The following is a 57671-nucleotide window of genomic DNA, read 5'->3' as shown; positions in this document are numbered from 1 at the left end:
CGCCCCGCACGGAGCTGGAGCGGACGCTTTCAGACGTCCTGGCCCAGGTGCTCCGCGTCGAACGCGTGGGGCTCGATGACAACTTCTTCGAGCTGGGCGGCGACTCCATCATCAGCCTCCAGGCCGTCGCCAGGGCCCGGCAGGCCGGCATCCAGCTGTCCGTCCGCGACCTGTTCCAACACCCGACGCTGGCGGCCCTGGCCTCCGTGGCTCGTGTCAGCGGGGTTCGCCTCGCGGAACAGGGACCGGTGGTGGGCGAGGTGCCGCTCACGCCCATCCAGCGCCAGCTGCTGGAGCGCGACCCCTCGCACGCCCACCACGTCAACCAGGTGCTGCTGCTCCAGACGCGCCAGCCGTTGAAGGCGGCGTGGGTGGAAGAGGCGCTCCAGGCGCTGGTGGTCCACCACGACGCCCTGCGCATGCGCTTCGTGCGCGAGGACGGCGGCGCCTGGCGCCAGCAGAACGCCGCGTCCGACGAGGCCCGGGTCTCCCTGCTCCAGTTCGATCTGTCCGGCCTGCCCGCGGACATGCGCTCGGCGCGGCTGGAGGAGGAGGCCGAGCGCCTCCAGGCCTCGTTCGACCTGGCCGGGCCGCCCCTGCTGCGCGCCGCGCTCTTCCACTTCGGCGCCGGACAGGAGCAGCGCCTGCTGCTGATCCTCCACCACCTGGTGGTGGACGGCGTGTCCTGGCGTGTGCTCGTCGAGGACCTGGAGACGACGTACCTGCGGCTGCGCGCGGGCCAGGCCCCCGCGCTTCCCGCGAAGACGACCTCCGTCCTGGCCTGGGCCCGCAGGCTGGAAGCCCACGCCCTGTCCGACGCCCTGCATGCCCAGACGTCCCTCTGGCTCGACGAGGCCCGGCGGGATGTGGCCCCGTTGCCTACCGACGGCTCCGGGCCCGGCACCGCGGGCTCGCACCGCACCGTGTCCGTGCGGCTGGAAGCGGAGCAAACCCGGCTGCTGCTCAAGGAGACGCCGGGGGCCTGGCGGGCGCGGATCAACGACATCCTGCTGACGGCCCTGGCCCTGGCCCTGCGCGAGTGGACGGGCCAGTCGCGCCTGCTCATCGACCTGGAGGGCCATGGTCGCGAGGAGCTCTTCGCGGACGCGGACGTGTCCCGCACCGTGGGGTGGTTCACGTCACTGACACCGGCCCTGCTCCAGTTGCCGGAGGGTGGATCGGCCGGAGACTGCCTGCGCGCGGTGCGCGATTCGCTGTCCACGTGGCCCGACCGCGGCATCGGCTACGGCCTCCTGAGGTTCATGGGGCCCGCGGAGCTCCGGCAGCGGCTCGCGGCCCTGCCGTCCGCGCAGGTGGTCTTCAACGGCCTGAGCCAGCAGGACGGTTCCACCGGCGCCAGCACCCTCTTCGCCCCGGGCACCGAGCCCACCGGGATGACGGTGTCGCCCAAGGCCCTTCACGCGCACGCGCTGTCCATCGACGGCTTCGTCGTGGACGGACAGCTGCGGATGGACTTCGGCTTCAGCCATGAGTGGCATCACGCCGCCACCATCGAAGCCCTGGCCCAAGGCTTCACGCGCGCACTGCGCGAGCTCATCGCCCAGCGCCACTCGGAGGACGCGCGCAAGCGGACGCCGAGCGACTTCCCGCTGGCGCGCCTGTCCCAGGCCTCGCTGGACGCGGTGCTCTCCGCGCAGGGTCCCACGGTGGAGGACCTGTTCCCGCTCTCCGCGCTCCAGGAGGGCATGCTCTTCCACGCGCTGAATGATCCGGAGGCGGGCTTCTACTTCGAGCAGGCCGCGTGGTCGGTCCACTCGGACGTGGACCTCGCGCTGTTCCAGCGGACGTGGCAGACGACGGTGGACCGCAACCCCATCCTGCGCACGGCCTTCGTGTGGAAGGACCTGGAGTCGCCGCTACAGGCGGTGCATTCACGCGCGGTGCTGCCGTTCGAAGCGCATGACTGGCGCCACCTGCCGGAGCCGGAGCAGCGGACCGGGCTGGAGCGGCTGTTGGCGGAGGATCGCGCGCGAGGCTTCGACGTGTCGCGTGCGCCCTTGTCGCGCATGACGGCGGTGCGGCTGGGAGACGCGCGGTGGCGTTTCGTCTGGAGCCACCACCACCTGCTGTTCGACGGCTGGAGCCTGGGCCTGTTCTTCCAGGAGGTCTTCGCCATCTACGACGCGCTGACCGCCGGGATGCCGCTGCCCGCCGCCAGACGTCCGCCGTTCCGTGACTACATCGCGTGGCTGGGCCAGCGCGACATCGCCGAGGACGAACGCTTCTGGCGCGGCCAGCTGCGAGGCCTGTCGTCGCCCACGCCCCTGCCGGCCATGCGCCCTCCGTCCGCGCACCCCGACGGCACGGTGAATCAGCCCAACCGGGTGCTGACCCTTCCGGAGGCCCGCACCGCGGCGCTGGAAGCTTTCGCCCGGCAGCACCGGCTCACGGTCAACACGCTGACGCAGGCGGCCTGGGCCCTGGTGCTGGCGCGCCACGCGGACACGCGCGATGTGCTCTTCGGCACCACGTTCGCGGGTCGGCCGCCGGAGCTCGCGGGCTCGGAGGCCATGCTGGGCCTGCTCATCAGCACGCTGCCGGTTCGCGTCGCGCTCCCCGACGAGGACGCGCCCGTGCTGTCGTGGCTCCAGTCCCTCCAGGCGAAGCTGTTGGACATCCAGCAGCACCAGCACACGCCGCTGGTCGCCGCGCACGGCTGGAGCGACATCCCCCGGGGCCTGCCGCTCTTCCAGTCGCTGCTCGTCTTCGAGAACGCCCCCCTCGACGAATCGGTGCTGCGCCGCTCCACGGCGCTGGATCTGCGCGACTTTGTCATCGGCGAGAGCACGAACTACCCGCTGTCGGCCACGGTGTACCCGGGCCGTGAGCTCCAGCTGAACCTGTCCTACGACGAGACCCGCTTCGACGCGGCCGCAGTGCAGCGCGTGCTGGGCCAGTGGAGTCAGGCGCTGGAATCCCTCATCCAGCCCGGGGCCCGGCTGACGGACGTGTCCCTCCTCCCCGCCGAGGACCGCGCCTGGCTGCTGCGCACCGGCACCGGCGACGTCGTGGACTTCGATCGCGAGACCACGGTGCACGCGCGCTTCGAACGGCAGGCCGCCGAGACGCCAGATGCGGACGCCCTGGTGTTCGAGGAAGCGACGCTGTCCTTCCAGCAGCTCAACGCGCGGGCCAACCGGCTCGCATGGCACCTGCGATCGCTGGGCGTGGGCCCCGAAGTCACGGTCGGCCTGTGCCTGGAGCGGTCGGTGGAGGCCATCGTCGCGCTGCTCGCGGTGCTCAAGGCCGGAGGCGCCTTCGTGCCGCTGGACCCCAAGGCTCCGGCGGCACGCAAGTCGTTCGTGCTCAAAGACAGTGGCGCGAGCGTGCTGGTGACGACGACGCAGGCACTGCAAGAAGCGTGGCACCCGGAGGTGCCCCACCTGGTGCGGCTGGACGCAAAACCTGTCGGACAGTCGGACAGGTTCGCGGAGGCCGGGCAGGCCCCGGGGGACACCGAACCTGTCGGACAGTCGGACAGGTTTTCGGACAACCTGCCGCCAGCGGCGGGTCCGGGGAACCTCGCCTACGTCATCTACACGTCCGGCTCTACGGGCACGCCCAAGGGCGTGATGGTGCAGCACCGCTCGGTGATCCACCTGCACCTGGCGATGACGCGGAGCATCTACGAGGAACTGCCCCGCGCTCAGCGCATCACCGTGAACGCGCCGCTGTACTTCGACGCCGCCATCGAACAGGTGATCCAGCTGCTGGACGGCCACTGCCTGGTCCTCGTCCCGGAGGACGTGCGCCTGGACCCGGAGGCCATGCTCGATTGGATGGAGCGTCAGCGCATCCACCTGCTGGACGGCACGCCGTCGCAGATCAAGCTCCTGCTGTCCGCGGGAATGCTGGAGCGCGCCCATGGCCCCGTCCGGTTCTCCATCGGCGGCGAGGCGATGGACGAGGTGACGTGGCGGCAGCTCGCCGCGGCGAAGCACGCACGCGCCTACAACGGCTACGGCCCCACGGAGGTCACCGTGGACGCGACGACCATCGCCGTCCAGGGCGCGCCCCAGCCGTTGCCCGTCATCGGCCGGCCGATAACCAACCTGCGCGCCTACGTGCTGGACGCGAACCTGCGTCTGGCACCCATCGGGACGCCGGGCGAGCTGTGCCTCTCCGGTGAAGGCGTCACACGCGGCTACCTGGGCCAGCCCGCGCTCACGGCCGAACGCTTCCTGCCGGATCCCTTCGGTACGGACCCGGGCGCGCGCATGTACCGCACGGGGGACAAGGCCCGTTGGCGCGAGGACGGCACGCTCGACTTCATGGGCCGCCTGGACTTCCAGGTGAAGCTGCGCGGCAACCGCATCGAGCTGGGTGAGATCGAAGCCACGCTGCGCGCGCACCCGGGCATCCGGGACGCGGTGGCGCAGGTGCACGACGACCGGCTGGTGGCATACGTCGCGCCCCCAGTGGACACGTCGCCCCTGCGTGAACACCTGCTCCGTCACCTGCCGGAGTACATGGTGCCCGCCGTGTTCATCACGCTGGACGTCCTGCCGCTGACGCCCAACGGCAAGGTGGACCGCAAGGCGCTGCCGGCACCGGCCGCCGCGCCCGCCACGGAGCGCGTCATCGAACCGCCCGCGACGCCCACCGAGGCGGCGCTGATCCCGCTGTGGATCGAGGTGCTGCGCGTCCCCGCCGTGGGACGCCACGACGGCTTCTTCGAGCTGGGCGGCCACTCGCTGCTGGCCACGCAGCTGGTGTCGCGCGTGCGCAAGCACTTCGGCGTGGAGCTGCCCCTGCGCGCCCTGATGGAAGGGCCCACGGTCGCGGCGCTGGCCGAGCGCATCGACGCCCTCCAGCAGCCCGCATCCGAGGCCCGCGAAGTCCCCGCGTCCGCCCTGCCCTCGCTGGTCCGCGCGGAGCGGCCGGACGTGCTGCCCCTGTCGTTCGCGCAGCAGCGGCTCTGGTTCATCGAGCAGTTGGGCACGGCGGGCAATGCCTACAGCCTCCCGAGCATGCTGGAGCTGGAAGGCACGCTGGACATCATCGTGATGCTGGCCGCGTTCGACGAACTGGTGCGCCGCCACGAAGCGCTGCGCACGACCTTCCGTTCGCACGAGGGCACGCCGTCGCAGGTCATCCATCCGCCCTTCCCCATGCCCCTGCGGAACGTGGATCTGTCCGCGCTGCCGACGGAGGAGGCGCGCGAAGCGGAGGTGTCGCGGCTGGCGCTGGAGGAGGCCCGCGCCCCGTTCGACCTGGAGCAGGGCCCGCTGTTCCGGGGGCTCCTGATGAAGCTGGGGCCCACGAAACACCGGTTGCTGCTCAACACGCACCACATCATCTCCGACGGCTGGTCCACCGGCGTGCTGGTGCGGGAGATGGGCGCGCTCTACGCGGCGTTCTCCGCGGAGCAGTCCTCTCCGCTGCCGGAGCTGCCGGTGCAGGCCGCCGACCACGCGCTCTGGCAGCGCGGCTGGCTCCAGGGCGACGTGCTGGAGTCGCAGGTGGAGTACTGGCGCGGGCAGCTGGACGGCGCCGCGCCCTACCTGGAGCTGCCCACGGACCACCCGCGTCCGGCGCGCCAGTCCTTCCGGGCCGGCGTGCAGCCCATGACCCTGGCGCGTGAGCTGAGCGAGGCGCTGGAGTCACTGGCGAAGCAGACCTCCACCACGCCCTTCATGGTGCTGCTCGCGGCCTTCCAGCTGCTGCTGCACCGGTACGCGGGCCAGGAGGACGTGCTCGTGGGGTCGCCCATCGCGGGCCGCCGTCACGCGGAGGCCGAGGAACTCATCGGCTACTTCGCGAACACGGTGGTGCTGCGCACGCGGGTCCGCGACACGCTCCGCTTCCGTGAGCTGCTGGAGCAGGTGCGCGCCACCACGCTGGGCGCGTACGAGCACCAGGACCTGCCGTTCGAGAAGCTGGTGGAGGTGCTCCACCCGGAGCGAGACCTGGGCCGCACGCCGCTATTCCAGGTGACCTTCACGCTCCAGAACGCGCCCCTGCCGGAGCTGTCCCTGCCGGGGCTGACGCTGCGCCCGCTGGAGTCCACCCCGGACGTCATCCTCTTCGACCTCCAGTGGCTGATGATGCGCACGCCGGACGGCTTCGACGGCGGGCTCGTCTTCAACCAGGACCTCTTCGAACCGGCCACCGCGGCCGGAATGGCGGAGCACCTCCGCGTGCTGCTGGAGGCCGCCGTCCGGGCGCCCGACACGAGGCTGGGGCAGCTGCCCTGGCTCACGGACGCCGAGCGCCAGCGGTTGCTCATCGGGTGGAACGACACCGCCCGGGACTACCCGCGCGACGCGTCCGTGGGCGCCCTCTTCGCGGAGCAGGCCGCGCGCACGCCGGACGCCATCGCGCTGAAGTCCGGAGGGGAGACGCTCACGTACGCGGCGCTGGAGCGCGCGTCGAACCAGCTCGCGCACCACCTGCGGCGCCAGGGCGTGCGGCCCGGCCACCGGGTGGGCCTGTGCCTGGAGCGGTCGTTCGACCTCGTCACCGGTCTGCTGGGCATCCTGAAGGCCGGCGCGGCCTACGTGCCGGTGGACGCGAAGACCCCCGCGGAGCGCATCACCTGGATGCTCCAGGCGGCCAGCGTGAGCGTGCTCGTCACGCAGGAGGCCCTGGCGGATGAGCTGCCCCAGGTGACGGACCTCCAGGTCCTGCTGGACGCGGATGAAGCCCAGATCGCGCGTCAGCCGGAGACGCCACTCGACCTGAACATGCCCGCCGACGCGCTGGCCTACGTGATGTTCACGTCGGGAAGCACCGGCCGGCCCAAGGGCGTGAGCGTCCCGCACCGGGGCATCACGCGCCTGGTGCGCGGCGCGGACTTCATCCACTTCGGACCCGAGGAGGTCTTCCTCCAACTAGCACCCATCGCGTTCGACGCGTCCACGCTGGAGGTCTGGGGCGCGTTGCTCAACGGCGCGACGCTGGTGCTGGCGCCGCCCAAGGCCTTGTCACTGGAGGAGACAGGAGCACTGCTGCGCCGCGAAGGCATCACCACGTTGTGGCTCACCGCGGCCCTCTTCGAGCAGATGGTGATCCACCAGGGTGAAGCGCTGGCCCGGGTGAAACAGGTGCTGGCGGGCGGCGACGTGCTGCCCGTGGAGCGCGTGCGCGAACACCTGAAGCGGCTGCCCCCGGGCGCCGTGCTGGTCAACGGCTACGGCCCCACGGAGAACACCACGTTCTCCGCCACGCACACGCTGCGCGCTGGGGACACCGTGGGCCGCTCGGTGCCCATCGGCCGTCCGCTGTCGAACTCCACGGCGTGGGTGCTGGACGCGGCGCTCCAGCCCGTGCCGCCGGGTGTGCCGGGCACGCTGTACGTGGGCGGAGACGGACTGGCCTGGGGCTACCTCCAGCGCCCGGACCTCACCGCCGAACGCTTCATCCCCCACCCCTTCGCCAGCGAGCCAGGGGCACGCCTCTACGACACGGGCGACCGCGTGCGCTGGCAGCGCGACGGGACGTTGGAGTTCCTGGGCCGCACCGACTTCCAGGTGAAGCTGCGAGGCTTCCGCGTGGAGCCGGGCGAAATCGAAGCCGTGCTGCGCCAGTCGCCCGAAGTCCAGGAGGCGGTGGTCGTGGTGCGCGAGGACGTGCCGGGCGACAAGCGCCTCGTGGCCTACGTCGTGAGCGGTGAAGACGAAGGCGTGGACACGGGAGCACTGCGGGCGTCCGTGCAGAAGCAGCTGCCGGACTACATGGTGCCGTCCGCCATCGTGGTGCTGCCCAAGCTGCCCCTGAGTTCGCACGGCAAGGTGGACCGCAAGGCCCTGCCCGCGCCCCAGGCCCGTGCCACGGACAGCGCCACCGCCGCGCCTCGGAGCGAGCTAGAGAAGGCTCTCGCGGGCATCTGGGCGGAGGTGCTGCACCTGGACACCGTGGACATCCACGGCGACTTCTTCGAGCTGGGTGGGCACTCGCTGCTGGCCACGCAGGTGGTGTCTCGCATCCGGTCGACGCTGGGCGTGGAGCTGCCGCTGGGCGAGCTGTTCCGCGCGCCCACGGTGGCGTCGCTGGCGGAGCGACTGGTGAACGCGCGCCGCACCCAGGCGCCGCCGCTGGTCCGTGCAGAGAGGACCTCCGCCCCGCCGCTGTCGTTCGCGCAGCAGCGGCTGTGGTTCGTCGACCAGTTGGAGCCGGGCAGCCCGCTCTACAACATGCCGCTGGCGCTGAGCCTCACGGGCGAGCTGGACGTGGAAGCACTGCGCGGAAGCCTGGACGCGCTGATGGCGCGGCATGAATCCCTGCGCACCACGTTCCGCATGGAGGCAGGCAAGCCCGTGCAGGACATCCGCCCGGACGCCCACGTCCCCCTGGAGCTGGTGGACCTGACGATCCTGGGCAGCCGCGCCGCGAAGCAGGCCGAAGCCCAGCGCCTGGGCCATGCGGAGACGCTGCGCCCGTTCGACCTGACGCGCGGGCCGGTGATCCGCGCGCTGCTGATGAAGCTGGATGAACGGGAGCACGTGCTGGTGCTGCACCTGCACCACATCGTGTCCGACGGTTGGTCGCTGGGCATCCTCGTGCGGGAGCTCACGGCCCTCTACGAGGCCCGGCGCGCGGGTCGTTCCGCCACCCTGCCGGAACTGCCGGTGCAGTATGCGGACTACGCTGTCTGGCAGCGCGGCTGGCTCCAGGGCGGCGTGCTCCAGGCGCAGGTCGAGTGGTGGAAGAACCAGTTGTCCGGAGCGCCCTTCGTGCTGGACGTGCCCACGGACCGGCCAAGGACCGCGACATCCACACAGCGAGGCGGACTGGTCCGAGTCACGCTGCCGCGAGTCCTGAGCGAGCGTGTGGACGCGCTGGCCCAGGCCGAAGGCGCCACGCCCTTCATGGCGCTGCTTGCGGCGTTCCAGGCCGTGCTGTCGCGCATGTCCGGGCAGGACGATGTGTTGGTGGGCTCGCCCATCGCGAACCGCCGGCACGCGGAGACGGAGGGCCTCATCGGCTTCTTCGTGAACATGCTGGTGCTGCGTGGCCGCTTCGGTGCGAAGACGACGTTCCGCGAGCTGCTGTCGCAGGTGCGCGCCACCACGCTGGGCGCGTACGAGCACCAGGACATCCCGTTCGAACACCTGGTGGAAGCGCTCCAACCCGACCGTGACCTGGGCCGCACACCGCTCTTCCAGGCGATGTTCGCGCTCCAGAACGCCCCGGTGCCGGAGCTGGCCGTGCCAGGCCTCACGGTGGCCCCGGCTCATTTCGAGGGCAACGCCCCGTCCCAGTTCGAGCTGGCGCTGGATCTGAACCGCACCCAGGACGGCTACGAGGGCCGCTTCCACTACTCCGCGGACCTGTTCGACGCGGGCACCATCGAGCGGTTCGCCGCGCACCTGCGCCGCCTGCTGGAGGCCGTCTGCGACGCGCCGGACCTGCCGCTGGCGGACGTGTCGCTCGTGTCGCCGGAGGAGCTGGTGCGACTGGTGCGCATGGGCGGCGGTGAGCTGCTCGACTTCGAGCGCGACGCCACGCTGCACGGCCTCATCGAGCGGCAGGTGGCGCGAACGCCAGATGCCCCAGCCGTGGTGTTCGGGGAGACGGCGTTGACGTACCGGCAGCTCGACACGCGGGCGAACCAGCTCGCGTGGCGGCTGCGCTCCATGGGGGTGGGCCCGGAGGTGCGGGTGGCGCTGTGCCTGGAGCGTTCGGTGGAGTCCATCGTCGCGCTCCTCGCGGTGCTCAAGGCGGGCGGGGCCTTCGTCCCGCTGGACCCCGGAGCCCCACCCGCGCGCAGGGACTTCGTGCTGAAGGACAGCGCCGCGGCCGTGCTCGTCACGACGGAGGCTGCGTGCGGGGACTGGAGCCCCTACGGCGTCCAGGAGGTCTGGCTGGACGTGGAGCAGACCGGCCTGGGTGCCCTCTCGCATGAGCCCCTGCCCGCCCTGACGGGCCCGGAGCACCTGGCGTACGTGCTGTACACGTCCGGCTCCACGGGCAAGCCCAAGGGCGTGATGGTGCAGCACCGCTCCGTGCTCAACATGCACCGGGCCATGGGCCGCGCGTTCTACGCGGGCCAGCCGCGTGGACAGCGCATCAGCGTCAACGCGCCGCTGTACTTCGACGCGGTGATCGAGCGCGTGGTCCACCTCATCGACGGGCACTGCCTCCACGTCGTCCCGGACGCGCTGCGTCTGGATCCGGAGGCGATGCTCGCGTGGCTGGAGCAGCACCGCATCGACGCACTGGACTGCACGCCCGCGCAGCTCAAGCCGCTCCTGGCGGCCGGTCTGCTGGAGCGGGCCTGGGTGCCGCCGGTCATCCTGACGGGCGGCGACGCGCTGGACGTGGAGACGTGGCGGCGGCTCGCGGCGACGGACCGCACGCGCGCCTTCAACGGCTACGGTCCCACGGAGTGCACGGTCGGTACGACGGGCGCCCCCATCCAGGGCAGTCCCCGGACGGAGCCCGTCATCGGGCGGCCGCTGGCGAACCTGAACGCGTACGTGCTCGACGCACGGCAGCGGCTGGTGCCCATCGGCACGCCGGGAGAGTTGTGCTTCTCAGGCGAGAGCGTCACGCGAGGTTACCTGGGCCGGCCGGACCTGACGGCCGAGCGCTTCATGCCAGACCCCTTCAGCGCGGAGCCCGGAGCCCGCCTCTACCGCACGGGCGACAGGGGCCGCTGGCGGCCGGACGGGACGTTGGAGTTCCTGGGCCGCATGGACTTCCAGGTGAAGCTGCGCGGCTACCGAATCGAGCTGGGCGAAATCGAAGCCACGCTGCGCATGCACGCCGGAGTCCGGGACGCGGTGGCCCTGGTCCGGGAGGACACGCCGGGCGACGCGCGGCTCGTGGCCTACGTGGTGACGGACGGCGACACGGAGGTGCTGCGAGAGCACCTGCGCCGTCACCTGCCCGAGTACATGGTGCCGTCGGCCTTCGTCACCCTGCCCGTCCTGCCGCTGACACCCAACGGCAAGGTGGACCGCAAGTCGCTGCCCTCGCCGGAGGCGCAGTGGCGTGCGGCGCGCTCGTACGAGGCCCCGGCGACGCCCGCGGAGGTGGCCCTGGCCTCGCTGTGGGAGGAGCTGTTGAACGTGCCCGTGGTTGGCCGCAACGACCACTTCTTCGAGCTGGGCGGCCACTCGCTGTTGGCCACACAGCTGGTCTCCCGCATCCGCGCCCGTTTCGGCGTGGACGTGGGCGTCCGGGCGCTGTTCGAGTCCCCCACCGTGGCGGCGCTCGCCCAGCGGCTGCCAGACGCGCCGGAAGCCAGCGCCCTGCCGCCGCTGCGTCCCGCGACGAGCCCCGGTCCGCATCCGCTGTCGTTCGCGCAGCAGCGGCTGTGGTTCATCGATCAGCTCGACCCGGGCAGCGCGCTCTACAACATGCCCACGGCGCTGCGCCTCTCCGGCGCGGTGGACGTGCTCGCGCTCCAGCAGGCCTTCGACGCCCTGGTGCAGCGCCACGAAGCGCTGCGCACCACCTTCGAGTCCCACGACGGTGAACCCCGCCAGCACGTGCACCCCGCCCCCTCCGGAGTCCTGTCGGTGGTGGATCTGACGGGCCTGCCCGACGACGCGAGGGAAGCAGAGGCCGTGCGGCTCGCGAGCGAGGACGCGCTGAAGCCCTTCGACCTCGCCGTGGGTCCGCTCGCGCGCCTCACGCTGCTGAAGCTGGGCGAAGAGGAGCACGTGCTGCTGTTGTGCATGCACCACGCCATCGGCGACGGCTGGTCCATGGGCATCCTGGTGCGCGAAGTCACCGCGCTCTACGAGGCCTTCCGGCAGGGTCAGCCCTCGCCGCTGGCCCCGTTGCCGGTGCAGTACCCGGACTTCGCCGTCTGGCAGCGCGGCTGGCTCCAGGGCGAAGTGCTGGACGCGCAGCTTGGCTGGTGGACGCAGCAGCTGGCCGGAGCCCCGCAGGCGCTGGCCCTGCCTACCGACAAGCCGCGTCCACCCCAGCGTTCGGCCAGGGGCGCGACGTTCCCGGTGCGCCTGTCGCAGTCGTTGAGCGAAGCGGTGGATGCGCTGGCCCAGGCGGAGGGTGCCACGCCCTTCATGGTGCTGCTCGCGGCGTTCCAGACGCTGCTGCACCGGTACTCCGGGCAGGAGGACCTGCTGGTGGGCACGTCCATCGCGGGCCGGCGCCACGCGGAGACGGAGGGCCTCATCGGCTTCTTCGTGAACACGCTGGTGCTGCGCGCCCGGTTCGACGGTCGTCCGTCGTTCCGGAGGCTGCTCGCGCAGGTGCGCACCACCACGCTGGGCGCGTACGAGCATCAGGACATCCCCTTCGAGCGGTTGGTGGAAGCCGTGCAGCCCACGCGCGACCTGTCGCGCACGCCGCTAGTCCAGGCCCTCTTCGTGCTCCAGAACATGCCGGACGCGGAGGTGCGCCTGCCGGAGCTGACGCTGCGGCCGGTGGAGGTGGACCTGCCCACGACGAAGTTCGACCTGGACCTGACGCTGAGCCGCACGGAGCGAGGCTTCGAGGGCGACCTCTCCTACGCCACGGACCTCTTCGAACCCGCCACGGCCCGCGGGCTGTCCGAGCACCTGGTCCAACTGCTGGAGGGCGCGGTCGCGAAGCCCGACGCCGCACTGGACACCCTGCCCCTGCTGACGGCGGAGGAGCGTCAGTGGGTGCTGGAGGAGTGGAGCGGAGAGACCGCCCCCTTCGAGGCGGACCTGCCCTTCCACGCACGCTTCGAACAGCAGGTGACGCGCACGCCGAAGGCGCCCGCCGTGGTGATGGGCGACACGACTGTGTCCTTCCACCAGCTCAACGTGCGCGCGAACCAGCTGGCGCACTACCTGCGCTCGCTGGGCGTGGGCCCGGAGGTGCCGGTGGCCTTCTGCCTGGAGCGCTCGCCGGAGGCCATTGTCTCCCTCCTGGGCATCCTCAAGGCGGGCGGCGCGTACGTGCCGCTCGACCCCGCGGCCCCCGAAGCGCGAAGGGCCTTCATCCTGGAGAACAGCGGCGCGGCCGTGCTGCTGACCACCCAGGCCCAGTTGGAGTCTTGGCCGCCGGCGGTGCGGCACGTGGTACGGCTGGACGCGGACGCGCGGCGCATCGAAGCGTCCTCGCCGGGCAACCCGCGAGTGGCCACGCGGCCGGAGCACCTGGCCTACGTCATCTACACGTCGGGTTCCACGGGCACGCCCAAGGGCGTGATGATCCAGCACCGCTCGCTGGCGCACCTGCATCGTTCGATGACGGAGGCCTGCTACACGCAGGCGCCGAAGGTGATGCGGGTGAGCCTCAACGGGCCGCTCTACTTCGACGCATCCGTGCCGCAATTGCTGTTGATGGCGGACGGTCACTGCCTGTGCATCGTCCCGGAAGCCGTGCGGCAGGATCCGGAGGCGATGCTCGCGTGGGTGGAGCAGCGGCGCATCGACGCGCTGGACTGCACGCCGTCGCTGTTCAAGCTGCTGCTGGAGGCGGGCTTCCTGGAGCAGTCCCACGTGCCGGCCATCAGCCTCATCGCCGGTGAGGCGATGGACGAGGTGACGTGGCGCACGCTCGCGGCCACGGACCGCACGAGGGGCTACAACGCCTACGGCCCCACCGAGGGCACCGTGGCGTCCACCACCGAGTGCATCCAGGGCGCGGCGCAGCCCACGCCCGTCATCGGCCGGCCCATGCTCAACGTGGGCGTGTACGTGCTGGACGCGAACCTGAACCCCGTGTCCGTGGGAGTGCCGGGAGAGCTGTTCATCGCAGGCGAAGGCCTGGCGCGCGGCTACCGCAACAGGCCGGACCTCACGGCGGAGCGCTTCCTCCCCCATCCGTTCAGCACGGAGCGCGGAGCCCGCCTGTACCGCACGGGCGACCGGGTCCGCTGGAAGCAGGACGGCACGCTGGACTTCATGGGGCGCGTGGACTTCCAGGTGAAGCTGCGCGGCTACCGCATCGAGCCGGGCGAAATCGAGGCCGCGCTGCGCACGCACCAGGGCATCCGCGACGCGATGGTGCTGGTGCGCGAGGACGTGCCGGGCGTGCAGCGGCTGGTGGCGTACGTGGCGCCGGAGGTGGACACCGCTCCGCTCCGAAGCCACCTCCAGCGCTCGCTGCCGGACTACATGGTCCCTGCGGCCTACGTCGCCCTGCCCGTCCTGCCGCTGACACCCAACGGCAAGGTGGACCGCGCGGCACTGCCGGCTCCAGAGGATGAAGCCACGAACCCCGAAGCGAGGGTCGGCCCCAGGGACGAACAGGAAGCGATGCTCGAGCGTCTCTGGGCCGAAGCCCTGGGCGTGTCCACCGTGGACGTGCGCACCAGCTTCTTCGAACTGGGCGGGCACTCGCTGCTGGCGGTGCGGCTGATGGCGGCGGTGCACCGGGAGACGGGGCGGAAGCTCCCGCTGTCGGCGCTCTTCCAGGCCCCCAGCGTGGAGCGGTTCGCGGTCCTGCTGGGTGAGGCCGAGCCGAAACCCTTCACGCCGCTGGTGCCCTTCACGAAGGAAGGCACGGGCAGCGCGCCGCCGTTCTTCTGCGTGCACCCGGTGGGAGGCAACGTGCTGGCCTACGCGGAGCTCGCGCGCAGGCTGGGACCGGATCAACCCTTCTACGGCCTCCAGGCGCGAGGCCTGGACGGCACGGACCAGCCGCTGGACACCGTGGAGGCCCTGGCCGCCAGCTACGTGCGCGTGGTGCGAGGCGTCCAGCCCCACGGCCCGTACCACCTGGGCGGTTGGTCCCTGGGAGGCGTCATCGCCTACGAGATGGCGTACCAGCTCCGCGAAGCAGGTGAAGCGGTGGAGTTGGTGGCGATGATCGACTCATACGTGCCGGAGGCGGTGCCGGACTCGGAGCCGAACCTGGATCGCATGCTGGCGGTGGGCCTGTTCGCACAGGACCTGATGGGCGTGTCGCTGGCGGACCTGGACGTGGACACGGCGGTGCTGGAGCCCGAAGCGGTACTCACCAAGGTGCTGGAGTCCGCGGCCCAGGCCGGAGCCCTGCCGTCCGGACTGGACGCGATGTCCCTCTTCGAGGTCTTCGAGGCGAACCTCGAAGCGGCCCGGCGCTACCACCCACCCGCGATGGATCAGCACGTGCTGCGCATCCACGCGGAGGAGCGGGACGAGACGCGCACTCCCGACGGCGGCTGGACAGCGCTGGTGGGCGAGCAGCTCGAATCGCACGAACTGCCGGGCACCCACCACACGCTGCTGCGCGAGCCCACCGTGCAGGCCGTGGCCGAGCTGCTGGCGAAGGCGCTCCGCGACGCGGGCCAGGAGTGACGTAACCCCCGCAGGCCCGCAACGAAGAACCCCGCTCCCTCCTTCGAGGGGGCGGGGTCCGTGAACCACGTCACCGCTGCACGGTGACTACTTGTGCGCGTTCAGGTCCGGCTCGGACGCGGGCGCCTTGTCGGCGGGCACGTCGAAGAAGGCGCCGGGGCTGGCCGCGCGCGTGGGCGACATGCTGTTCTCCAGCGTCTCCGGCACGGGCGGCAGGGCCACCTGCGTCACTTGCTCCTTGGCGGCAGCCTCGGCCTTGAGCTTCGCGTTCTTGCGGCGGCGGTACAGGAAGTAGCCCACCGCCAGCACCGCCAGCGACCCCAGCACCACGACCTGGCCGTCCTTCAGCTTGCGGATGACCATGTCCAGCTCGCCACCGAAGTGGAACCCGAGCCACACGAACACCGGCGCGGACAGCAGCGCCGCCAGGCCGTCCCAGAAGATGAAGCGCCAGTAGGACATGTGCACGGAGCCCGCAGTGAAGTACGTCACCGCGCGCACGCCCGGCATGAAGCGCGCGATCATCACGATCTTCTGGCCGTGCGTGACGAAGAGCGACTCCACCTTCGCCCGCTTCTCCGGCGTGACGATCTTGGAGAAGAACCCCCCACCCTTCGCCCCCGGGTCGCGCCCCAGCTTCGTGCCCAGCCGGCGCCCCGCCAGGTAGATGAGGCTGTCACCCACCAGGATGCCGAAGAACCCCACCGCCATCATCACCGGCAGGTTGGCCGCGCCCTTGTGCGCCAGGAACCCACCGAGGATGAGCGAGATGTCCTCCGGCAGAGGCACGCCCAGCCCGCACGCCACCAGGATGGCGAACACGGACAGATAGGCGAAGAGGCCCTGGGAGCTACCGAGCAGGTTGGTGAGCAGTTCGTCCACGCGTCGTTCCGTCCAATCACTTCCCGAAGGGCCGCTCGGCAACCACCCGGGCCAGCCCGTCCATCACCCAGCCATCAACCGGGTGCGGCAGTTGAAAACTCCGGCCGCCCAGCTTCCCACCTCAAGCGTCCGCGCCACATCACGAAAGCCGCCGGCCGTATGTCTACCCATACCTACGGTGTGCGACAGCCTGGGAGCCCGGAGGGGCTCCAGGCGAGCACAGTAACCACCTCCGGTGCGGGTGGCAGGACCGTTCGCCCTTCCGGCCTCCCGGCATGAGCCCGGCGCCACCTGTCCGACAGCCGGTCAGGTTCCCGGGGCCCGCGCCACCAGCGTGCGCAGCATGTCCCGGTTGTCCCGGGCCTTCGCGCCGAAGTGGCTGACGATGCCCATCAACAGCTTGATGCAGGCCTGCGGCTTCTGCGCGAGCAGCTTCTGGAAGTCCGCCGCGCGGATCTCCAGCGCCAGCACGTCCGTCTGGGCCGTGGCCGAGCACAGCCGCTCGCCCTTCTGCACGAGCGCCAGTTCGCCCAGGGGCTCACCGACGGTCACCTCGCCCAGGGGCACGTCCTCGCCCGAGGGGCTCCGGGCGCTCAGCCGCACCGTGCCCTCACCGACAATCAGCAGCGAGTCCCCCGCTTTGCCCTCGGTGAACAAGGCCGTCCCCTTGGGGTAGGCGCGCGACACGGCCGCCGCCGCGAAGATGGAGATGCCGGTGTCGGTGAAGCCCTTGAAGAGCGGGCAGGCCTTCAGGGTCGTCTCTGGGGCGAGCGCCATGGGGTGTTCCTAACACGCACAACGCGGCCGCGTCAGCGGCTGGCGCGGTGTTCGGCGGCGGTGTGCACGTAGTGGAGGGCGGACTGCACCAGGAACTCGCGTTCGCCGTCGTGGATGGGGCGCTTCACCTTGCCAGGCGAGCCCACCACCAGCGACCCCGGGGGAATCTTCGTCCCGGGCGTCAGCAGCGTGCCGGCGCCGATGATGCAGTCGTCCCCCACCTCCACGCCGTCCATCAGGATGGCGCCCATGCCCACCAGCACCCGGTGGCCCACGACGCACCCGTGGAGGATGACCCGGTGGCCCACCGTGCAGTCGTCGCCCACCGTCGTCGAGTCACCCTGGCTGGTGACGTGGATCATGGTGAGGTCCTGGATGTTGGTGCGCTTGCCGATGCGGATGGAGTTCACGTCCCCGCGCAGCACGGAGTTGAACCAGATGGACGAGTCCTCGCCCAGCTCCACATCGCCCACCACCTGGGCGGAGTCCTCGATGAAGCAGCTCGGATGGACGCGGGGGGACACCCCGCGAAACGGCTTCAACGGCATGGTGGCACCTCCGACGGCGGGACTGCGGCGGAGGCGTCAGGCCTCCGCCGGGACATGCAACGGCAAGGGCAGCTCCACCGGCGGCGGCGCCACGGTGGGGGCCTGGAGCACCGCCACCTGCTTGCCCGCGAGCTGGTTGGGCGTGGCGCGCTCCACGTGCACCGTCACGATGGAGCCCGCGGGAGCATCGCCCTCGAAGTTCACCGTGCGGTTCTCCGGCGTGCGGCCGAAGCGCTTGGTGGCGTCGTAGCGCGAACGGCCCTCCACCAGCACCTCCACGTCCAGGCCCACCTGCGCCTGCGTGTACTCGCCGCTGATGCGCCGCTGCAGCTTCTGCAGCCGCTCCAGCCGGGCCACCTTCACCTCGTGCGGGATGGGGCCCCAGTCCTTCTCGCGCAGCGCGGCGCCCGTCTTGGGGCGCGGGCTGTACACGAAGGAGAACTGGTTGTCGTACTTCACCCGTTCGGTGAGCTGCATCGTCATCTCGAACTCTTCCTCGGTCTCACCGGGGAAGCCCACGATGATGTCCGTGGTGATGGCGATGCCGGGCCGCGCGGCGCGCAGCTTCTCCAGCCGCTCCATGTACTGCTCGACGGTGTAGTCGCGGCGCATCATCTTCAGGATGCGGTCGCTGCCACACTGCACCGGCAGGTGGAAGTGCGGGGCAATCTTGGGCTGCACGCGGAACGCTTCGATCAGCTCGTCCGACAGGTCATGCGGGTGGCTCGTCGTGAAGCGCACGCGCTCGATGCCCGGCACCTCCGCGGTGCGCAGGAGCAGCTGGGCGAAGCTGATGCCGCCCTGGTACGAGTTGACGTTCTGGCCAATGAGCGTGACTTCACGCAGGCCCACGCCGGCCAGGTCCGCCACCTCGTTGAGCACGTCCGGGAAGTTGCGGCTCACCTCGCGGCCACGGGTGTGCGGGACGATGCAGAACGAGCAGACGTTGTCGCAGCCCTTCATCACGGTGACGAACTCGGTCACCTTGCCGCGGGACGTCTCCGCGTCGGCGCGCGGGAAGACGTACTCCTCGGAGTCCACGAAGGCCGTCTCCACCACGCGCTCGCGGGCGTCCTGCACGCGGGCAATCACTTCCGGCAGCTTCGCGATGTTGTCCGGGCCGAAGACGAAGTCCAGGTACGGGACCTTCTTGAGCAGCTTGTCCTTCTCCTGCTGGGCCACGCAGCCGCCCACGCCCAGGATGGCGCCCCGGCTGGCCTTCACGGCGCGGTAGCGCCCCAGCGCGGACAGCATCTTGTCCTCGGCCTTCTCCCGGATGGAGCAGGTGTTGAGGATGATGAGGTCCGCGTTGTCCGGCTCCGGCGTGGGGACGTAGGACATCTTCGACAACGCTTCGCTCATGCGGAGCGAGTCGTTGACGTTCATCTGGCAGCCGAAGGTGTGGATGAAGTAGCGCTTCATGGGTGGGCCTTGAAGGAAAACGGGCCGTTATGGAACGCCCGGACGCGGAATGCAACCGGGCGGACACGCCGGGTCATCCCCGGCTGAGCACCTTCTGGAGCCGGGTGTGCAGGGCCACCAGCTCCGCCTCGTGCTCCCGGAGCAGGGCCACCGTCTCCACGCCGTACCGCCGGCCCAGGGCGTCCGTCTCCCGCTCCTGCTTCACCAGCTCGTCCTGGACGCGCTTCTTCACCTCGTCCACCTCCGGCCCGGAGCGGGACTCCAGCTCCGTCAGCTTCGAGCGGAGCCGCTGCACGGTCCACCGCCGGCCGCCGAAGGCCCGGAGGACGGCGCTCCCCCACTCCGCCGCCTTCACGTCCAGGCCGCTGGTCTCCAGCGCCGCCTTCGCCGCGCCGGCCATGGCCTCCGGGCTGGCGTCCGCCTCCACATGCGACAGGAAGGTCTCCTGGTAGCGGACCAGCTGGTCGAGCAGCGCCTTGTCCACCGGCCGTGACGCCATGCGCAGCGTGCGGTCGTCGGCGGCGTCGAAGTCCGGACCGGTCTCCACGTTGGGGACGTCCTGGTAGTCGTCGAAGAAGGACGGGGCCATGGGGGCGCTCCTCGGGTGCGAAAGGGTTTTCAAACGGGGACGAGCTGTTCCGCGATGCGGGCCAGGTCCGACACGGAGGTGACGACCACGGCCTGGGTGCAGTGCTTCTCGTAGGTGAGCATCTCGCTGTCGCCGATGCCCCAATTGCCCCGGTCCTCGGGGCAGATCCACAGCACGCGCTTGGCCTTGCGCTTCAGGTCCTTCAGGGCCCAGGCGTTGCTCGCGTTGTAGTTGTTGCGGCCGTCGCCAATGATCATCACGGTGGTGCGGCGCGTGATGCTGCCCAGGTGGTCGCGCGTGAAGTCCGCCAGCGCACGGCCGTAGTTGGAGTTGGAGCTCATGGACACGGTGCGCCCGGCGGTCGCCGCGTCGATGGCCTCGCTCACGTCCAGGTCCTTGAAGAACTGCGTCACCTCGCCCACGTCGGACACGAAGACGAACGAGCGCACGCGCACGAACAGCGACTGCAGCGTGTGCATGAACAGCAGCATCATCCGGGACGCGTTGCGCACGGAGTCGGACACGTCGCAGAGCACCACCAGCTCCGGGCGCTCCGGCCGGCGCGTGCGGAACACGGGCACCATGGGGATGCCGTCCCACGGCATGTTCCGGCGCAGCGTGCGCTGGGCGTGAAGCGACCCGCGCCGGTGCGAGCGCTGCTTGCGGATCATCCGGCTCTTGAGCTTCTCCGCCAGCGTGCGCACGGCGGCCTCCATCTGGTCCACCTCCGCCTGCGTGAGCAGGTGCAGCGGCTTCTCCGTGACGGAGTCCGTGCGCCGGCGGATGCGAGCCTCGGACTGACGCTTCACCTCCGCGCGAGCGGCGTCTTCAATCTTGCGCATGGCCGCGGCCACGTGGCGCGAGACGATCTCCACGCCCTCGGCGTGCAGCCCGCGAGCCTTCAGCTCGTCCTCCATCGCCTTGAGGTCGGACCGGGCCCGCTCCATGCCCGCGCCCGCGAGCATCCGCCGCGTGAAGAACCCCGTCTGCAGCGGGCTCTCCAGCTGCCCCAGGTCCAGTTGGAGCGACGCCTGACGGAAGATCTGCGCCAGCCGCGCGCGGTCACCCGCGAGGATGGCCTGCGCGAGCGGGGACATCTCCGGCGCCAGCAGGTTCATCTGGTAGATGACCATCTTCAGCAGGTCGCCTTCCAGGTAGCCCTCGTCCTCCAGCTGCTTCGCCAGCGACTTGTCGATGGCCTCGAACGTGCGGGCCGCGCCGGAGAAGAAGAAGTCGAACGCGCGGCGGAACGTCTCCACGTCCAGCTCGCGCTTCACCAGCGTGGCGCGCAGCACGGAGCGGAACAGGCTCCGGTCCTGGACGCCCACTTCCGCCGTGGCGCGCAGGGCGTCCTGCACCTCGGACGTGCTGACGCGCACGCCGTTCTGGCGGAGGACCTCGGCGAACTCGACGATGCGGGCGTCCATGGCGCGTCAGGCTCCCCGTTCGAACGACATCACCGCTTCCACGTGGTGCGTCTGAGGGAACATGTCCACCACCTGGAGCGCCACCGGCTTGTAACCGGCCTCCACCAACCCCGCCGCGTCACGCGCCAGCGAGGCCGGGTCGCACGCCACGTAGACGACCCGGCGCACGTTCAAGGCGCGCATCCACTTCGCCAGGCCCGGCGCTCCGGCCCGAGGCGGATCCGCGAGGCACAGGTCGAACGAACGCCCCTCCGCCACCAAGCCGTCGCACACCTTGCGCGCGTCGCCCTGGACGAAGCGCACGTTGGCCACCCCACCCTCGCGAGCACTCCGCTGCGCCAGCTCCACGCCCACCGGGGACGACTCCACGCCCAGCACCGACCCGGCCGTGCCCGCCAGGGGGAACGTGAAGTTGCCGTTGCCGGAGTACAGCTCCAGCACGGAGTCCGTCTCCTTCGCGCCCAGCTCGTACAGGGCCGCCGTGACGAGCCCCACGTTGGCCTCCGCGTGCGCCTGCGCGAACGCATCCGGCCGCAGGTACACCGGCACCTCGGGGCGCAGCGGGGACAGCGAGCGCAGCACCGGCCGGCCGATGAGCCGCGCCGAGCCCTCCTTCGGCACCAGCACCGCGCCCTCCAACCGCAGCGCGCGCACAGCGGCCTCCGCGGCCTCCAGGTGCCGCGCCGTCACCTGTCCGCTGAGGTTCACCGCGAACGCGGCCTTGTCGCCCTCGGCCAGCAGCAGCACCTCCTCGGTGTCCTTGGCCAGCGGCTTGAGCAGCGGGGCCAGCTTCCCGGGCAGCGCAGTGAGCACGGGCGTGAGCGCGGGGCAGACGTCCACGGGGATGCGCTCATGCGTGCGCCGGCCGAAGTAGCCGAGCGCCCCCTTCCCCGCCCCGTGCAGCACCGCGCGGCGGCGGTAGCCCCAGTCCCGAGGCGCCACCATCAACGGCCGCACGGTGAAGGCCGTGCGCTTCAAGCGGCCCAGGTGCTCCAGGGTGGAGAGGACGATCTCCTGCTTCGCGGACCGCTGCGCCGGGACGGACAGCTCCAGCCAGTCACAGCCGCCGCACGCGTCGGACAGGACGCAGCGCGACGACACGCGCTCCGCACCGTCCGTCAGCACCTGGCCCAACAGGCCGCGCAGGACCTTGCCCTGGGCCTCCAGGCGCACGCGCACGGTGTCGCCGGGGAAGGCGCCCGGCACGAAGACGGTGCGCCCCTCCCACTGGGCCACGCCCTCGCCAAGCTGGCCCAGCCGTTCAATCGTCAGTTCAATGGGGGATTCGGGCAGCGTCGTCATCGCAGGCGCACTCGCGGGGGCCGCCTGTGTGGGGCCGCCCTACTTCCGGGTCGCACTGCCACGCTCGTCCGCCGGCAGGGCTTCCCGCAGGCGCTCCACGAACGCTTCGATGCGCGACCGCTTCTCGTCGTCAACGTCCAGGAACTCCACCGCCATCCCCGGCACCTCGGAGCCCGGCGTCCCCTGGGGGTTGGTGCGGGTCACCTTCCCGGACAGGTCCACCGGGAAGCTGGCGCCCGGCAGCGACACCAACAGGCGCACCACCGTGCCCACAGGCAGCGGCTGCGGCGTGTTGATGTAGAGCCCGCCGCGCGACAGGTTCACCGCCCAGTCCGTCACGAAGCCCGCCACCGTGCGGTACGCCACGGGCAGCTCATGGTCGATGCGGTGCGCGCGAGGCGCGGGAACAGGCTTCTCCGAAGTGTCGGCCATGACGTACTCCGCTCTCCGGGGGGATGGTGGCTTCCGTCCCACTCGGGGAGACGGAAGCGCACCCTAGCACTCCACGTCAGGCCTGGAACTTCATCTCGCGCAGGTCGGGCGCGATCTTCAGCTTCGGCTCGGTGAGCTGCTGCACCCGTTCCACCGTCAGTCCGGGTGCCAGCTCGCGGAGGACCAGTCCCTCCGGCGTCACGTCGATGAACGCGTGGTCCGTGACGATGTGGTGCACGCACTTGAGGCCGGTCAGCGGCAGCGAGCACTTCTTCAGGATCTTGGGCTGCCCGTCCTTGTTGGCGTGCTCCATGGCCACGTAGATGCGCTTGGCACCCACGGCCAGGTCCATGGCGCCGCCCATGCCCTTCACCATCTTGCCGGGGATCATCCAGTTGGCCAGGTCACCCTCTTCGCTGACCTCCATGGCGCCCAGCACGGCCAGGTCGATGTGGCCGCCGCGGATCATCCCGAAGGACAGCGCGGAGTCGAAGAAGGCGGAGCCCTTCACCACCGTCACCGTCTCCTTGCCCGCGTTGATGAGATCCGGATCCTCGCTCCCCTCCTCCGGATACGGCCCGATGCCGAGCAGGCCGTTCTCCGACTGGAGCACCACCTCCACCCCGTGCGGGATGTAGTTGGGCACGAGCGTGGGGATGCCGATGCCCAGGTTCACGTAGAAGCCGTCCTTCAGCTCCTGGGCGATGCGCTGCGCGATCTGTTCACGAGTCAGGGGCATGGCTCAGGACGCCTTCTTGCGGACGGTCCGCCGCTCGATCCACTTCTGGAGGTTCTGCGCCTGCACGATGCGGTGCACGAAGATGCTCGGGATGTGCACCAGGTCCGGGTCCAGCTCGCCCGGCTGCACGATGTGCTCCGCCTCCACGATGGTGACCTTGGCGGCCATGCACATCATGGGGGTGAAGTTCCGAGCCGTCTTGTGGAACACCAGGTTGCCCCAGGTGTCCGCCTTCCATGCATGGACGATGGCGAAGTCGGCCTTCAGCGGCGTCTCCAGGACGTGGAGCCGCCCGTCGATCATGCGCGACTCCTTGCCCTCCGCCACCTGGGTGCCCGCGCCCGTCGGCGTGAAGAACCCGCCGATGCCGCAGCCCCCTGCGCGGATGCGCTCCGCGAGCGTGCCCTGCGGGTTCAGCTCCACCTCCAGCTCACCGGAGAGGAACTGCCGCTCGAACTCCTTGTTCTCCCCCACGTAGCTGGCGACCATCTTCTTCACCTGCTTGTTCTGCAGGAGGATGCCCAGCCCCAGCTCCGTGGTGCCGCAGTTGTTGGAGATGATGGTGAGGCCCTTCACGTTCTTCTTGTGCAGGGCCGTGATGAGGTTCTCGGGGTTGCCGCACAGCCCGAACCCACCACTCATGAGAGTGATGTTGTCCGGGATGTCGGCGACCGCCTCATCCGCGCTCGCGTAGACCTTGTTCATGCGGTCAGGTCCTCAGCGCTCGACCATCAGCGCGATGCCTTCGCCGCCGCCGATGCAGAGCGACGCCACGCCGCGCTTCTTGTCCTGGTCCTTCATCGTATGGAGCAGCGTGACGAGCACGCGAGCGCCGGACGCGCCAATCGGGTGGCCCAGCACCACCGCGCCGCCGCGCACGTTCACCTTGGACGGGTCCAGGCCGAGGATCTTGTTGTTGGCGATGGACACCACGGAGAAGGCCTCGTTGATCTCCCAGAGGTCCACGTCCTTGGCCGTCACGTTCTGCTTCGTGAGCAGCGTGTTGATGGCGTCCGCCGGCGCGATGGTGAACTCCACCGGCTTGCGGGCGGCCTGCGCGTAGCCCTTGATGCGGCCCAGGATGGTGCGGCCTTCGGCCTTCGCCTTCTCCTCGCTCATCAGCACCAGCGCCGCGGCGCCGTCGTTGATGGAGGACGCGTTGGCGGCCGTCACGGTGCCGTCCTTCTTGAACACCGGCTTCAGGCCCGGGATCTTGTCCGGCTTGGCGTTCTTGGGGCCCTCGTCCTCGGAGACGGTGGTGAACTCATCCGGCTTCTTGCCCGGAATCTGGACGGGGACGATCTCCGCCGCGAACAGGCCTTCCTTCTGGGACTGGATGGCGCGGCGCGTGGACTCCAGCGCGAACTCGTCCTGCTGCGCGCGGCTGATGCCCTGGGAGGTGGCGCACTCCTCGGCACAGTTGCCCATGTGGACGTTGCCGTACACGTCCCAGAGGCCGTCGGAGATCATCGCGTCCTTGAACTCCACGTTGCCCATGCGGGAACCGCCGCGCATGGTGTGGCTCAGGTAGGGCGCGTTGGACATGGACTCCATGCCACCCGCGACGACGACGTCCGCGTCACCCAGGGCGATGGACTGCGCCGCGGCGATGACGGCCTTGAGGCCGGAGCCACAGACCTTGTTCAGCGTGACGGCCGGGACGGACTCCGGGAGGCCCGCGAAGATGGTGGCCTGACGCGCGGGAGCCTGGCCCACGCCCGCCTGCAGGACGCAGCCCATGATGACCTCCTGCACGGCCTCCGGCTTCACGCCCGCGCGCTCCAGCGCCGCCTTGATGGCGATGGCGCCCAGCTGGGGAGCGGTGAGCTTGGACAGCGCTCCCTGGAAGGAGCCGATGGGGGTACGGGCCGCGCCCACGATGACGACTTCACGAGCCATGGAATTGCCTCCTGGAGAGGGAACCGTCTGTAAAAGAGAAAAGCGCCGGAGAGGCACTTATCACGGGCGCTTTCCGCCGAATCAAATGGAAACGGCCGGGCTCCCACTGGGGAACCCGGCCGCTATTCACGTCAAGACGTTGGGCTGATTACTTCTTCAGCTTGGAGGCCATGACGTCGCCCAGGCGGGCCTTGGAACCCTCGGCCTGCTTGCGCAGGTACTCGCGGTAGTCCTCGCCCTCGCCGATGAGCGCCTTGATGGACAGCGCCACCTTGCGGTCCGGGGTGTTGATGTCGATGAGCTTCACCTCGACATCCTGGCCCTCGCTCACCACGTCGCGGGGGTTCTCCACGCGCTCTTCCTTCAGCTCGGAGACGTGGACGAGGCCCTCGATGCCCGGCTCGATCTCCACGAACGCGCCGAAGTCGGTGACCTTGGTGACCTTGCCCTTCACGCGGCTGCCCACGGGCAGGCGCTCGGACAGCGTCTCCCAGGGGTCCGGCTGGAGCTGCTTGATGCCCAGGCTGAAGCGCTCGTTCTCGACGTCGATGTTGAGGACCACCGCCTCGACCTCGTCGCCCTTCTTGAACATCTCGCCCGGGTGCTTGATGCGCTGGGTCCAGGAGATGTCGGACACGTGCACCAGGCCGTCCACGCCCTCCTCGACGCCGACGAACACGCCGAAGTCGGTGACGTTGCGGATCTGGCCCTTGATGACGGAGCCGATCGGGTACTTGTCCTCGAGCAGCGTCCAGGGGTTCTGCTCGATCTGCTTCATGCCCAGCGCGATGCGCTTGGCCTTCGGATCGATGTCGAGGACGACGGCCTCCACCGTCTGGCCGACCTCCAGGATCTTGGACGGGTGCTTGAGGCGCTTGGTCCAGGACATCTCGGACACGTGCACCAGGCCCTCCACGCCCTGCTCGATCTCGATGAACGCGCCGTAGTCCGTGATGGACACGACCTTGCCGGCGACGCGGGTACCGACGGGGTACTTCTCGTCGGCGCGGTGCCACGGGTCCTCCTGGATCTGCTTGAGGCCCAGGCTGACGCGCTCCTGCGCGGGGTCGAACTTGAGGACGACGACGCGCACTTCGTCACCGACGTTGAACATCTCGCTGGGGTGACCGATGCGGCCCCAGGACATGTCGGTGATGTGCAGCAGGCCGTCGATGCCGCCGAGGTCGATGAAGGCGCCGTAGTCCGTGAGGTTCTTGACCACGCCCTTGAGGACCGCACCCTCCTTGAGGTTCTTGAGGGTCTCCTTCTTCATCTCCTCGCGCTGCTTCTCCAGCAGCACGCGGCGAGAGAGGACGATGTTGCCGCGCTTCTTGTTGAACTTGATGACCTTGAACTCGAATTCCTTCGAGATGTACTGGTCAAGGTTGCGCACAGGGCGGATGTCGACCTGGGAGCCGGGCAGGAACGCCTTCACGCCGATGTCGACGGAGAGGCCACCCTTCACGCGACCGACGATGGTGCCCTTGACGATCTCATCACGCTCGCAAGCGGCGGAGATCTCGTCCCAGATGCGCATCTTGTCGGCCTTCTCCTTGGAGAGGACGACCATGCCGGTGTCGTTCTCGCGGCTCTCCAGGAGGACCTCGACGGGGTCACCGGCCTTCACGGTGACTTCGCCGCGGGGGTTGGTGAACTCGGAGATCGGGACCTGACCCTCGGACTTGTAGCCGATGTCCACGATCGCGAAATCCTTCGTCACCTGCACGACCGTGCCCTTGACGATCTCGCCTTCCTTCAGGATTCCGTCGCCGCCACGCTCCTTGAGCGAGGCCTCGAACATCGCCGCGAAGTCTTCGTCACCGCCGTCGATCTGCTGGTTCACGTTCTGCTGCATGAATGGGAAGTCCTTGGAACGGTACAACTGCCCCCTGTTTGAATGGGTGCGCGGCCGCCTGCGGGGAGCGACGGGAGACCGCGGGTGTCCCCTGAATGGGGACGCAAGGCTGGCTGGAAGCCGCGCACCCTAGACACCTGGGTTTACAGGAGTCAAGCGGTGCACCGCCCCAAGTGGTGATCCGTGTTCTATGAACGCCCGGCCGCGTCCGCATCTGTCCTACCCGGCCGGTGCCCCCTGCTCGCTCGCCCCGTGTGGGACAAGTGGAGCGCTACCCCTCGCGCCGGAATGTCTCCCGGGCGATGACCATCCGCTGCACCTCGCTGGTGCCTTCGTAGATGGTCTGCACGCGCGCATCCCGGAAGTAACGCTCGACCGGGAACTCGTCGATGTAACCGTAACCACCGTGCAGCTGCACGGCCTTGTCCGCGACCTTGTTGCTCATCTCGCTGGCGAAGAGCTTCGCCATGGAGGCCTCGCGGGTGAACGGCTGGCCGGCCTCCTTGAGGGCGGCCGCGCGCAGGGTGAGCAGCTCGGCGGCGTCCAGCTGGGTGCGCATGTCCGCCATCATGAAGCGCGGGCCCTGCATGTCCGCCACGGCCTGGCCAAAGGCCTTGCGGTCCTTGGTGTAGGACACAGCCGCTTCCAGCGCCGCGCGGCCGGTGCCGCACGCCTGCGCCGCGATGCCAATGCGCCCGCCGTCCAGCGCCATCATGGCCAGGCGGAACCCGTCGCCCTCCTTGCCCAGGAGGTTCTCCGCGGGGACTTCGCAGTCCTCGAAGGTGAGCCCCACGGTGTTGGACGCGCGCAGGCCCATCTTGTCCTCGTGCTTGCCCACGTGGAGGCCCTTGGCGCCGCCCTCCACGATGAAGCAGGACAGGCCCTTGTTGCCGGCCTGGCCCGTGCGGGCCCACACGACGATGACACCCGCGTAGGCGCCGGAGGTGATCCACTGCTTGCTGCCGTTGAGCACGTACTTGTCGCCGCGCTTCGTGGCGGTGGTGCGCATGGCGCCCGGGTCGGAGCCCGCGTGCGGCTCGCTCAGGGCGAACGCGCCGACGATGGCCTCACCGGAGGTGATGCGCGTGACGTACTTCTCCCGCTGCGCGTCGGTGCCCACCGCGTGGATGAGCTCCCCGCACATGTTGGTGACGGCCATGGCCACGGACACGGAGGCGTCCGCGGCGGCCATCTCCATCATGGCCAGCGCGTAGGACACGACGCCGGCCTCGGCGCCGCCGTACTTGCCCGGCAGGTTCACGCCCAGCAGGCCCACTTCGGCCAGGGCCTTGAAGACTTCCGGGTCGAAGCGCTCCTCGCGGTCCGCCGCGCGGGCGTGCGGGGCCACACGCTCGCGGGCGAACTTGCGAGCGGTGTCACGGATGAGCGTCTGGGTCTCGCTGAGGTCGAAGTTCACGGGCGCGGGTGTCCTGCTTACTCAATGGCCTTGAGGTTGAACGGGTACTCGATGGGGTGCTCGCGGCCGTCCGGGGGCTTGGGGAAGTCCATGGACGACAGCACCGCCACCACGCAGTCGTTGAGGCCCGCGTCCTTCAGCGTGCTGCCGTGCTTGTCGATCTTCGCGCTGCGCACGGTGCCATCGGCGGTGATGGTGAAGGTGGTGCGCAGGAGGCCCTCCACCTTCTTGTCCTTCTCCACCATGTGGTCCTCGTAGCACTCCTGGATCCGAGGCATGTGGTGGGCAATCACCTGGCGGATGGAGTCCGGGGTGAAGGGCAGCCTGCTCACGTCCAGCCCGTCGTCCTTCTTCGGAGCGGGCGTCGTGGCCGGGGCCGCGGGAGCCGCCGTCGCGGCCTTCTTCTTCGACGAGCCCTGGGCGAGCGCCAGCGGAGACGCCAGGCCCAGGGACAGGAACAGCACGGGGAGGAGCGCGCGCTTCATGGCCGGGTGACTACTCCTTCAGCAGGTTGGCGGAGATGACGATGCGCTGGATCTCGCTCGTCCCCTCGTAGATTTCGGTGATGCGCGCGTCGCGCACGTGGCGCTCGGCGTCCATCTCCTTGCTGTAGCCCATGCCGCCGTGGATCTGCAGGGCCTTGTTGGCCACGCGGCTGGCCATCTCGCTGGCGTAGAGCTTGGCCATGGCGCTCTCCGGGCTGTGGCGCACGCCCTTGTCCTTCATCAGCGCCGCGCGCCACACGAGCAGGCGGGCCGCGTCGATCTCCATGGCCATGTCCGCGATCATGAACTGGATGGCCTGGTGGTCGCGGATGGGCTTGCCGAACGTCTTGCGCTCGCCCGAGTAGCGCACCGCCTCCTCGAAGGCCGCGCGCGCGATGCCCAGCGCCTGGGACGCGATGCCGATGCGGCCGCCGTCCAGGGTGGACATGGCGACCTTGAAGCCCTCGCCCTCCTTGCCCAGGCGGTACTTCTCCGGCACGCGCATGTCCTCGAAGAACATGGAGCAGGACCAGGCGGCGCTGATGCCCATCTTCTTGTCGGGCTCCGCCCGGGTGAAGCCGGGGGTGTTGGTGGGCACGAGGAACGCGGTGATGCCCTTGTTGCCCGCTTCCCTGTTCGTCATCGTGATGAGGACGATGGCGTCGGCCTTGGGGCCGTTGGTGATCCAGTTCTTGGAGCCGTTGATGATGTACTCGTCGCCCCGCTTCACGGCGACGGTCTTCTGGGCGGCGGCGTCGCTGCCGGCCTCCGGCTCCGTCAGGCCGAAGCAGCCGAGCTTCTCCCCGCTGGCGAAGGGCTTGAGGAACTGCTCCTTCTGCTCGGGGGTGCCGAACTTGGACACCGGGTCGCAGTAGAGCGAGTTGTTCACGCTCATGATCACGCCGGTGGAGGCGCAGCCGCGCGAAATCTCCTCCATGGCGATGGCGTAGCAGACGTTGTCCAGGCCCGCGCCGCCCCACTCCTCCGGCACCGCGATGCCCAGCAGGGACAGCTCCGCCAGCTTCTTCACCGCGTCCGTGGGCCACGCGTGCTGTTCGTCCCACTTGCGGGCGTTGGGGATGAGCTCCTTGGCGGCGAACTCGCGGCACAGCCGCTGGATCTCGCGCTGGATGTCGGTCAGCTCGAAGTTCATGGTGGACCTCCCATAGTACGGGGTCCGCCCCGGGGCTACTCCGAAGACGCCCCCCCATCCCCGGGAGCAGGAATCCGGGTCCCAAAGAACATCGCCAGCGGCACCGTCACGTCGAAGGACACGTCCGTGCGAGCCCCCGAGTCCGTCCACGTCCTGCGCACCACCACCGACACCGTCCAGGGTTGGGTGTCCCGGTGTCTTTCAATCAAATCGTAGGTGAGCCCCACCCCAGCCACCCCGCCCTTCCCGTCCCCGCCCCACACGCCCGCCCCCTCGGCCAGGACGCCGAAGCGGTACGCGTCCGGGAAGGCGTACACGCGGGCCCCGGCGAGCATGCGGAAGGTGGATGGCCGCAGCCGCAGCTGGGGCTCCACGAAGGGCGACAGGATGAGCGTGGGACCCAACACGCCGGGTACGTCCAGCGGCGGCGAGGCCCAGGGATGGATGGGCCAGGACAGCACCCAGTGGGCGCCATCGCCCCACTCGCGGCGGAGGTCCGGGATGGCGGGCTCCAGGAAGCACAGCGTGTAGAGGCACAGCGTGCGCTTCCAGGACACCAGGGCCGGGGCGCGGGGCTCCTGCTCGGAAACCTCCTCCGCCCGGGCCGGCGGCGCGGCCAGGAAGCACAGCAGGCTCCCGGCCGAGACCGCGTGCTTCACGTCACTTGCCCTGGAAGTTGGCCGGACGCTTGGCCAGGAACGCGGCCATGCCCTCGCGCTGATCCTCCGAACCGAAGAGGACCGCGAAGCCCTGGCGCTCCAGCTCGTTGGCGGCGCGCAGGTCCTGATCCGCGCCGTACTCCACCACGCGCTTGGCCTGGGCCACCGCGAGCGGGCCGTTCTTGAGGATCTTCTCCGCCACCGCGCGGCAGTGGGACATGAGCTGATCCGGGGGCAGCACCTCCAGCACCAGGCCGATCTCCTTCGCCTTCGCCGCGTCGATGCGGTCCGCGGTGAAGAGCAGCTCCTTCGCGCGGGCACGTCCCAGCAGGCGCGTGAGGCGCTGCGTGCCGCCGAAGCCCGGGATGACGCCCAGGGTGACTTCCGGCACGCCCAGCTTGGCCTTCTCCGACGCGTAGATGAGGTCGCAGCCCAGGGCCAGCTCCAGGCCGCCGCCCAGCGCGAAGCCGTTCACGGCCGCGATGGTGGGGATGGGCAGGTTCTCCAGGTGCTCGAAGACGCGGTGGCCCAGGGCGGAGAACTCACGCGCCTGCGCGGCGCTGATGGTGGACATCTCCGCGATGTCCGCGCCCGCGACGAAGGCCTTCTCGCCGCCGCCGGTGACGATGAGCGCGCGCGTGTCCTCCTTCAGCGAGTTGAGCGCGTGCTCCATCTCGTGGAACGTGGCGCTGTTGAGCGCGTTCATCGCCTTGGGGCGATCCACGGTGAGGATGGCGAGCGCGCCGTCCTTCTCGAACTTGATGTTCTGGTAGTCCATGTGCGTGTGGGCTCCTGGAGGGGGCTAGTACTTGTAGAAGCCGCGGCCGGACTTCTTGCCGTACCAGCCGGCGTCCACGTACTGACGCAGCAGCGGACACGGGCGGTACTTGGAGTCGCCCAGGCCCTTGTGCAGGACCTCGGCGATGTAGAGCACCGTGTCCAGGCCGATGAAGTCCGCCAGCTGTAGCGGGCCCATGGGCTGGTTGGTGCCCAGCTTCATCGCGGTGTCGATGTCCTCCGCGGTGCCCAGGCCCTCCATCAGCGCGAAGCAGGCCTCGTTGAGCATGGGGATGAGGATGCGGTTGACGATGAAGCCCGGGTAGTCCTTGGAGACCACCGTCGTCTTGCCCATGCGCTCGGCCATCGTGCGGATGGTGGCGTAGGTCTCGTCGCTGGTCGCCGCGCCGCGGATCAGCTCCACCAGCTGCATCACCGGCACGGGGTTCATGAAGTGCATCCCGATGACGGACTCGGGGCGCTTCGTGGCCGCGGCGATGCGGGTGATGGGGATGGAGGACGTGTTGGTGGCGAGGATGCCGCCGGGGCGGACCACCTCGTCCAGCTCCAGGAAGATGCGGCGCTTGAGGTCCTCGTTCTCCGTGACGGCCTCGATGGCGACGTCCACGTCCTTCGCGTCGCGCGCGCTGGTGAAGGTGGCCAGGTTCGCTTCGGCGGCCTGCTGCTTCGCCGCGTCCAGCTTGCCCTTCTCCACCAGCTTCTTCAGGCCGGCCTTGATGCGGTCCGCGCCCTTGGCGAGTCCGTCCTTGTTGACGTCCACCAGCGACACGCGCAGGCCCGCCTGGAGCGCCACCTGCGCGATGCCCGCGCCCATCTGCCCTGCACCGACGACGACGATGTGTTCCGTTGCCATGGCGTCTTCTCTCCTGTGCCGGCGGCCATAACGCACGCCCCCAGGAGGGTCAACGCCGGTCAACGACTGGCGGCGGGGAGGCGCAACTGGCGGACGATGGCCTCACCCTCGCCCACCGTGAGCCGCTCCTCCAGGCGCACGCGCGGCTCGCGCCCCTCCACCTTCACGAACAGGAGCGCGCGGACGGTGCCCTCCGGCAGGCGCATCTTGAACGTCACCTCCGGGGGCGGGCCGTTCGCGAAGAAGCGCTCCTCTCGCTTGAGGATGTGCTCCTCGTCGTCCAGCACCTGGAGGTCCACGGCGCGCACGCTGCTCCAGCCGTCGCCGGTGAGCTGGAAGATGAGCTGACGCTCCGGCAGGTCCGTGGCCTTCCACAGCCACAGCCCCACCGCCACGATGGCGATGAGCGCCAGCCGCTTGGGCAGCGGGTGCGTGCGCCAGGTGGGGCGCGGCTTGTCGGGGGCTGGAGCCGGAGCTTCCGGCGTGGGTGCTTCCGCCACGTCCCTACTCCCGCTTCGAGCGCTTGGAGGCCGGCCGGCGCGCGTTCACGTCCGTGATGACCACGCGCGCGGTGGGCGCCTCAGCGGCCTTCTTGTGGGCCTTGGGGGGATGCTCCGGCGCGGGCGCCTCTTCCGCCTTCTCCGACGGCACCAGGCGGATCTGCGCCTTCACCTCCACCGTCATGCCGGAGAGCAGCTTGAGGAACTCGTCGCGCAGCTTCTCCGACTGCATGAAGCGGCGCAGCTCTTCCGTGACGACGCGGCTGATGTCGTCCTTGGTCTTCTCCGCCTGGGAGAGGAGGAAGCCCAGCGCCTCCTTGGGCAGCTTGAGCTGGCCGGCGAGGGCCCGGATGCCCTCCTCGCCCATGAAGACCGCGCCCATGCCGGCCACCGCCATGCGCCGCACGAAGTCCGGCACGAAGCCGCCCGAGCGGTTCTCCCGGCCGGGCTGCTGCTCCGAGTCGTCATCGAACAGCGGATCAGGCGGGAGGTCGTCGTTGCCGGCCGGGGCCATGCGGTCTCCTTACACTTCGGTTGAGCCCTACCGGGCCTGCATCACCGGCAGGGGCACGCTCTTCATGGTCTGCGCGGACACGCGGCCCGCCACTGCGCGAGCGACTTCCTGGAAGGCCTGCGCCTCCGGGCTGTCCTTGTGCCCCACCACCACCGGTACGCCGGAGTCTCCCGCCTCACGCACCTTGAGGTCGAGCGGGATCTCCCCCAGGAATGGGATGCCGAACATCTCCGCCGCCTTGTGCCCGCCGCCGTGGTTGAAGATGGGCGTGCTCTTGTTGCAGTGCGGGCAGATGAACTGGCTCATGTTCTCCACGATGCCCAGCACCGGGATGTGGACCTTGTCGAACATCTGCTTGGCGCGCACCACGTCCGCCAGCGCCACGTCCTGCGGCGTCGTCACCAGCACCGCGCCCGCGGCCCGCACGGACTGGGACAGCGTCAGCGCCACGTCGCCCGTGCCCGGGGGCAGGTCCAGGATGAGGTAGTCCAGCTCCCCCCAGTTCACGTCGCGCACCAGCTGCATGAGGGCGCCGTGGAGCATGGGGCCGCGCCAGATGAGCGCCTGATCCGCCTCCACCAGGAAGCCGATGGACATGATCTTCAGGCCGTGGGCGACCAGCGGATCCAGCGTCTTGCCGTTGGGGCTCACCGGGCGCTTGTCCGCGGTGCCAGTCATCAGTGGCACGGAGGGGCCGTAGAAGTCCGCGTCCAGCAGGCCCACCTTGGCGCCGTGCTGCGCGAGCGACGTGGCCAGGTTCACCGCCACCGTGCTCTTGCCCACGCCGCCCTTGCCGGCGCCCACGAGCAGGATGTTCTTCACGCCCGGCAAGAGCGCCCCGCCGGAGCCCCCGGCGACGCCGCGCACCTGGGCGCCCCACTCGATGTCGAAGGACTTCAGGCCCGGCACCGCCTTGAGCGCGGCTTCCGCGTCCGCCTGGATCTTCCCCTTCATGGGACACGCGGGCGTGGTCAGCTCGATCTTCAGCTTCACCGTGTCACCGGTGACGCGCACGTCCTTCACCATCCCGGCCTTCACCAGGTCGACGTGCAGCTCGGGATCGATCACCTTCGACATGGCCGTCATCACATCGGCCTGGGACACGCTCATCGGAACACCTGAAACCTTTTGAAAACGGGCGTTTGCACGCTCGAAGGGGGGCGGAGATTGCCAGCACTCCGGGGGCTGTCAACGTCGTTTAACGCACATGTCCGGAGGCCGCCCGGCCTTCCTCCGGCCCTGGATCGCGCCCGGCTTCTGGCCCTCATTCGATGGCTGCCACCCGGTACTCGCCATCCTCCAGCACCAGCCGCACCGCGCGCTCGCCGCCCAGGGGGAACAGCGCCTCGCCCGCCGCCACGCGCACGTGGGTGTTGAGGGCCAGCCGGGCGCGGCGCAGGCGCTCCTTCGCCAGGGGCTCGCGCTCGAAGTCCTCTCGCAGGCGCTCCGGCGTGTAGCGGGCCCTCAGCGGCGAGGCGAGCAGGCCCCACGCGCCCCTCCAGTCGCGGGACTCCACCTCGTCCAGGAACTTCTTCAGCGCCGCGCGGGGCACGTCCGCGGGGCGGGACTCCACCACGCGCCAGTCCTCGCCCTGGCGGGCCAGCGTGACGGACGGGGCCCGAGCCTCCAGCACGCCCGTGCCTGCCCGGACGGCGGCGGCGCGCTCCTTCCGGGCGGCCTCGACGGAGTACTCGTCCAGGAAGGCCCCCTCGCCCTCCGGGGCGCCGGTCGTCAGGTGGTAGGCGTCCGATAGCCGGTTCTCCTCCAAGGCCTTCGCGTACGCCTCCGCCACCGAAGCCGGTTCACGGGAGGCGGTGGCACAGGCGGTGCCCAGCAACAGGAGGCTCAGGGGGGCGAGGCGGGTCATCACTGGCGCGGCAGGGTAGACGCCGGCTCCGGGGCCGGCAATGCCCGGACGTCCTCCCTCTCCGTGCACCAGCGGGCGGGCTGCACGCCTGGGTCAGCGGCGCAACAGCCGGAATATCCATTCGACGATGTCCGCCAGGTCGACGCCGTCCGACGCGTCTTCCAGGTTCGGATAGTTGGACGGATCCCGGTCCTTCGGAAGGCTGTTGCCCGACACGGCGCCCTTCGGGCGGTGTTCGCGGCAGTAGAGGTCGCCGTTGTACGCGAACGCCTGAGGCACGGAGACCTGGATGCCGCAGTGGACGCAGGCCAGTGGGGAGAGCACGCCCAGTCCGCCCGAGGGCGAGTCCGACGGCGGCAGCGCGGCCGTGGAGCCTGGACCCTTCCACGGGTCCGCGCCCCCATCCGTCGCCGCGGCGACCTCCCAGCCCTTGGCCGTCACGGGCGGGGGCCTGGGGGCCGTCACGTCGGCGTTCTCCAGGGCCTCGAACTTGCCCGCGTCCAGCCAGGTGCCGCCGCAGTGCGTGCACAGGTCCACGTTGCACACGCGCGCGTTGACCATCGCCAGCCGCGCGCCGCAGCCGGGACAGCCCAGGGGCTCGCCGTGGCAGGTGGCACAGACAGCCATGGCGCGCGGGACCAGGTGCCCTCCCGCGCGGCATCGCGACGCCGCCTGCCTCGCCGCGGTCAGCAGCGGCTTGAGTGACGGCCGGTCCGGAAAGCGCTCCAGCTCCCCCCGGTCGAAGTACAGGCCGTGGCAGCGCGGACAGACGTCCACCTCCACGTCGGAGGCCTGGACGACGTTCATGGGCTGGCTGGGGCAGACCGGGCAGGAGCGGGCCATGCCGCGCATGCTAAAGGGCCGATCCGCTCAGAGAAAGGGTCGCGAACCGCGATCTCAATCGTCGAAGCGCCGGAAGGCCCTGCCGCCCTGGAGGCTCCAGGCCGCGGTGCAGAAGGCATACGTGGCCGGGTGCGCCGCGCCCATCAGCAGCTTGAGCAGGGACAGCTTCGCGCGTGCGTCTCCGTAACGCACCAGCTCGAAGTCGTCCGATGGGACGCGCGCCTCGTCCAGGGCGTGGCGGCAGACCTCCTCGAAGCCGCCGATGCGGTCCACCAACCCCGCCTCCTTCGCGCGCAGCCCCGAGTAGACGCGCCCCTCCGCGCGCTGGTGGATCTCCTCCTTCGTCCGGCCGCGCGCCTGGGCCACCAGCTCCAGGAAGGACTGGTAGCCCTCCTCCACCTCTCGCTCCAACGCGGCGCGCTCGTGCGGCGTGAAGCCCCGCGACGAGGAGAAGAAGGCCGCGTTCTCGCCCCGCGCCAGCGTGGTGCGGTGGATGCCCAGCTTCTCCAGCAGCTCGCCGTACTCGAACTTGCCCACGAAGATGCCGATGGAGCCCACGACGGCATGGGGCGCGGACCAGATCTCCTTCGCGCCGATGGCCGCCATGTAGCCGCCGCTCGCGCAGACCGAATCCACGTACGCGATGACGGGCTTCTGCTTCGCCAGGCGCTTCACGGCCTCCAATATCTGCTCGGACGCGAGCGCTGATCCGCCGGGGCTTCCCACCGCCAGCACCACCGCCTTCGCGCGCGGATCCCTCCCCGCCTTCCGCAGCGCCTTCACCACCGAGTCCGCCGCAGCGAACCGGCCCGCGCCGCCGCTGCCCGGGATGATGATGCCCGCCACGTCCACCACCGCCAGCCGGGGCTTGCGGCGCAGCCGGCGCCACTTCACCGGCGGGAACGCGAGCGTCGCCAGGTACGCGTCAAAAGTGGGCACCGGGGGCTCCTCGTCCTTCTTCGCCTCCAGGCCCAGGTGCGCGCCCAGGTCCGCCTCGTGGACCAGCCCGTCCACCAGCCCCGCCTCCAGCGCCCGCTTCGCGCTGTAGGGTCCTGAATCGATGAGCGCCTTCGCCTCCTCCGGCGTCTTGCCCCGGTCGCTGGAGATGGCCTCCACCAGCGCGGCGTAGCGCTCGTCCAGGAAGGACTCCAGCGTCTGGCGCTGGATGTCGGACACCTTGCCGTCCGTGAAGAGCTCCGGCGCCGTCTTGTAGTCGCCGCGCCGCGCGAAGTGCGCGTGGATGCCCACCCGCCCGAAGGCCTCGCCCAGCACGGTGGCCTCGGCGGCGTAGCCCACCAGCTCCACCCGGCCCATGGGGGCGAGCAGCACCTCGTCCGCCGCGCCCAGCACGGGGTAGGCGTCCGTGTCCACCATCACCGCCCAGGACACCACCCGCTTGCCGGCGGCCTGGAAGTCCGACAGCAGGGAACGCAGGGCCTGGCGCCTGGCGTCCCCGATGGCCAGTCCCTCCAGCTCCAGGAGGATGCCCTCGACCTTCGGGTCCGCGGCCAACACCTTGAGTGCGCGGCCCAACGCTTCCAGTGAGGTCACCGTGGCGGGCTCTGGCGTGGCGCCGCCGAAACGGAATCGTTGCACGGGGCGAGGGCGGTACAGGAGCTCGCCCGCGAGCCGGAAGCGGATCCACGTGGGTCGTTTGCGCGCCGCCATCAGACGAAAGGGCAGGCCCAGGAGCAGTCGCAGCCCCAGGAGAAGGTTCGTCAGGAGGAGGAAGGGAAGGCGGAGCATGCCGCGCGCGTAACGCCCCGCGCCGGGCGAAGCAACCCCTGTTCACCCGCGCCGGGAGGCTCTGTTAGGCTGAAGGCCCATGCCCTCCCCCTCCCTCCCCCGGCTTGTCCTCGTCCTCGCCCTTGTCTGGGGCGGCGCTGTCCTGGCGCAGCCCCAGCGCCGGCAGCCCCAGGAGTTCCAGAACCGCAAGGAGTTGACCCAGGAAGAGAAGGACGCCGCCAAGGCGCGCGCCATGGGCAACAACCTCAACGGTTACGGCAAGGACGTGCAGATCAAGGAGACGCCTGTCCCCTGGATGGCCATTGGCCTCGTGGGCATCGTCTTCCTGGTCGCCGCGCCCTTCGCCATCCGCGCCTACCGCGGCACCGTCAGGGACATGTCGGACTCCAACACCTTCGGCGCGCGCGGCAACGCCACCGAGGACGAGGCTTAAGCGCCCCGCCCTTCCCCACTCACGCCGGACGGACCTCCACGCTCCCACCCGGCTCCACCTGGATGTGCACCGGCAGGAAGCGCCGCAGCACCTCCGCCTGGACCGTCAGCTCGTCGGTGATGCGAGCGGCGGTGAACCGCGTGGTGCCCGGCGTCACCGCCCCCAGCCTCCCTGACGCCAGGAGCGCCGCCGGCAAGAGCAGCTGCTCCGCCAGGTGTTCGTCGAGCGCGCCGCCCGTCTCCATGAAGCGGGTCAGCGCCTCCGCCGCCTCGCGCCCCACCCCTTCGGCGTCCAGGCCCCGCTCGCCCAGTGACGTGAAGCCCGCCACGGTGTGCTCGAACTGCGCCAGCACGAAGGTCGCGGTGCCCTGTGAGCGTGTCACCGCCAGCGGCCGGTTGTCGGCTTCCGCCAGGATGCCCCGCTCGCGCAGCGCGGCCACCGCGGCGCGGGACTGACGCTCCGCCACCGCGAAGGGCAGCCCGCCCACGAAGGACATCACCCGTACCTCCCGCAGCACGCCGCGCGCGGGCAGGTCCACGCGCACGGGCGGTTCGGCCGGGGCGCCCACCTCCGCGGTGAACTCGCCCGCGCCTTCCGGAAGGAAGCCCGCGTGGGTGAGCGACAGCTGCACCGGCAGCCCGTACGCGCGCGCCACCGACTGCCACGCGCCGACGAGTGCGTGGAAGCTGGGCCCGCCCCGCAGGTGCGTGGCGCCTCTCAGCGTGAGCCGTCCTCCGCCCGCGAGCGCCAGCGGGTACACCAGGCACTGGAAGAGTTGGGGTGTGCTGCCGGACGCGCCGGCCTCCAGCAGGTAATCCCCCGCGCGCACCGGGCCGGGGGTGAAGCGAAGCTCCGTGGAGCCCACGGAGGCGCCTTCACTGGTGCCGCCGCTCAGCGCCTCCGCGCCGCGCACGTAGGCCAGGTGATGGGGACGCAGGCCCGGCGGGTCGCGGTGCTCGCGCAGCCCGCTGAGCTGGAAGGGACGGCCGGTGATGAGCGACAGGGACAGCGCGGAGCGGAGGACGTGGCCGCCCCCCTCCCCCAACTCTCCGTCGAGCAGCACCCGCCCGGCGTCGGGCCGGTCGTGACCGGTCATGTCCCTCCCGTCATGGCGCGTCGTGGCGCGCGGCCCGGCGAAGGGCCGCCCGCGTGGTGGCGGGCGCGCAGCCTAGCAGACCGCGCGCGAGCGGACCGGGGATCTACTCGTCCAACGCGGGCAGGACGTTCACCTTCAACGCACTGGGCTGGGCCGCCGTGTGGTGCAGCCGGTGCATCGCGCGCACGAAGTCGGTGGGCTTCGCCTCGAAGATGTTGGCCACGTAGGTCTGCGGGTTGCGGTCGATGAAGGGGAACCAGCTCGACTGCACCTGCACCATCAGCCGGTGGCCGCGCTGGAAGGTGTGGAACACGTCGTTGATGACGAAGCGCACCTTCGTCACCTCGTTGGGCGTGAAGGGCTTGGGCTGGGAGTAGCTGTCGCGGAAGCGGCCGCGGAACGGCTCCCCGCGCACCAGCGTCTGCTGCGCGCCCCGGTTGCGCTCGCCGGACTGCTCCTGCTCCTTCGTCCAGCCGGGCACCTTCCCGGGGTTCACGTCCACCAGCTTCACCACCCAGTCCGCGTCACTGCCCGTCGTGGAAACCCACAACTCCGCCTCCAGCGGGCCCGCGAGCGTGAGGTCCTTCTCCAGCGGCTCCGTCTGGTACGTGAGCACGTCCGGCCGGCGCGAGGCGAAGCGCTGATCCTCCGTCATGTACGTCTTGGACCAGCCGGGGCTCAGGTCCTGCGTGTACGGCACGGGCTTCGCCGGGTCGCTCACGTATTCGTCGAACGACGGCGCCGCCGCCTTGGGCGCCTGGAACGTCAGCGCGCCCTGGGGCTGGAAGTACAAGCGCGTCTCCTTGGTGCCCTTGGGCGGCCAGGCGTCCAGTTGGCGCCAGCGGTTGGCGCCGCCCTCGAAGACGAGCGCCTCCGGCACGGCCGCGTCCGGGCCGCCCTTCAGGTGCTGCTTGAAGAAGGCCAGCACCAGGTCCTGATACATGGCGCTGGTGGGGAAGCCGAAGTCCGCGTCTCCCAGCGACGTACCGTCCGCGCGCATCCAGCCGCCGTGGGGCCACGGGCCCATCACCAGCGTGTTGGCGGTGCCGGGGTTCTGCTTCTCGATGGCGGCGTACGTACGCAGCGGCCCGTAGAGGTCCTCCGTGTCGTACCAGCCGCCCACCACCATCACCGCCGCCTTGATGTTCCTCAGGTGCGGCAGCAGGTTCCGTGCCTGCCAGAAGGCGTCGTAGTTGGGGTGCGCGACGAAGTCCTTCCAGAAGGCGATGTCGCTGTGGAAGTGCTTCGCGTCCGCGTTGGACAGCGGACCCAGGTCCAGGAAGAACTGGTAGGCGTCCGGCGTGCCGAAGTCGAAGGACTTCCACTCCGTGTCGTCGGTGGGCGCGGGGCGGGGCTTGCCGAAGGTGGAGAAAAAGCTGAACGCCAGCTGCAGGTTGAAGGCGCCATGCCGGTGCATGTCGTCCCAGAACCAGTCCGCGATGGGCGCCTGCGGCGACACCGCCTTGAGCGCGGGGTGCGAATCGATGGCGCCCGCGGACGAGTAGAAGCCCGGATAGGACACGCCCCACATGCCCACCTTGCCGTTGTTGTGGGGCACGCGCTTCACCAGCCAGTCGATGGTGTCGTACGTGTCGCTGCTCTCGTCCACCTCCTTGCCGCGCTTGGTGGCGCGGTGGGGGCGCACGTTGACGAACTCGCCCTCGGACATGTACCGGCCGCGCACGTCCTGGAAGGCGAAGGTGAAGCCCTCCTTCTCGAAGCTGGCCAGGCCCAGGGCCTTGGGATAGCGGCCGACTCCGTAAGGCCCGATGGAGTACGGCGTGCGCATCATCAGCACGGGGTAGCGCTTCTGGGGGCTCGCGTCGTTGGGCACGTAGAACGTCGTGAAGAGCTTCACGCCGTCGCGCATGGGGATGCGCACCTCGTACTTCGTGAAGTGCGACCGGATGTACGCGGCGCGTTCATCCTCTGGACTCGCGGGCGGCTTGGGCGGCGCGGCGGGGGCCTGCGCGAGGGCGGGACCGGACAGCGAGAACAGCGCGAGCGCGGCCACGAGGCCGCGGGGGTGGAAGGCCATGCTCCCCTCCTCTTGCGGAAAAATGCGGGGGAAATTCGGCAGGAAATGCATCTTGGGCGATGCCGCCGGGGCACGGAAGCTGGATCGCCCGCCGCATCGCGCCGCGCTCGGAGCGTGCAAGGTTTGCACACGCTCCTCGCATGCGTGGCACGGCAATCCTTGCATGCACGGCAGGGTTTGCACGCTCCGCGCAAAGCAGACACCCGCGGTCCCCTTCAGACGAGAACCCTGGGCGGTACGCCTTTCCCTCATTGCGAAGAAGGAGCATGGACTTGGCGACGATGGCGACCTGGAAGCGGGGACTGCTGGGGGCACTGTGCCTGGGAGGTGCTGTCGCGTGGGCGGAGCCACCCCCGTCGAACAGCGCGCAGGGCACGCAGCTGCACGGGTCCGGGCGCTTCGAGTTCATCAACGTGCCGTTGCGGTCGGTGGATGTGCCCGAAGTCCTTGGGGGGCCCACCTGCGGGAAGCCGACGGCGACGGTCGCGGAGGGCCGGCTGCGGGTGACCCAGAACTGCGCCGTGGAGGGGACGCCCATGCCGGTGAGGCGGATACTGGAGGGCCCCTCGCTGGAGAAGGCCGTGTTCCGCGCGCCGTTCGAGGGCCGCACCGTGAAGCTCGTCATCGAAGCGGTCCGCTGTCACGAGGACATCACGCCGCCGACGTCGTCGTGCGACTCCGTCAACGTGAATGCCGGCAAGGCGCGCTGGGAGTACCGGGTCCAGGCCTTCACGGACGACAAGACGGCGACGCCGCTGTGCCCCACCGGCAGCGGCTACGCGCTCTCCGTGCCGCACGCGTGGTCCACGTCCGGGGACCTGCTGGAGAACCCGAACTTCTTCACCTTCGCCTGCGCGCCGAAGAACGAGAGCAGCTCCAGCAAGCCGTTCTTCGTGGGCGGCGGCGTCATCGCCAAGTGCATCGACTGGGGCTATCCGCCCTGGGCCACGGAGTACCCGGAGTCCGTCGCGCGCGAGTACCACCAGTTGTGCACGCGCATGGCGGTGGCGGACTACTGCGGCGAGGGCCGGAGCAACACGCTGGACGGGACGCCGCTGGCGTTCATGGGGCCGGAGAACGCCGCCGTGCTGAGCCAGGACGGCCACCTGCCGGCGACGCTCGTGCCGGACGGCTACGCGCTGGAGGCGGTGTGGACCATGGACTCCTGTGGCCTGGCGCGGCCGTTGTGCCTGGGCAAGAAGCGCTGGGACACGCTGGTCGCGGACGCCACCTGCGTGGATCAGGCGCTCAAGATTCCGGTGCCGAAGCTCACGTGTGAGGAGTTGGACTTCCACGGGACGGCGCAGCGGATGCTGGTGTCCTATTCGCTCTTCATCGACCGCGCGCTGGTGTTGTTCAAGAAGGACTCCACGGACTACGTGACGACGACAGCCGTCACGGGCGTCCCGGGCGAGTCCGCGGGCGGCGCGTTGCCGGGGGCCTTCGTCCTGGCGATGGAGGGTCTGGGGAGCGCGGCGCCCAGGGACCATGCGCCGGTGCGGGTGGAGGGGCCCATCCTGTCCCCCTCGCTGCCCAACGACGTGATGGCGAGGATGAAGCCGTTCATCAAGGCGCTGTACCGGTGCGGCACCTCCACCGGACGCATGCTGCTCACGGACCGGAGCGACTGTGAGCTGGCGGCGGGCTATTCGCGCAGGCCGCTCGCGGGGGATCAGGCCATCGAGGGCTACATCTACAGCTCTGTCGATCCGGACCGCGAGGGACAGCGGCGGCCGCTGAAGCTGTGGAGGCACCCGACCCTGGGCGTCTACGCCACGGCGACCCTGAACCCCGGTGGCTTCACGTTCGTGCGCGACCTGGGCTTCCTGCCGGCGGTGGGCCAGTTGCCGGGGCGCGATCTTTGATCAGGGCACGGACGCGCACACGCGCATCCCGATGAAGGGGAAGCGTGTGCGCGGCTCGCCGGTGCCGTGGTTGACGGCCCGGGCGGTGAGCGCGTCCTGATAGAACGAACCTCCGCCGTACGCGGGCGCGCCGTTCGTGTCCGCCACCAGCCACTCCCACACGTTGCCGGACAGGTCCGCCACGCCAAAGGGGCTGTCCGACGCGGGATGCGAGCCCACTGCGTCCGGACCGAAGGCGCGCGACTTGCGGCCGTAGGTGGCGTCGAAGTTGGCGTCGTCCGGCGCCAGCGTCGGGCCGTGCGGGTAGTCGCGGTCGTCAGCGCCCCGGGCGGCGCGCTCCCATTCGAGCTCGGTGCAAAGGCGTGCCCGGGGCACGCGGCCGGTGGCGTCCAGCCAGGCGATGTACGCGCGGGCGTCCTCCCAGGAGATGCCGGACACGGGGAAGCGGCGCCAGTCCTGTTCGGCGCGCAGGGTGCGGTCCTGGTAGCGCAGCGGCTCCCCTTCTCTCGCCTGGTACGAGACGCCCTCGTGTTCCAGGTGGAAGGTCCAGGTTCCGTCCTTCACCGGGCGCAGCTCGATGGTGCCGAAGTAGTTGGTGCCCCGGGGCCTGCGCGCGTCGCGCTCCGCGGCGGGCAGTTCGCGCAGCCAGGCGAGCCAGTCCGCGTAGGTGACTTCGTGCCGCGCGATGAGGAAGGCGCCGGTGGCGAGCCGGTGGATGGGGCGTGTGCGGCGGACGCTCTCGTCGTTGCCGCTGCCATAGAGGAATCGGCCGGGGGGCACGTAGACGTAGCCGTCCGGGACGTGTTCGGGGATGGAGATCTTCGCCTGGAAGGTCTCTCCGCGCGTGAGCAGCACCGGGTAGCGGACGGGCGGACGCCCCGGGAGTGTGAACGTCAGACGGTGCGAGCCGGGCTCCAGCGTGAGGCCGGAGGTCATGGGCGTCCTGTCGAAGGCCCTCGGCTCGGACCAGCGCGGCGGGCCTCCGGGTTGGGCCTCGAAGGTCTCGACCTGGATGGCGGCGCCCGGGGGCTCGCTGTCCAGATCCATGCGGACGGGGGCGGTCAGCTTCCGGCTCGTGGTGCCGCTCGGGTCCAGCCCTTCCAGGTGCTGCGTCAGGGCCGTCCGCGCCCGGAAGTCGCGGTCGCGCTCCGCGATGAGGATGCGCTGGAGGAGGACCTCGGCGACGCGTTGATCCAGGGTGGAGTTCGTGCCCCGGCCCACGCGCGTCTGCGCGGCTTCGAGCAGCTCGCTGGCGTCCTGGTAGCGGCGGGCCTGCTTCGCGCCCAGGTCCAGGGCCTGGGACCAGAGGGGCAGCGCTTCGGTGAAGCGGTCGGTGTCGAACGCGCTGAAGGCCTGTGCGCGGAGGGCTTCGATGCGGGACTCGAAGGCGCGGCCTTCGTCGACGATGGCGGCGGCGGAGGCCATGGCCTGCTCCGCGTCGCTGCGCCGGGAGCGCTCGCCCCACCAGTTACCGCCGATGAGGATGGCCACCGCGAGCCCCGGGAGCGCGAGCACGCGCGTGACGCGGAGCCACCGTGGGCGCGGCGGTGCGAGTGCCGGGGTGGCGCGGCGCGAGGCGATGGACTCCAGTGCTTCACGCAGGGCGTCCGCGGATTCGAAGCGCGCGAGCGGATCATGCGCGAGGCAGCGCGCGAGGACCGCGGCGAAGGCGGTGTCCACGCCGGGGACGGCGGCGTCCAGCGGTTCGAAGGTGCGGGGCCGCAGTGGGGCCTCCGCGAGCGGTCCAGGTGTCGGACCGCCGCACAGCTCGTAGAGGAGCACGCCCAGCGAGAAGAGATCGCTGCGGACCGTGGCCGGTTCTCCGCGCCAGACCTCGGGCGCCATGTAGAGCGGTGTCCCGATGCGGCCCGTGGCCAGCAGCTCCGAGGGGCCAGGGTGTCGCTCCGGCGGAAGCGGTCTCGACGTCGCGGTCCGCTGTTCAACGTCCGTGACCGCGTGTCGTGCGACGGCCGGGACATCCACCGTCGCCTCCCCTTCCAGCGGCACGGCACGCGGGCCCTCCGGCGGACGCACGGGCTGGACCGGCGCCATCGCCACGTCGAGCAGCTTCGCCACGCCGAAGTCGAGCAGCTTCACCTGACCGTCCTCGGTGAGCAGCGCGTTCGCGGGCTTGAGGTCGCGGTGCAGCACGCCCTGCCGGTGCGCCGCCGCCAGCCCCCTCGCCAGCCCGATGCCAAGCTCCAGCACGCGCGTCCACGGCACCGGCCGGGACAGCCGGTCCAGGCTCTGCCCGCGCAGGAACTCGGAGACGAGATAGGGCCGGTCCTTCACCTCACCCACGCGGTGGATGCCCACCACGTTCGGATGCTGCACCCGGGCAATCGCGCGCGCCTCCGTGCGGAAGCGCTCGCGCTGCACTTCATCCGGCGCGACGCTCGCGATGAACTTCACCGCCACCAGCCGGTCCAGCACCGTGTCGTGCGCCAGGTAGACCTCGCCCATCGCGCCGCGTCCCAACGGCTGCAACAGGCGGTACTCTCCGAACGCCTCGGGCGGCCGCCATGCTGGAAGCGGCTCGCTCTTCATCCACCCGCCGGGCCGCGGCCTCGCGAGGGCGTGATGCGGTGCTGCTTCAGCTTGAACGCGAACGTGCGCAGCGGCATCTCGATGAGCTGCGCCGCCCGCGTCTGCACCCCACCCGTCGCCTCCAGCGCCTCCATCATCCGCCGCCGCTCCAGCGTCCGCAGCTCCTCCGCCAGGTTCTGGAACACCCTCGGCGTCTCCGCCCTGCCCTCCGTCCGCTCCGGTTCCGGATCCGGTTCCGTCGCGGCCCGCAGGGAGTCCGGCAGGTGCGACGGCTCCACCACCGGCCCTGGCGACGTGGCCACGGCGTACTCCACCGTGTTCTTCAGCTCGCGCACGTTCCCCGGCCACGCGTGCGCGCCCAGCACCTCCATGGTCGCGGCGGACAGGTGCAGCAGTGGACGGCCCGCCCTCGCGCAGGCTTCCTCCAGGAACGCTCGCACCAGCAGGGGCAGCTCGCGGGGCCGGTGCCGCAGCGGCGGCAGCACCACCACCGCCGCGGACAGGCGGAAGAACAGGTCCTGCCGGAAGCGGCCGGCCTTCACCTCGTCCTCGAGCACCCGGTGCGTGGCCGCCACCACGCGCAGGTCCACCGGCCGCTCGCGCGAATCTCCCAGCCGCGTGATCACCTGCTGATCCAACGCCCGCAGCAGCTTGGCTTGAATGGGCAGCGACAGCTCCGCCACCTCGTCCAGGAACAGCGTCCCGCCGCTCGCGCGCTCCAGCAGGCCCGCCCGGGCCCGGTCCGCGCCGGAGAACGCGCCCCGCTCGTGGCCGAACAGCTCCGCCTCCACCAGGCTCTCCGGCAGCGCCGCGCAGTTGAGCGGCACGAACGGCTGCGCCGAGCGCGGCGACCAGTGATGCACCGCCCACGCCGCGTTCTCCTTCCCCGCCCCCGTCTCGCCGTGGATGAGCACCGGCAGAGGGCTCGCCGCCAGCCTGCGCAGCAATTCGAACAGCCGCGTCAGCGCCGCGTCCGCCACCACCACGGACCGCTCGCCCAGCGCCAGCCGGTACATGGACGGCCCGCTGACCCGCGTCGCGCCCGGCTCCGCGGCCAGCGCCGCCGCCTTCGCCGCGCCCAGCAGCGCGTCCCCCTGCATCCCGTCCCCTGGCGCCGACGCCAGCCCCGCGCGCACCCGCCCGGCCAGCGGCGTGAGCACCGACACCAGGTGCGCCGCCGCCGCTTCCGCCTCCTCGCCGGACAGGTCCGGCAGCAGCACGATCAGCGTGCTCCCCGCCTGCCCCACCGCGTCCATCAACCGCAGCGCGCCATCGAGCGCCCGCACCAGCTCCACCTGCGGCACCCGCGCGGACTCCACCTCCAGCGCCAGCACGCTCACCGCCAGCCCCGAGCCGCGCACCCGGTCCAGCTCCTCGGACAGCCGGGCCCGCAGCCCTTCCAGCTCCAGCGCCCGCCGCTCCGGTGGGGGCCGCTCGCCCCGGTGGAGCACCAGCGTCACGTTGCCCAGCGTCACCACGTCGCCACTGTCCAGCGGCCGCGAGCCCTGCACCCGCTCGCCGTTGACGCGCACGCCGTTGTGGCTCCCCAGGTCCGAGATGAACACCTCGCCCTCCGCCACCGCCACGCGCGCGTGCTGGCGGCTCACGGACGCGTCCTCCACCACCACGTCCGCCCCCACCGCGCGGCCAATCACCACCGGCCCCTCCCGGGGCAGCGGCACCACCCGGGAGATGTTCCCCTGCAAGAGCAGCAGGTACAGCCGGTCCTCCGGGGCGGCGCGCGAGGGCCCCCGGCGGGAGTCCTCGGTGTCCATCGGGTCGCGTGGCTCCATTTCCCGAAAGAATGCCCAGGCCCTTGAATTCCGGGCAACCCGGGAGTCCCGATTGATTTGCGGGTCAGGCCATGCGCGGTCCATGCTCCCGCCCGAGAGGAGAGGGACTTTCATGGCCAAGATGCTGAAAGAAGGGGATGCGGTTCCGGATGTCACACTGCAGGGGCCGGGCGGCGCGCCGGTGCGCCTGCGTGACCTGATGGGTGACAAGGCGATGGTCATCTACTTCTACCCGAGGGATGACTCCCCGGGATGTACCGTCCAGGCCTGCAGCCTGCGGGATCAGTACCAGGACTTCTCGGATGCGGGCGCGGACGTGGTGGGCATCAGCAGCGACTCCGCGGAGTCCCACGAGAAGTTCGTCGCCAAGTACCGCCTCCCCTTCCGGCTCCTCAGCGACCCGGATGGCGCGGCGCGCAAGGCCTTCGGGGTGGGCACCAACTTCCTGGGGCTCCTGCCCGGGCGGGTGACGTTCGTCGCGGACAAGGGCGGCACCATCCGCTACGCGTTCGACTCGCAAATCCAGGTGAAGAAGCACGCCGAACACGCGCTGGATGTCGTCCGCTCGCTCACGGGCCAGGGAGCCGCTCCCACCCGTTCTGCCTGACAGACGTGTTTGCCGTGCGTTTCCCGGTAGACTGATTCCCGTCGTCCCGGCCGTGGGAGCCGGGACGCCGCACCCCCGTCGCTAGCAACATCGGAGCACATCGGGTGGGCCGGAGGTCATGCCATGCGGTTTCACTGGTTGCTGGGACTGTCGTTGTGCGTCGGCGGCTGCGCGAGCCTGACGAGGGACCTCCATGCCGAAACGCCGGAGGACGAGGAGGTCCCCACCGAGGAGACGGTGTACCTGGTCCCGCTGGACGAGGCGCTCTTCACCATGCGGCGCGTCTTCGAGGAGCAGCGCTACGACGTCTTCGAGCGCGCGGGTCACCACGAGCTCTACACGTCCGCGCACGAGCCCGGGGTGAACCTGCCCGGCAACCGCACCTACGAGCGCTACTTCGTGAAGGGCGCGTCGCTGGGGCCGCGCCAGTCGATCATCCGCGTCTTCCGCCTGAGCTACCGCGAGCAGGATACGAACATCGAGGTGAAGCCCAAGTGGCTCAACGAGCGCATCCAGGACGAGGAGAAGTACCTCTCCCGGAAGACGTTCGAGCGCTTCACGTTCGAGGGCGTGCCGGACATGGAGGGCTTCAAGATGGTGCGCGGCACGCGCGACCTGCCCCTGGAGCGCAAGCTGCTGGCGAAGCTGGAGATGGTGCCGTCGCTGGAGCTGGTGGGAGGCAGGACGAACGCGCCCGTGCGCGCCGTGCAGGTGGAGGGCTGGGATGACGACACGGTCCAGCCGCCGCCGGTGAAGTGCGGTGAGCCGCTGAAGGGCGTGGAGCCGCTGCTCACGGCCGGGAACACGGTGCTGGTGGGAGATCCGCTGGGCACGCGCGAGCTGCCGGAGATCGCCACGCGGATGCTGTGCGACGCGGTGGAGAAGAAGCTGTCGGTGGCGCTGGCGTTGTCCATGCCGTCGGAGGACCAGGGCGCGCTGGACGAATACCTGGCCAGCGGGGGCCACGGCCCGGACCTGGAGCGGTTGCTGGTGGTGAGCTCGTTCTGGCGCCGCGTGTATCAGGACGGCCGCAGCAGCGGCGCCCTGCTCCGCCTCATCGAGCAGGCTCGCAGGCTGCGCGCGCAGGGGCACGCCGTGACGGTGCTGGCGTTCGATTCGAACAACGCCTCCGGCAACGCGCGCGAGGCGGAGATGGCGAAGAACCTCATCGCCTACCGCCAGGCGAATCCGGACACGTGGCTGCTGGCGCTCGCGGGTGACGTGCATGTGCGCACGAAGCCGGTGAGCTGGAACAAGGACTTCGAGCCGCTGGGCTGGCGGCTGACGAAGGCGCTGCCCGCGTCGCCGGTGAAGGCGCTGGAGGTGGGCTTCACGCGAGGCTCGCAGTACTCCTGCCGGTTCAACATCTGGGAGCAGGTGGACTGCAACGTCTTCGCGCTCAGCCCGACCGCGGAGCTGCGCCAGGAGCCGGGCACGCCGCGCAAGGTGGCCCTGTTCGACAGGCCCAGCGACACGGGCTTCCACGGCCGGCTCTGGGTGGGAGCGCTCAACGCCTCACCGCCGGTCATCCATCGCACCACGCCGCCCGTGGCCCAGCAGCAGGATGGCGGCACGAAGCCCGCGGAAGCGGAGCACTGAGACCAGGGGGCGCAATTTCCACACCTGGAGTGCTAGACTCAGGTGTCCGGGGATGGTGCCGCCTTGGGCTGTCCCCGTCCACGAAAGGGGGCAGGACCATGCGGTGGCACTGGACGCTGGGACTTCTGTGCATGACGGGATGCACGAGCATCTCGCGCGGACTGGATGGGGATCCGCTGGACACGGAGCCCATCCCTACCGTGGAGCGCGTGTATCTGGTGCCGCTGGATGAGGCGATGTTCGTCGCGCGCCGCCTGCTGGAAGAGCAGCGCCTGGACATCTTCGAGAACAACACCACGCATGAGCTGTACTCCCAGTCCTGGGAGATCGGCGTGAACGTGCGCGGCAACCGCACCTTCGAACGCTACCTGGTGCGCCCCGAAGAGGTCGGCCCTCGCCAGTCCATCGTGCGCATCTTCCGGCTCCAGTACCGCGAGGCGGAGGACGCCGTCACGCAGCAGACGCCCGAGCCGGGCAGCCAGAAGCGGAACGACCACTACTACAACCACAACCGCGAGGTGTTCGCCCACGAGACCTTCGAGGCCGTCCCGCAGATGGAGGGCTTCAGGCTGCGCCGCGGCATCCGCGACCTGCCCCAGGAGCGCAAGCTGCTCATGCGCCTGGAGATGGTCCCGTCGCTCGAGCTGGTCGGCGGCAAGGCCTCCATCCCCGTGCGCGACGTGAAGGTCGCGGGCTGGACCCCGGAGACGCCCGAAGCCGCGCCCCGCTGCGGCGACCCCGTGGAGGGCGTGGACGCGCTGCTCACGCAGGGCGGCACCGTGCTGGTGGCGGACCCCATGGGAACGCGCGAGCTGCCCGACGCCGCCGCGCGCATGCTCTGCGACGCCACGGCGAAGAAACTCCCCGTGGCGCTGGCCCTGTCCGTGCCGTCCGTGGATCAGGGCGCTCTCGACGAATACCTCACCAGCGCCGGCACGGACGCGGACCTGGAGCGGCTGCTCGTGCTGAGCGACTTCTTCCGCCGCGTGGATCAGGACGGCCGCAGCAGCGCGGGTGTCATCCACCTGCTGGAGGCCGCGCGACGCCTGCGGCACCAGGGCCACGCCGTGTCGGTGGTGGCGTTCGACTCCAAGCAGGCCGCGGGCAACGCGCGCGAGGAGGAGATGGCCGCGAACCTCATCGCCTTCCGCAAGGAGAACCCGGACGCGTGGATGCTGGTGCTCGCGGGCGACGTGCACGTGCGCACCGGCGGCGTGAACTGGGATTCGAAGTTCGAACCCATGGGCCACCGCCTCACGGCCGCCCTGCCCTCCTCGCCCGTGCGAGCGCTGGACGTGGGCTTCGCGCGCGGCGCCCACTACGCCTGCCGCTTCAACGTCTGGCAGCAGGTGGACTGCGACGTGCACGGCATCAACCCGGCGGCGGACGCGCGCCAGGAGCCGAACACGCCGCGCAAGGTGGCCCTCTTCGCCTCGCCGGGTGAGACGGGCTTCCACGGCCGGCTCTACCTGGGCACGCTGAGCCCGTCCCTGCCCGTCCTCCAGCGCACCGCGAAGCCCGTGGTCCATCAGAAGGCCCCCGCGAAGCCCGAGCAGTGACCGTCACGGCGCGGGCCCCGGACACACCGGAGCCCGCGCACGGGAACGGCTACGGCGCCTTCGCGTTGAGGTTCACGCCGCTCACCACCAGGGCGTAGGCTGCGTCCACCGCCGCCGTCGCCGTGTGGGCGTCCTGGACCACCTCATCCGCGAGGACCTCCACCTTCCACGAACCCGCGGCGGGGTTCGCGAGGAAGACGTTCTCCACGGTGTCCACCTTGTTGGACACGCCGCCGGACGTGGACACGTTGCCCGCCGTCAGGCCGTTGTTGCCCCAGTACACGGTGCCGTTGGGGGCCGTCACTCGCAGGGACAGGTCGTTGATGCGCGCCCGGGCCGCGCCCACCGTGCCCATGGGATCCGTGTAGACCATCGTGACGTTGAGCTCCGGCTCACCGCTGGCCACGGTGAAGGTGTACGTCTTGGAGCCGAGCGGCGCGAGGACGTCCGTCTCGTCCACGACGAACGTCTTCGCGGCGCGGTCATACAGGCGCTTCACGTCCGACGTTCCCCAGCCCTGCTTGTTGCGGTCGATGTCCGCGTTGGCGCCGCCGGCCAGCCAGTTGTACTTGGACGCGCCGTTGATCATCAGCGCCTTGGCGGTGGCCATCTTCGGGCGGCTGGTGAAGACGTCCGCCTTCTTGCCGTGGCCGGCCCACACTCCCTCGTGCCACATCTGGTGCAACAGGCCGAAGTAGCCCGCCGTCTGCGGCGTGGCGGAGCTGGTGCCGCTGAACTCCGTGTACGCGCTGTCCGAGGAGCCGGACGCGCCCCGCACGTTGTCGTAGTAGAAGGCCAGGTCCGGCTTGATGCGGCCGTCCGCCGCCGGGCCGATGCTCGCGCCCGACGACCAGCGGTCATCCGTGCGGGCCTGCGTGTTGTAGTGCCGGATGCCACCCACGGAGACGATGTTCTTCGCCCACGCCTGCGGCCGGGAGTTGCGCGTGCCGTTGTTGCTCTGCGACTGCGTACTGAGGAGGGGCGCCTTGAACAGGTAGTCGTCCACCTCCGCGGAGATGGTCGTGTACGCCGTCGTCAGCGTGCTGCCCACGCTGGAGGTCTGGAACACCGCGCGGTAGGGGCCGTTCGGGTTGAGCAGCTCCTGATTCATCGCGAGCCGGGACTTGGTGCCGCCGAACTGCGTGGCCTCCGAGTAGAGGAAGAAGATGCCCTGCCCGCCCGGCAAGATGCCCTTGGCCAGCGGATCCACGCCACTGGCGAAGTTGTGGCTGTAGCAGCTGGTGCCGTGCAGCGAACCGGACGTGCCCGTGCTGTGGATGATGGGCGCGGTGGGCCACTCGCGGTGGGTGGTGCGCAGCTCGGTGTCGAAGATCTCCCCGCGCACGCCCTGCCCGTTCCAGCCCTTGAGCCCCTGGACGTAGTTGGCGCCGCCCGTCTCGCGCACGATGTCCATGTCCACCTCGCCGGGGCCGCCCCAGCGGTCGATGAACTGCACCTCGTTGGCGCGCGCGACCGAGGCCAGCTGCTCCTGGTTGAGCGTGGCCTCCACCCGCAGGCCACCCGGCTCCACCAGGTCCACCTTGCCGCCCAGCCGCTCCACCAGCGCCGTCACGCGGGCCTGGCGGGCCGCGCCACCCTCACCCAGCATGATGGAGTAGCGCTGGGGCGCCAGCGCCGCCGCCCGTCCGAGCAGCGCGTCCCGCAGCACCGGCTCCAGGCGCCACTCCGGATGGTAGTCCCCCACCCAGCGCACGGCCGGGAGCTGGGTCACCCGAGCGCGGACCTCCGACGGCATCTCCACCAGGTACGTGTGGTCCGACAGGAAGCGCAGCACCTTGCCGCCCGCGTTCTCGATCGTCTCCCGGTACTCCGGCAGCGGCGTGCCGTGGAACTGCACCAGCGACAGGGTGTTGTCCCGGTCCGCCACCAGCGCGTTGCCCAGCAGCGGCGCGGTGCGAGCCAGCGGGTCGAACGACGCCTCCGCCAGCCGGATGAGGTACTCCTCCTGCTGCACGCGGCCCATCAACTCCGAGCCGCGCGTGTACGCGGAGAAGGAGCGCTCCGTGCCGTCCGCCTGCCGCTCACGCCAGACGTGCAGCTGCACGCCGGTGTCCCTCGCCACGTCCAGGGTGCGCAGGCCGCTGACCGGCCGCGCCGTCTGGTGGAACACCAGTCCCGACGGCGTCGCCAGCGTGGTGCCCCCCGCCTTGAGCGCCGTCGCCACCGCCGCGCCCGGCGCCGCCGGAGCCCGCGTGGCTGATGAAGGGGTGCGCTCCGCCGCGAGCGCTCCAGCAGGAACCGCCAGGGTGCAGCCCAGCACCAGCGCCGTCACCGGCCGCCAGCCACCACGAGACGTCGAGAACCGCTTCCGCATGTTCTGCATGTCGTGCACTCCCCTCAAAAGGAGAAAAACATGTAATACGCATTAATGCCGCATTTCAAGTCCTTGCCACTCAGTTGCAATAGGGCGTGCTTTTTGCGCCAGGGACGTTCGCTCCGAGTAGGCCCAGGTGGTTCTGGCTGGGTGGAAGTGGCTGGAATCTCTCAAGAATCAGGAGTGTAAGAGCCACACACTGAGCGGAAACAAACCGTGGGAAAGGTCGATAACCTCAATACCCATGACTTCCATCAATCCGAACCGTCCCACGCCGACGTTCCAGCCGACGCAGTCGACGGTCCCCGCCAACCGCCCCGCGAGCGCGCCGCGGACGCAGGCCCCCGCGCAGCAGGCGCCCGAGGCCCAGGCCGCGGCGGAGCGCAACCGCGACTCATTCTCGCCCGCCGCCGCGCTGCGCCCCTCGGGCCGCGCCCGGGTGACGACGCAGGGTGACAACTTCGTCCTGGAGGCCCAGGGGCAGGTGGGCAATCGCGGCTCGACGCCCCGGGGCGGTGTGCCGACGCGGCTGGGGCCGGTGAACGCGGGCGGTTCGTTCGGGCTGCAGGGCAGCCTGCGCGTGGAGGTGCCGCGCGAGGGCGCCACGGACGCCATCCGCAATGGCCAGCTGCCCAACCCCGCCGCCCCGGAGACGTGGCCGGTGGGCACGCGCGCCCGGGCGGAGGTCCAGGGCCAGGCGGGCTTCAACGCGGGCCTGCGCGCGGGCCCGGGCCGGCTGGGCGAGCGGCTGGGGCTGAGCACGTCGTACGACCGCACCCAGACGCAGCGCTATGAGGTGCAGCGCACGTCGGAGGACACCGTGCGCGCCACGGTGACGGGCCAGGGCCGGCAGCAGGACGCCACCAACATCCGCGGCCTGGAGGGCCGGCAGGATCAGCGCCTGGGGCAGACCCAGTCCGCGGACTTCAACATCCGCACGCCGGAAGGCCGCGCGGCCTATGACGACTTCATGCGCACCGGCCAGCTGCCCCGCGAGAACGGTGCGGGCGTGAGCAACGTGCAGCGCACGGACACGCTGGATCAGACCCGCCAGGGACGCGTGCTGGGCCAGGAGGTGGCCTCCTCCGAGCGGCGGACGGCGCTCGGCGCGGACGGCGCGGGTGATCAGACCGTGCGTCAGACGGACCGCAACGTGGCGGGCAGCACCCAGTCCACGGAGATGCAGGTGGGCGCGGACGGCAACGGCCGGGCGCGCACGGCCATCAACGACTCCGTGGTGGCGACCACGACCACGCGTCCCGGCCAGTCCCCGGAGACGAGCTACGAGCTGACCTTCACGGATCCGAACGCGGCGTCCATCGCGCGCGGCGCCTTCTCCCGCGACGACGCGGCGGCGTCCGGCACCGGCCCGTTCTCCGTGCGCCTCAACGAGCAGCAGGCGCGCGCGCTGGTGGAGCGCACCATGGGCCAGGGCCTGCAGGGCGGCCAGCAGGCGCTGGACCGCGCCTTCCGCACGCTGTCCACGGGCGGGCAGCAGACCTTCGCCACGACGCTCTACAACTCCACGGTGGACACGCAGCGCCCCAACGCCGCGCGCCGCCCGCTGGAGTCCATGCCGGCGGAAGCCCCCGCGCAGCCGCGCCCCCCGGCCGAGACCGCGCCGATGTCGTAGTCCCGCCGTCCCGGGCGGGGTATGGGACCTCCCATCGATGAGGTCCCCTCCCCGCCCCTCCGGTCCGCATGCATGACCTGAACGCGATGGTCGGCACGCACGACCTGCTCTTCCTCACGCTGGACACGCTCCGCTACGACGTGGCCCGGGAGGAGCTGGAAGCAGGCCGCACCCCCACCCTGGCCGCGCTGCTGCCCGGCGGCCGGTGGGAGGAGCGGCACACCCCGGCGAGCTTCACCTACGCCGCGCACCAGGCCTTCTTCGCGGGCTTCCTCCCCACCCCCGTCACCCCGGGCCGGCACCCTCGCCCCTTCGCCCTGCGCTTCGAGGGCAGCGAGACGACGGGCCCCGGCACCTGCGTGCTGGACGCGCCGGACCTCGTCACGGGGCTGGCCGGGCGCGGCTATCACACGGTGTGCATTGGCGGGACGGGGTTCTTCAACCAGAGGAACCCCCTGGGCCGCGTCCTCCCGGGCCTCTTCTCCGAGGCGCACTGGGACCCCACGCTGGGCGTCACCGACCCGCGGTCCACGGAAAATCAGGTATCACTCGCGGTGAAAATCCTGGGGTCACTGCCCCGGGAGCAGCGGGTGTTCCTGTTCATCAACGTCTCCGCGCTGCACCAGCCCAACCTGCACTACGTGCCCGGGGCGACGGAGGACTCCAGGGCGACGCACGCGGCGGCCCTGGCGTACGTGGACAGCCAACTGCCGCCCCTGTTCCAGGCGCTGAGCCGGCGTGGCCCGGCGTTCTGCATCGTGTGCTCGGACCACGGCACGGCGTACGGCGAGGACGGCTACACGGGGCACCGGCTGGGGCACCCGGTGGTGTGGACGGTGCCCTATGGCGAGTTCGTGCTGCCGGTAGACTCCGCGCCATGACGCGCCTGGAGTCGATGCTCGAAGGGACGCCGTACGTGGCGTACCTCTACGGCTACCCGCACAAGACGGCCTACCGCCCGCTCACGCCCGCGCTGCCGCTGGAGGACGTCTGGGCGAAGGAGCGGCGGGACGCGCTGTTCCTCTACCTGCACGTGCCCTTCTGCGAGATGCGCTGCGGGTTCTGCAACCTCTTCACCGCCGCGGGCCCGAAGGAGGACGTCGTCGAAGCGTGGCTCGCCGCGCTGAAGCGCGAGGCCCGCCGGGTGAAGGAGGCGCTGGGGCCGGCCACGTTCGCGCGCGCCGCCATTGGCGGTGGCACCCCCACCCTGCTGGACGTCGCGGGGCTGGAGACGGTGTTCGACCTGGCGGCGGAGCTGGGCGTGGACCCTCGCGATGTGCCCATGTCCGTGGAGGTGTCGCCGGAGACGGTGGACGCGGACAAGGTGGCGCTCTTGAAGGCCCGGGGCGTGGACCGGGTGAGCATGGGCGTGCAGAGCTTCCTGGAGTCGGAGGTCGCCTCGGTGAAGCGGCCGCAGAAGACCGCTCAGGTGGAGGCCACGCTGGACCTGCTGCGGAGCGCGGGCTTCCCCACGCTCAACCTGGACCTCATCTACGGCATCGAGGGCCAGACGGTGGAGACGTTCCTCCACTCGCTGGAGGCGGCGCTGCGGTACGCGCCGGAGGAGCTGTACCTCTACCCGCTCTACGTGCGGCCCCTCACCTTCCTGGGCAAGAAGTCGCGCGCGTGGGACGACCTGCGGCTGTCGCTCTACCGGACCGGCCGGGACTTCCTCCTGTCTCGCGGCTACACGCAGGTGTCCATGCGGATGTTCCGCGCGGCGCATGCTCCCGCGGCTCGCGGCGCGGTGTATCGCTGCCAGGAGGACGGCATGGTGGGCCTGGGCGTGGGGGCGCGTTCGTACACGGGCGCGGTGCACTACTCGTCCGAGTACGCGGTGGCATCGCGCGAGGTGCGCGGCATCATCCAGGCGTACAGCGAACGGGACACAGCGTCCTTCGGTGAAGTGCGCTACGGCTTCGTGCTGGACGCGGCCGAGCAGCGTCACCGGCACCTGGTGCTGTCGCTGCTCGCGGAGGGCGTGGACCCGGGCGTGTACCGCCAGCGCTTCGGCACGGACGCGAAGGTGGACTTCCCGATGCTCGCGGAGCTGGAGGCGCACGGGCTGGCGCGCGACGTGGACGGCGTGTTCCAGCTCACTCCGGCGGGCGTGGAGCGCTCCGACTTGATTGGCCCCTGGCTGGACTCCGAGGCCGTGCGCGCGCGCATGGCAGAGTACGCCTGGCGATGAAGCTCACCGTGCTCTACCGGGGCCCGCTGTCCGGCTGTAACTACGGCTGCGAGTACTGCCCCTTCGGCAAGTGGAAG

At 70.4% G+C, this 57671-nt stretch carries 39 protein-coding genes (2 of these 39 running past the window's edge); 10 read left to right on the top strand and 29 right to left on the bottom strand.

Annotation, left to right across the window (positions count from 1 at the left end; all coding sequences use genetic code 11):
- Positions 1 to 15191 carry part of the coding region annotated (locus D7X30_RS13305; protein ID WP_120563253.1) for a non-ribosomal peptide synthase/polyketide synthase on the top strand (this coding region is incomplete at its 5' end). The annotated region extends 20526 nt beyond the left edge of the window, so 15191 of the 35717 annotated nt are shown.
- Positions 15192 to 15278: 87 nt separating this feature from the next.
- Here D7X30_RS13305 and D7X30_RS13300 read toward each other — a convergent pair.
- The 24 genes from D7X30_RS13300 to sppA all read right to left on the bottom strand — a co-directional run bounded on the left by D7X30_RS13300 (position 15279) and on the right by sppA (position 37898).
- Entirely contained in the window at positions 15279 to 16073 is a 795-nt protein-coding gene (locus D7X30_RS13300) for a DedA family protein (RefSeq protein WP_120563252.1), read from the bottom strand.
- A gap of 306 nt (positions 16074 to 16379) precedes the next feature.
- Positions 16380 to 16850, bottom strand: a complete 471-nt coding sequence (locus tag D7X30_RS13295) for a cyclic nucleotide-binding domain-containing protein (RefSeq protein ID WP_120563251.1) — start codon at positions 16848 to 16850, stop codon at positions 16380 to 16382.
- Between the two features lie 32 nt (positions 16851 to 16882).
- Positions 16883 to 17398 (bottom strand): gamma carbonic anhydrase family protein, encoded by a 516-nt coding sequence (locus tag D7X30_RS13290; protein WP_120563250.1) that lies wholly within the window; start codon positions 17396 to 17398, stop codon positions 16883 to 16885.
- A 36-nt stretch (positions 17399 to 17434) separates the two neighbouring features.
- Positions 17435 to 18820: a tRNA (N6-isopentenyl adenosine(37)-C2)-methylthiotransferase MiaB gene (gene miaB, locus D7X30_RS13285; protein ID WP_120563249.1), complete on the bottom strand. Its 1386-nt coding sequence runs from the start codon at positions 18818 to 18820 to the stop codon at positions 17435 to 17437.
- A 73-nt stretch (positions 18821 to 18893) separates the two neighbouring features.
- On the bottom strand, positions 18894 to 19409 hold the full coding sequence (locus tag D7X30_RS13280) for a hypothetical protein (protein WP_120563248.1): 516 nt from the start codon (positions 19407 to 19409) through the stop codon (positions 18894 to 18896).
- A 29-nt stretch (positions 19410 to 19438) separates the two neighbouring features.
- Positions 19439 to 20836 (bottom strand): VWA domain-containing protein, encoded by a 1398-nt coding sequence (locus D7X30_RS13275; RefSeq protein ID WP_120563247.1) that lies wholly within the window; start codon positions 20834 to 20836, stop codon positions 19439 to 19441.
- Between the two features lie 6 nt (positions 20837 to 20842).
- Positions 20843 to 22138 carry a class I SAM-dependent RNA methyltransferase gene (locus D7X30_RS13270; protein WP_120563246.1) on the bottom strand — a complete coding sequence of 432 codons (1296 nt, stop codon included), beginning with the start codon at positions 22136 to 22138 and terminating at the stop codon, positions 20843 to 20845.
- Positions 22139 to 22177: 39 nt separating this feature from the next.
- Positions 22178 to 22570: a TIGR02266 family protein gene (locus tag D7X30_RS13265; RefSeq protein WP_120563245.1), complete on the bottom strand. Its 393-nt coding sequence runs from the start codon at positions 22568 to 22570 to the stop codon at positions 22178 to 22180.
- Between the two features lie 76 nt (positions 22571 to 22646).
- On the bottom strand, positions 22647 to 23309 hold the full coding sequence (locus D7X30_RS13260) for a CoA transferase subunit B (RefSeq protein WP_014397005.1): 663 nt from the start codon (positions 23307 to 23309) through the stop codon (positions 22647 to 22649).
- A gap of 3 nt (positions 23310 to 23312) precedes the next feature.
- Positions 23313 to 24014, bottom strand: coding sequence for a CoA transferase subunit A (locus tag D7X30_RS13255; RefSeq protein ID WP_120563244.1), 702 nt, complete (start codon positions 24012 to 24014; stop codon positions 23313 to 23315).
- Between the two features lie 12 nt (positions 24015 to 24026).
- The gene (locus D7X30_RS13250) at positions 24027 to 25208 is read right to left on the bottom strand and encodes an acetyl-CoA C-acetyltransferase (RefSeq protein ID WP_120563243.1); all 1182 of its coding nucleotides are present in this window, start codon (positions 25206 to 25208) and stop codon (positions 24027 to 24029) included.
- A gap of 148 nt (positions 25209 to 25356) precedes the next feature.
- Positions 25357 to 27063, bottom strand: a complete 1707-nt coding sequence (locus D7X30_RS13245; protein WP_120563302.1) for a 30S ribosomal protein S1 — start codon at positions 27061 to 27063, stop codon at positions 25357 to 25359.
- 271 nt (positions 27064 to 27334) lie between these two features.
- Positions 27335 to 28480: an acyl-CoA dehydrogenase family protein gene (locus tag D7X30_RS13240; protein WP_120563242.1), complete on the bottom strand. Its 1146-nt coding sequence runs from the start codon at positions 28478 to 28480 to the stop codon at positions 27335 to 27337.
- Between the two features lie 17 nt (positions 28481 to 28497).
- Positions 28498 to 28965: an AgmX/PglI C-terminal domain-containing protein gene (locus D7X30_RS13235; protein WP_120563241.1), complete on the bottom strand. Its 468-nt coding sequence runs from the start codon at positions 28963 to 28965 to the stop codon at positions 28498 to 28500.
- A 10-nt stretch (positions 28966 to 28975) separates the two neighbouring features.
- Positions 28976 to 30118, bottom strand: coding sequence for an acyl-CoA dehydrogenase (locus D7X30_RS13230; RefSeq protein WP_120563240.1), 1143 nt, complete (start codon positions 30116 to 30118; stop codon positions 28976 to 28978).
- A 35-nt stretch (positions 30119 to 30153) separates the two neighbouring features.
- Positions 30154 to 30777, bottom strand: a complete 624-nt coding sequence (locus D7X30_RS13225) for a hypothetical protein (RefSeq protein WP_120563239.1) — start codon at positions 30775 to 30777, stop codon at positions 30154 to 30156.
- Position 30778: 1 nt separating this feature from the next.
- Positions 30779 to 31555, bottom strand: a complete 777-nt coding sequence (locus tag D7X30_RS13220; protein WP_120563238.1) for an enoyl-CoA hydratase-related protein — start codon at positions 31553 to 31555, stop codon at positions 30779 to 30781.
- 24 nt (positions 31556 to 31579) lie between these two features.
- On the bottom strand, positions 31580 to 32428 hold the full coding sequence (locus tag D7X30_RS13215; protein WP_120563237.1) for a 3-hydroxyacyl-CoA dehydrogenase family protein: 849 nt from the start codon (positions 32426 to 32428) through the stop codon (positions 31580 to 31582).
- A gap of 59 nt (positions 32429 to 32487) precedes the next feature.
- A complete protein-coding gene (locus D7X30_RS13210) occupies positions 32488 to 32928 on the bottom strand; it encodes a hypothetical protein (protein WP_120563236.1) in 441 nt (146 codons plus the stop codon).
- A 4-nt stretch (positions 32929 to 32932) separates the two neighbouring features.
- Positions 32933 to 33442, bottom strand: coding sequence for a hypothetical protein (locus tag D7X30_RS13205; RefSeq protein WP_120563235.1), 510 nt, complete (start codon positions 33440 to 33442; stop codon positions 32933 to 32935).
- A 27-nt stretch (positions 33443 to 33469) separates the two neighbouring features.
- Entirely contained in the window at positions 33470 to 34552 is a 1083-nt protein-coding gene (gene apbC, locus D7X30_RS13200; protein WP_120563234.1) for an iron-sulfur cluster carrier protein ApbC, read from the bottom strand.
- 154 nt (positions 34553 to 34706) lie between these two features.
- Complete coding sequence (locus D7X30_RS13195; RefSeq protein ID WP_120563233.1) at positions 34707 to 35309, bottom strand: hypothetical protein; 603 nt, start codon at positions 35307 to 35309, stop codon at positions 34707 to 34709.
- A 93-nt stretch (positions 35310 to 35402) separates the two neighbouring features.
- Complete coding sequence (locus D7X30_RS13190) at positions 35403 to 36152, bottom strand: zf-TFIIB domain-containing protein (RefSeq protein WP_158619255.1); 750 nt, start codon at positions 36150 to 36152, stop codon at positions 35403 to 35405.
- A 54-nt stretch (positions 36153 to 36206) separates the two neighbouring features.
- A complete protein-coding gene (sppA, locus tag D7X30_RS13185) occupies positions 36207 to 37898 on the bottom strand; it encodes a signal peptide peptidase SppA (RefSeq protein WP_120563231.1) in 1692 nt (563 codons plus the stop codon).
- Positions 37899 to 37977: 79 nt separating this feature from the next.
- Between sppA and D7X30_RS13180 the strand changes: the two genes are divergently transcribed.
- Positions 37978 to 38331, top strand: coding sequence for a hypothetical protein (locus tag D7X30_RS13180; RefSeq protein WP_120563230.1), 354 nt, complete (start codon positions 37978 to 37980; stop codon positions 38329 to 38331).
- Between the two features lie 19 nt (positions 38332 to 38350).
- Here D7X30_RS13180 and D7X30_RS13175 read toward each other — a convergent pair whose 3' ends face one another.
- Positions 38351 to 39427 carry an RNA 3'-terminal phosphate cyclase gene (locus D7X30_RS13175; protein ID WP_120563229.1) on the bottom strand — a complete coding sequence of 359 codons (1077 nt, stop codon included), beginning with the start codon at positions 39425 to 39427 and terminating at the stop codon, positions 38351 to 38353.
- A gap of 103 nt (positions 39428 to 39530) precedes the next feature.
- Positions 39531 to 41465 carry a CocE/NonD family hydrolase gene (locus D7X30_RS13170; RefSeq protein ID WP_120563228.1) on the bottom strand — a complete coding sequence of 645 codons (1935 nt, stop codon included), beginning with the start codon at positions 41463 to 41465 and terminating at the stop codon, positions 39531 to 39533.
- A 281-nt stretch (positions 41466 to 41746) separates the two neighbouring features.
- On the opposite strand from D7X30_RS13170, the gene D7X30_RS13165 reads away from it, so the two are divergent.
- Complete coding sequence (locus D7X30_RS13165) at positions 41747 to 43330, top strand: ADYC domain-containing protein (protein WP_158619254.1); 1584 nt, start codon at positions 41747 to 41749, stop codon at positions 43328 to 43330.
- Here the strand turns inward: D7X30_RS13165 and D7X30_RS13160 are convergent, their stop codons facing one another.
- Both D7X30_RS13160 and D7X30_RS43600 read right to left on the bottom strand, forming a co-directional pair.
- Entirely contained in the window at positions 43331 to 45877 is a 2547-nt protein-coding gene (locus D7X30_RS13160) for a bifunctional serine/threonine-protein kinase/formylglycine-generating enzyme family protein (RefSeq protein ID WP_120563226.1), read from the bottom strand. It lies immediately after the preceding gene.
- Positions 45874 to 47652, bottom strand: a complete 1779-nt coding sequence (locus D7X30_RS43600) for a sigma 54-interacting transcriptional regulator (RefSeq protein ID WP_120563225.1) — start codon at positions 47650 to 47652, stop codon at positions 45874 to 45876. The genes D7X30_RS13160 and D7X30_RS43600 overlap by 4 nt, the downstream gene beginning before the upstream one ends.
- Before the next feature lie 130 nt (positions 47653 to 47782).
- Between D7X30_RS43600 and D7X30_RS13150 the strand changes: the two genes are divergently transcribed.
- The 3 genes from D7X30_RS13150 (at position 47783) to D7X30_RS13140 (ending at position 51435) form a co-directional block, all read left to right on the top strand.
- Positions 47783 to 48277, top strand: a complete 495-nt coding sequence (locus D7X30_RS13150) for a peroxiredoxin (RefSeq protein ID WP_120563224.1) — start codon at positions 47783 to 47785, stop codon at positions 48275 to 48277.
- Between the two features lie 123 nt (positions 48278 to 48400).
- A complete protein-coding gene (locus tag D7X30_RS13145; RefSeq protein ID WP_120563223.1) occupies positions 48401 to 49876 on the top strand; it encodes a hypothetical protein in 1476 nt (491 codons plus the stop codon).
- 98 nt (positions 49877 to 49974) lie between these two features.
- Positions 49975 to 51435 carry a hypothetical protein gene (locus tag D7X30_RS13140; RefSeq protein WP_120563222.1) on the top strand — a complete coding sequence of 487 codons (1461 nt, stop codon included), beginning with the start codon at positions 49975 to 49977 and terminating at the stop codon, positions 51433 to 51435.
- 49 nt (positions 51436 to 51484) lie between these two features.
- Here D7X30_RS13140 and D7X30_RS13135 read toward each other — a convergent pair whose 3' ends face one another.
- The gene (locus D7X30_RS13135) at positions 51485 to 53779 is read right to left on the bottom strand and encodes a S8 family serine peptidase (RefSeq protein ID WP_120563221.1); all 2295 of its coding nucleotides are present in this window, start codon (positions 53777 to 53779) and stop codon (positions 51485 to 51487) included.
- A gap of 235 nt (positions 53780 to 54014) precedes the next feature.
- Between D7X30_RS13135 and D7X30_RS13130 the strand changes: the two genes are divergently transcribed.
- From D7X30_RS13130 to D7X30_RS13115, 4 genes are all read left to right on the top strand, one after another.
- Positions 54015 to 55403, top strand: a complete 1389-nt coding sequence (locus D7X30_RS13130) for a hypothetical protein (protein WP_120563220.1) — start codon at positions 54015 to 54017, stop codon at positions 55401 to 55403.
- Between the two features lie 68 nt (positions 55404 to 55471).
- Positions 55472 to 56284 (top strand): STM4013/SEN3800 family hydrolase, encoded by an 813-nt coding sequence (locus D7X30_RS13125; protein ID WP_120563219.1) that lies wholly within the window; start codon positions 55472 to 55474, stop codon positions 56282 to 56284.
- The gene (locus tag D7X30_RS13120; RefSeq protein ID WP_120563218.1) at positions 56281 to 57594 is read left to right on the top strand and encodes an STM4012 family radical SAM protein; all 1314 of its coding nucleotides are present in this window, start codon (positions 56281 to 56283) and stop codon (positions 57592 to 57594) included. The genes D7X30_RS13125 and D7X30_RS13120 overlap by 4 nt, the downstream gene beginning before the upstream one ends.
- Positions 57591 to 57671: the beginning of an STM4011 family radical SAM protein gene (locus D7X30_RS13115; RefSeq protein WP_120563217.1), read on the top strand. Its footprint extends 819 nt past the window's final position; only the first 81 of its 900 coding nucleotides appear in the window; its start codon is at positions 57591 to 57593; the stop codon falls past the right edge of the window. Before D7X30_RS13120 ends, D7X30_RS13115 begins: the two co-directional genes overlap by 4 nt.

This window comes from Corallococcus sp. AB011P, assembly GCF_003611605.1.
Taxonomy (GTDB): domain Bacteria; phylum Myxococcota; class Myxococcia; order Myxococcales; family Myxococcaceae; genus Corallococcus; species Corallococcus coralloides.
This window is presented reverse-complemented; position numbering and strand designations above follow the sequence as displayed.

What these genes read in the sequence shown, in the direction of transcription:
- D7X30_RS13295 (WP_120563251.1), bottom strand. Translation starts at nt 16,850, where the DNA reads ATGGCGCTCGCCCCAGAGACGACCCTGAAGGCCTGCCCGCTCTTCAAG.
- D7X30_RS13290 (WP_120563250.1), bottom strand. Translation starts at nt 17,398, where the DNA reads ATGCCGTTGAAGCCGTTTCGCGGGGTGTCCCCCCGCGTCCATCCGAGC.
- miaB (WP_120563249.1), bottom strand. Translation starts at nt 18,820, where the DNA reads ATGAAGCGCTACTTCATCCACACCTTCGGCTGCCAGATGAACGTCAAC.
- D7X30_RS13280 (WP_120563248.1), bottom strand. Translation starts at nt 19,409, where the DNA reads ATGGCCCCGTCCTTCTTCGACGACTACCAGGACGTCCCCAACGTGGAG.
- D7X30_RS13275 (WP_120563247.1), bottom strand. Translation starts at nt 20,836, where the DNA reads ATGGACGCCCGCATCGTCGAGTTCGCCGAGGTCCTCCGCCAGAACGGC.
- D7X30_RS13270 (WP_120563246.1), bottom strand. Translation starts at nt 22,138, where the DNA reads ATGACGACGCTGCCCGAATCCCCCATTGAACTGACGATTGAACGGCTG.
- D7X30_RS13265 (WP_120563245.1), bottom strand. Translation starts at nt 22,570, where the DNA reads ATGGCCGACACTTCGGAGAAGCCTGTTCCCGCGCCTCGCGCGCACCGC.
- D7X30_RS13260 (WP_014397005.1), bottom strand. Translation starts at nt 23,309, where the DNA reads ATGCCCCTGACTCGTGAACAGATCGCGCAGCGCATCGCCCAGGAGCTG.
- D7X30_RS13255 (WP_120563244.1), bottom strand. Translation starts at nt 24,014, where the DNA reads ATGAACAAGGTCTACGCGAGCGCGGATGAGGCGGTCGCCGACATCCCG.
- D7X30_RS13250 (WP_120563243.1), bottom strand. Translation starts at nt 25,208, where the DNA reads ATGGCTCGTGAAGTCGTCATCGTGGGCGCGGCCCGTACCCCCATCGGC.
- D7X30_RS13245 (WP_120563302.1), bottom strand. Translation starts at nt 27,063, where the DNA reads ATGCAGCAGAACGTGAACCAGCAGATCGACGGCGGTGACGAAGACTTC.
- D7X30_RS13235 (WP_120563241.1), bottom strand. Translation starts at nt 28,965, where the DNA reads ATGAAGCGCGCGCTCCTCCCCGTGCTGTTCCTGTCCCTGGGCCTGGCG.
- D7X30_RS13230 (WP_120563240.1), bottom strand. Translation starts at nt 30,118, where the DNA reads ATGAACTTCGAGCTGACCGACATCCAGCGCGAGATCCAGCGGCTGTGC.
- D7X30_RS13220 (WP_120563238.1), bottom strand. Translation starts at nt 31,555, where the DNA reads ATGGACTACCAGAACATCAAGTTCGAGAAGGACGGCGCGCTCGCCATC.
- D7X30_RS13215 (WP_120563237.1), bottom strand. Translation starts at nt 32,428, where the DNA reads ATGGCAACGGAACACATCGTCGTCGTCGGTGCAGGGCAGATGGGCGCG.
- D7X30_RS13205 (WP_120563235.1), bottom strand. Translation starts at nt 33,442, where the DNA reads ATGGCCCCGGCCGGCAACGACGACCTCCCGCCTGATCCGCTGTTCGAT.
- apbC (WP_120563234.1), bottom strand. Translation starts at nt 34,552, where the DNA reads ATGAGCGTGTCCCAGGCCGATGTGATGACGGCCATGTCGAAGGTGATC.
- D7X30_RS13195 (WP_120563233.1), bottom strand. Translation starts at nt 35,309, where the DNA reads ATGACCCGCCTCGCCCCCCTGAGCCTCCTGTTGCTGGGCACCGCCTGT.
- D7X30_RS13190 (WP_158619255.1), bottom strand. Translation starts at nt 36,152, where the DNA reads ATGGCCCGCTCCTGCCCGGTCTGCCCCAGCCAGCCCATGAACGTCGTC.
- sppA (WP_120563231.1), bottom strand. Translation starts at nt 37,898, where the DNA reads ATGCTCCGCCTTCCCTTCCTCCTCCTGACGAACCTTCTCCTGGGGCTG.
- D7X30_RS13180 (WP_120563230.1), top strand. Translation starts at nt 37,978, where the DNA reads ATGCCCTCCCCCTCCCTCCCCCGGCTTGTCCTCGTCCTCGCCCTTGTC.
- D7X30_RS13175 (WP_120563229.1), bottom strand. Translation starts at nt 39,427, where the DNA reads ATGACCGGTCACGACCGGCCCGACGCCGGGCGGGTGCTGCTCGACGGA.
- D7X30_RS13170 (WP_120563228.1), bottom strand. Translation starts at nt 41,465, where the DNA reads ATGGCCTTCCACCCCCGCGGCCTCGTGGCCGCGCTCGCGCTGTTCTCG.
- D7X30_RS13165 (WP_158619254.1), top strand. Translation starts at nt 41,747, where the DNA reads ATGGCGACCTGGAAGCGGGGACTGCTGGGGGCACTGTGCCTGGGAGGT.
- D7X30_RS13160 (WP_120563226.1), bottom strand. Translation starts at nt 45,877, where the DNA reads ATGAAGAGCGAGCCGCTTCCAGCATGGCGGCCGCCCGAGGCGTTCGGA.
- D7X30_RS43600 (WP_120563225.1), bottom strand. Translation starts at nt 47,652, where the DNA reads ATGGACACCGAGGACTCCCGCCGGGGGCCCTCGCGCGCCGCCCCGGAG.
- D7X30_RS13150 (WP_120563224.1), top strand. Translation starts at nt 47,783, where the DNA reads ATGGCCAAGATGCTGAAAGAAGGGGATGCGGTTCCGGATGTCACACTG.
- D7X30_RS13145 (WP_120563223.1), top strand. Translation starts at nt 48,401, where the DNA reads ATGCGGTTTCACTGGTTGCTGGGACTGTCGTTGTGCGTCGGCGGCTGC.
- D7X30_RS13140 (WP_120563222.1), top strand. Translation starts at nt 49,975, where the DNA reads ATGCGGTGGCACTGGACGCTGGGACTTCTGTGCATGACGGGATGCACG.
- D7X30_RS13135 (WP_120563221.1), bottom strand. Translation starts at nt 53,779, where the DNA reads ATGCAGAACATGCGGAAGCGGTTCTCGACGTCTCGTGGTGGCTGGCGG.
- D7X30_RS13130 (WP_120563220.1), top strand. Translation starts at nt 54,015, where the DNA reads ATGACTTCCATCAATCCGAACCGTCCCACGCCGACGTTCCAGCCGACG.
- D7X30_RS13125 (WP_120563219.1), top strand. Translation starts at nt 55,472, where the DNA reads ATGCATGACCTGAACGCGATGGTCGGCACGCACGACCTGCTCTTCCTC.
- D7X30_RS13120 (WP_120563218.1), top strand. Translation starts at nt 56,281, where the DNA reads ATGACGCGCCTGGAGTCGATGCTCGAAGGGACGCCGTACGTGGCGTAC.